This window comes from Streptomyces sp. NPDC104202 (assembly GCF_055584185.1).
On record NZ_JBVJMN010000003.1, the window covers coordinates 1 to 55,538 of the forward strand.

Annotated in this window: 54 protein-coding genes (1 of these 54 running past the window's edge); 36 read left to right on the top strand and 18 right to left on the bottom strand. The window is 73.7% G+C overall.

The genetic code is table 11. The annotated features are described in order from the left end of the window. Nucleotides 1–141: 141 nt before the first annotated feature. Nucleotides 142–951, bottom strand: coding sequence for an IclR family transcriptional regulator (locus ACZ60W_RS02570; RefSeq protein ID WP_469753496.1), 810 nt, complete (start codon nucleotides 949–951; stop codon nucleotides 142–144). Between the two features lie 326 nt (nucleotides 952–1,277). Here ACZ60W_RS02570 and allB point away from each other — a divergent pair, with 326 nt between their 5' ends. Both allB and alc read left to right on the top strand, forming a co-directional pair. Beyond that, nucleotides 1,278–2,612: an allantoinase AllB gene (allB, locus tag ACZ60W_RS02575; RefSeq protein WP_469753497.1), complete on the top strand. Its 1,335-nt coding sequence runs from the start codon at nucleotides 1,278–1,280 to the stop codon at nucleotides 2,610–2,612. Between the two features lie 3 nt (nucleotides 2,613–2,615). Next, nucleotides 2,616–3,734 (top strand): allantoicase, encoded by a 1,119-nt coding sequence (gene alc / locus ACZ60W_RS02580; protein WP_469753498.1) that lies wholly within the window; start codon nucleotides 2,616–2,618, stop codon nucleotides 3,732–3,734. Between the two features lie 158 nt (nucleotides 3,735–3,892). Here alc and ACZ60W_RS02585 read toward each other — a convergent pair whose 3' ends face one another. After that, a complete protein-coding gene (locus tag ACZ60W_RS02585; RefSeq protein WP_469753499.1) occupies nucleotides 3,893–4,633 on the bottom strand; it encodes an SDR family NAD(P)-dependent oxidoreductase in 741 nt (246 codons plus the stop codon). A gap of 171 nt (nucleotides 4,634–4,804) precedes the next feature. Here ACZ60W_RS02585 and ACZ60W_RS02590 point away from each other — a divergent pair, with 171 nt between their 5' ends. Beyond that, on the top strand, nucleotides 4,805–5,413 hold the full coding sequence (locus tag ACZ60W_RS02590) for a dihydrofolate reductase family protein (protein WP_469753500.1): 609 nt from the start codon (nucleotides 4,805–4,807) through the stop codon (nucleotides 5,411–5,413). 116 nt (nucleotides 5,414–5,529) lie between these two features. Further along, nucleotides 5,530–6,456, top strand: a complete 927-nt coding sequence (locus ACZ60W_RS02595) for a DMT family transporter (RefSeq protein WP_469753501.1) — start codon at nucleotides 5,530–5,532, stop codon at nucleotides 6,454–6,456. 1 nt (nucleotide 6,457) lies between these two features. On the opposite strand, the gene ACZ60W_RS02600 is transcribed toward ACZ60W_RS02595, so the two are convergent. Beyond that, on the bottom strand, nucleotides 6,458–6,679 hold the full coding sequence (locus tag ACZ60W_RS02600) for a hypothetical protein (protein WP_469753502.1): 222 nt from the start codon (nucleotides 6,677–6,679) through the stop codon (nucleotides 6,458–6,460). Between the two features lie 145 nt (nucleotides 6,680–6,824). On the opposite strand from ACZ60W_RS02600, the gene ACZ60W_RS02605 reads away from it, so the two are divergent. The 3 genes from ACZ60W_RS02605 to ACZ60W_RS02615 are packed head-to-tail and all read left to right on the top strand — an operon-like array spanning nucleotide 6,825 to nucleotide 9,903. Then, nucleotides 6,825–8,036: a sensor histidine kinase gene (locus tag ACZ60W_RS02605; RefSeq protein WP_469753503.1), complete on the top strand. Its 1,212-nt coding sequence runs from the start codon at nucleotides 6,825–6,827 to the stop codon at nucleotides 8,034–8,036. After that, nucleotides 8,033–8,707, top strand: a complete 675-nt coding sequence (locus tag ACZ60W_RS02610; protein ID WP_469753504.1) for a response regulator — start codon at nucleotides 8,033–8,035, stop codon at nucleotides 8,705–8,707. Before ACZ60W_RS02605 ends, ACZ60W_RS02610 begins: the two co-directional genes overlap by 4 nt. A gap of 17 nt (nucleotides 8,708–8,724) precedes the next feature. Next, complete coding sequence (locus ACZ60W_RS02615) at nucleotides 8,725–9,903, top strand: cytochrome P450 family protein (RefSeq protein WP_469753505.1); 1,179 nt, start codon at nucleotides 8,725–8,727, stop codon at nucleotides 9,901–9,903. Between the two features lie 66 nt (nucleotides 9,904–9,969). On the opposite strand, the gene ACZ60W_RS02620 is transcribed toward ACZ60W_RS02615, so the two are convergent. Then, a complete protein-coding gene (locus tag ACZ60W_RS02620) occupies nucleotides 9,970–10,965 on the bottom strand; it encodes a Gfo/Idh/MocA family protein (RefSeq protein ID WP_469753506.1) in 996 nt (331 codons plus the stop codon). A gap of 115 nt (nucleotides 10,966–11,080) precedes the next feature. Between ACZ60W_RS02620 and ACZ60W_RS02625 the strand changes: the two genes are divergently transcribed. From ACZ60W_RS02625 to ACZ60W_RS02650, 6 genes are all read left to right on the top strand, one after another. Beyond that, nucleotides 11,081–11,839 carry a GntR family transcriptional regulator gene (locus ACZ60W_RS02625; RefSeq protein WP_469753507.1) on the top strand — a complete coding sequence of 253 codons (759 nt, stop codon included), beginning with the start codon at nucleotides 11,081–11,083 and terminating at the stop codon, nucleotides 11,837–11,839. A gap of 87 nt (nucleotides 11,840–11,926) precedes the next feature. Continuing rightward, nucleotides 11,927–12,946 carry a sugar ABC transporter substrate-binding protein gene (locus ACZ60W_RS02630; RefSeq protein WP_469753508.1) on the top strand — a complete coding sequence of 340 codons (1,020 nt, stop codon included), beginning with the start codon at nucleotides 11,927–11,929 and terminating at the stop codon, nucleotides 12,944–12,946. After that, on the top strand, nucleotides 12,943–13,998 hold the full coding sequence (locus ACZ60W_RS02635) for an ABC transporter permease (RefSeq protein WP_469753509.1): 1,056 nt from the start codon (nucleotides 12,943–12,945) through the stop codon (nucleotides 13,996–13,998). The genes ACZ60W_RS02630 and ACZ60W_RS02635 overlap by 4 nt, the downstream gene beginning before the upstream one ends. Beyond that, a complete protein-coding gene (locus ACZ60W_RS02640) occupies nucleotides 13,995–14,813 on the top strand; it encodes an ATP-binding cassette domain-containing protein (RefSeq protein WP_469753510.1) in 819 nt (272 codons plus the stop codon). The genes ACZ60W_RS02635 and ACZ60W_RS02640 overlap by 4 nt, the downstream gene beginning before the upstream one ends. Nucleotides 14,814–14,871: 58 nt before the next feature. Then, nucleotides 14,872–16,047, top strand: a complete 1,176-nt coding sequence (locus ACZ60W_RS02645) for an ROK family glucokinase (RefSeq protein ID WP_469753511.1) — start codon at nucleotides 14,872–14,874, stop codon at nucleotides 16,045–16,047. After that, nucleotides 16,044–16,658 carry a hypothetical protein gene (locus ACZ60W_RS02650; protein ID WP_469753512.1) on the top strand — a complete coding sequence of 205 codons (615 nt, stop codon included), beginning with the start codon at nucleotides 16,044–16,046 and terminating at the stop codon, nucleotides 16,656–16,658. Before ACZ60W_RS02645 ends, ACZ60W_RS02650 begins: the two co-directional genes overlap by 4 nt. A 15-nt stretch (nucleotides 16,659–16,673) precedes the next feature. Here ACZ60W_RS02650 and ACZ60W_RS02655 read toward each other — a convergent pair whose 3' ends face one another. Both ACZ60W_RS02655 and ACZ60W_RS02660 read right to left on the bottom strand, forming a co-directional pair. Continuing rightward, nucleotides 16,674–18,236 (bottom strand): mucoidy inhibitor MuiA family protein, encoded by a 1,563-nt coding sequence (locus ACZ60W_RS02655; RefSeq protein ID WP_469753513.1) that lies wholly within the window; start codon nucleotides 18,234–18,236, stop codon nucleotides 16,674–16,676. Nucleotides 18,237–18,243: 7 nt separating this feature from the next. After that, nucleotides 18,244–20,292 carry a DUF4139 domain-containing protein gene (locus ACZ60W_RS02660; RefSeq protein WP_469753514.1) on the bottom strand — a complete coding sequence of 683 codons (2,049 nt, stop codon included), beginning with the start codon at nucleotides 20,290–20,292 and terminating at the stop codon, nucleotides 18,244–18,246. 114 nt (nucleotides 20,293–20,406) lie between these two features. Here ACZ60W_RS02660 and pcaDC point away from each other — a divergent pair, with 114 nt between their 5' ends. The 8 genes from pcaDC (at nucleotide 20,407) to ACZ60W_RS02700 (ending at nucleotide 27,030) form a co-directional block, all read left to right on the top strand. Beyond that, complete coding sequence (gene pcaDC / locus ACZ60W_RS02665) at nucleotides 20,407–21,666, top strand: bifunctional 3-oxoadipate enol-lactonase/4-carboxymuconolactone decarboxylase PcaDC (RefSeq protein WP_469753515.1); 1,260 nt, start codon at nucleotides 20,407–20,409, stop codon at nucleotides 21,664–21,666. Nucleotides 21,667–21,676: 10 nt separating this feature from the next. After that, nucleotides 21,677–22,309: an MBL fold metallo-hydrolase gene (locus tag ACZ60W_RS02670; RefSeq protein WP_469753516.1), complete on the top strand. Its 633-nt coding sequence runs from the start codon at nucleotides 21,677–21,679 to the stop codon at nucleotides 22,307–22,309. 70 nt (nucleotides 22,310–22,379) lie between these two features. Further along, a complete protein-coding gene (locus ACZ60W_RS02675) occupies nucleotides 22,380–23,159 on the top strand; it encodes an exodeoxyribonuclease III (protein ID WP_469753517.1) in 780 nt (259 codons plus the stop codon). A gap of 79 nt (nucleotides 23,160–23,238) precedes the next feature. Continuing rightward, entirely contained in the window at nucleotides 23,239–23,682 is a 444-nt protein-coding gene (locus tag ACZ60W_RS02680; RefSeq protein ID WP_469753518.1) for a DUF6278 family protein, read from the top strand. A gap of 138 nt (nucleotides 23,683–23,820) precedes the next feature. Then, the gene (locus ACZ60W_RS02685; RefSeq protein WP_469753519.1) at nucleotides 23,821–24,567 is read left to right on the top strand and encodes an amino acid ABC transporter ATP-binding protein; all 747 of its coding nucleotides are present in this window, start codon (nucleotides 23,821–23,823) and stop codon (nucleotides 24,565–24,567) included. A gap of 14 nt (nucleotides 24,568–24,581) precedes the next feature. Then, complete coding sequence (locus tag ACZ60W_RS02690) at nucleotides 24,582–25,496, top strand: glutamate ABC transporter substrate-binding protein (protein WP_469753520.1); 915 nt, start codon at nucleotides 24,582–24,584, stop codon at nucleotides 25,494–25,496. A 32-nt stretch (nucleotides 25,497–25,528) separates the two neighbouring features. After that, on the top strand, nucleotides 25,529–26,173 hold the full coding sequence (locus ACZ60W_RS02695; RefSeq protein WP_469753521.1) for an amino acid ABC transporter permease: 645 nt from the start codon (nucleotides 25,529–25,531) through the stop codon (nucleotides 26,171–26,173). After that, nucleotides 26,170–27,030 carry an amino acid ABC transporter permease gene (locus ACZ60W_RS02700; protein WP_469753522.1) on the top strand — a complete coding sequence of 287 codons (861 nt, stop codon included), beginning with the start codon at nucleotides 26,170–26,172 and terminating at the stop codon, nucleotides 27,028–27,030. The genes ACZ60W_RS02695 and ACZ60W_RS02700 overlap by 4 nt, the downstream gene beginning before the upstream one ends. Nucleotides 27,031–27,063: 33 nt before the next feature. Here the strand turns inward: ACZ60W_RS02700 and ACZ60W_RS02705 are convergent, their stop codons facing one another. Next, nucleotides 27,064–28,620 (bottom strand): CocE/NonD family hydrolase, encoded by a 1,557-nt coding sequence (locus tag ACZ60W_RS02705; RefSeq protein WP_469753523.1) that lies wholly within the window; start codon nucleotides 28,618–28,620, stop codon nucleotides 27,064–27,066. Between the two features lie 90 nt (nucleotides 28,621–28,710). Continuing rightward, the gene (locus tag ACZ60W_RS02710; RefSeq protein WP_469753524.1) at nucleotides 28,711–29,967 is read right to left on the bottom strand and encodes a hypothetical protein; all 1,257 of its coding nucleotides are present in this window, start codon (nucleotides 29,965–29,967) and stop codon (nucleotides 28,711–28,713) included. Between the two features lie 132 nt (nucleotides 29,968–30,099). Between ACZ60W_RS02710 and ACZ60W_RS02715 the strand changes: the two genes are divergently transcribed. Continuing rightward, complete coding sequence (locus ACZ60W_RS02715; protein WP_469753525.1) at nucleotides 30,100–31,341, top strand: cytochrome P450; 1,242 nt, start codon at nucleotides 30,100–30,102, stop codon at nucleotides 31,339–31,341. Here the strand turns inward: ACZ60W_RS02715 and ACZ60W_RS02720 are convergent. Continuing rightward, nucleotides 31,307–32,041 carry a hypothetical protein gene (locus tag ACZ60W_RS02720; protein WP_469753526.1) on the bottom strand — a complete coding sequence of 245 codons (735 nt, stop codon included), beginning with the start codon at nucleotides 32,039–32,041 and terminating at the stop codon, nucleotides 31,307–31,309. The genes ACZ60W_RS02715 and ACZ60W_RS02720 overlap by 35 nt on opposite strands. A 104-nt stretch (nucleotides 32,042–32,145) precedes the next feature. Here ACZ60W_RS02720 and ggt point away from each other — a divergent pair, with 104 nt between their 5' ends. After that, the gene (ggt, locus tag ACZ60W_RS02725) at nucleotides 32,146–33,963 is read left to right on the top strand and encodes a gamma-glutamyltransferase (protein ID WP_469753527.1); all 1,818 of its coding nucleotides are present in this window, start codon (nucleotides 32,146–32,148) and stop codon (nucleotides 33,961–33,963) included. Nucleotides 33,964–34,082: 119 nt separating this feature from the next. Here the strand turns inward: ggt and map are convergent, their stop codons facing one another. Beyond that, nucleotides 34,083–34,850 (bottom strand): type I methionyl aminopeptidase, encoded by a 768-nt coding sequence (gene map, locus ACZ60W_RS02730; protein ID WP_469753528.1) that lies wholly within the window; start codon nucleotides 34,848–34,850, stop codon nucleotides 34,083–34,085. 32 nt (nucleotides 34,851–34,882) lie between these two features. Between map and ACZ60W_RS02735 the strand changes: the two genes are divergently transcribed. From ACZ60W_RS02735 to ACZ60W_RS02765, 7 genes are all read left to right on the top strand, one after another. Beyond that, on the top strand, nucleotides 34,883–35,134 hold the full coding sequence (locus ACZ60W_RS02735; protein WP_469753529.1) for a helix-turn-helix domain-containing protein: 252 nt from the start codon (nucleotides 34,883–34,885) through the stop codon (nucleotides 35,132–35,134). Nucleotides 35,135–35,233: 99 nt separating this feature from the next. Next, nucleotides 35,234–35,614, top strand: a complete 381-nt coding sequence (locus ACZ60W_RS02740) for a PPOX class F420-dependent oxidoreductase (RefSeq protein ID WP_469753530.1) — start codon at nucleotides 35,234–35,236, stop codon at nucleotides 35,612–35,614. 107 nt (nucleotides 35,615–35,721) lie between these two features. Beyond that, nucleotides 35,722–37,332 carry a UL36 very large tegument protein gene (locus ACZ60W_RS02745; RefSeq protein WP_469753531.1) on the top strand — a complete coding sequence of 537 codons (1,611 nt, stop codon included), beginning with the start codon at nucleotides 35,722–35,724 and terminating at the stop codon, nucleotides 37,330–37,332. Between the two features lie 246 nt (nucleotides 37,333–37,578). Further along, nucleotides 37,579–38,421: a nitrilase-related carbon-nitrogen hydrolase gene (locus ACZ60W_RS02750; protein ID WP_469753532.1), complete on the top strand. Its 843-nt coding sequence runs from the start codon at nucleotides 37,579–37,581 to the stop codon at nucleotides 38,419–38,421. Then, nucleotides 38,418–39,698 (top strand): aspartate aminotransferase family protein, encoded by a 1,281-nt coding sequence (locus ACZ60W_RS02755; RefSeq protein WP_469753533.1) that lies wholly within the window; start codon nucleotides 38,418–38,420, stop codon nucleotides 39,696–39,698. The genes ACZ60W_RS02750 and ACZ60W_RS02755 overlap by 4 nt, the downstream gene beginning before the upstream one ends. Before the next feature lie 26 nt (nucleotides 39,699–39,724). Further along, complete coding sequence (gene hydA, locus ACZ60W_RS02760; protein ID WP_469753534.1) at nucleotides 39,725–41,128, top strand: dihydropyrimidinase; 1,404 nt, start codon at nucleotides 39,725–39,727, stop codon at nucleotides 41,126–41,128. A gap of 10 nt (nucleotides 41,129–41,138) precedes the next feature. After that, nucleotides 41,139–42,152, top strand: coding sequence for a TIGR03842 family LLM class F420-dependent oxidoreductase (locus ACZ60W_RS02765; RefSeq protein WP_469753535.1), 1,014 nt, complete (start codon nucleotides 41,139–41,141; stop codon nucleotides 42,150–42,152). Between the two features lie 102 nt (nucleotides 42,153–42,254). Here ACZ60W_RS02765 and ACZ60W_RS02770 read toward each other — a convergent pair whose 3' ends face one another. The 7 genes from ACZ60W_RS02770 to ACZ60W_RS02800 form a co-directional block, all read right to left on the bottom strand. Next, nucleotides 42,255–43,223, bottom strand: a complete 969-nt coding sequence (locus ACZ60W_RS02770; protein ID WP_469753536.1) for a Gfo/Idh/MocA family oxidoreductase — start codon at nucleotides 43,221–43,223, stop codon at nucleotides 42,255–42,257. Nucleotide 43,224: 1 nt separating this feature from the next. Continuing rightward, nucleotides 43,225–44,529 (bottom strand): protocatechuate 4,5-dioxygenase subunit alpha, encoded by a 1,305-nt coding sequence (gene ligA / locus ACZ60W_RS02775; protein ID WP_469753537.1) that lies wholly within the window; start codon nucleotides 44,527–44,529, stop codon nucleotides 43,225–43,227. A gap of 22 nt (nucleotides 44,530–44,551) precedes the next feature. Further along, nucleotides 44,552–45,484 carry an amidohydrolase family protein gene (locus ACZ60W_RS02780; protein ID WP_469753538.1) on the bottom strand — a complete coding sequence of 311 codons (933 nt, stop codon included), beginning with the start codon at nucleotides 45,482–45,484 and terminating at the stop codon, nucleotides 44,552–44,554. A 2-nt stretch (nucleotides 45,485–45,486) separates the two neighbouring features. Further along, nucleotides 45,487–46,176: a 4-carboxy-4-hydroxy-2-oxoadipate aldolase/oxaloacetate decarboxylase gene (ligK, locus tag ACZ60W_RS02785; protein WP_469753539.1), complete on the bottom strand. Its 690-nt coding sequence runs from the start codon at nucleotides 46,174–46,176 to the stop codon at nucleotides 45,487–45,489. Between the two features lie 15 nt (nucleotides 46,177–46,191). Continuing rightward, complete coding sequence (locus tag ACZ60W_RS02790; protein WP_469753540.1) at nucleotides 46,192–47,217, bottom strand: amidohydrolase family protein; 1,026 nt, start codon at nucleotides 47,215–47,217, stop codon at nucleotides 46,192–46,194. 23 nt (nucleotides 47,218–47,240) lie between these two features. Further along, nucleotides 47,241–48,455 (bottom strand): 4-hydroxybenzoate 3-monooxygenase, encoded by a 1,215-nt coding sequence (locus ACZ60W_RS02795; RefSeq protein ID WP_469753541.1) that lies wholly within the window; start codon nucleotides 48,453–48,455, stop codon nucleotides 47,241–47,243. A gap of 104 nt (nucleotides 48,456–48,559) precedes the next feature. Continuing rightward, nucleotides 48,560–49,327, bottom strand: a complete 768-nt coding sequence (locus tag ACZ60W_RS02800; protein WP_469753542.1) for an IclR family transcriptional regulator — start codon at nucleotides 49,325–49,327, stop codon at nucleotides 48,560–48,562. A gap of 75 nt (nucleotides 49,328–49,402) precedes the next feature. Between ACZ60W_RS02800 and ACZ60W_RS02805 the strand changes: the two genes are divergently transcribed. Together ACZ60W_RS02805 and ACZ60W_RS02810 are read left to right on the top strand one after the other, a co-directional pair. After that, nucleotides 49,403–50,107 carry a substrate-binding domain-containing protein gene (locus ACZ60W_RS02805; protein ID WP_469753543.1) on the top strand — a complete coding sequence of 235 codons (705 nt, stop codon included), beginning with the start codon at nucleotides 49,403–49,405 and terminating at the stop codon, nucleotides 50,105–50,107. 156 nt (nucleotides 50,108–50,263) lie between these two features. Further along, complete coding sequence (locus ACZ60W_RS02810) at nucleotides 50,264–51,832, top strand: NCS1 family nucleobase:cation symporter-1 (protein ID WP_469753544.1); 1,569 nt, start codon at nucleotides 50,264–50,266, stop codon at nucleotides 51,830–51,832. On the opposite strand, the gene ACZ60W_RS02815 is transcribed toward ACZ60W_RS02810, so the two are convergent. Next, the gene (locus tag ACZ60W_RS02815) at nucleotides 51,786–52,595 is read right to left on the bottom strand and encodes a serine protease (protein ID WP_469753545.1); all 810 of its coding nucleotides are present in this window, start codon (nucleotides 52,593–52,595) and stop codon (nucleotides 51,786–51,788) included. The genes ACZ60W_RS02810 and ACZ60W_RS02815 overlap by 47 nt on opposite strands. A 110-nt stretch (nucleotides 52,596–52,705) precedes the next feature. Here ACZ60W_RS02815 and ACZ60W_RS02820 point away from each other — a divergent pair, with 110 nt between their 5' ends. The 4 genes from ACZ60W_RS02820 to ACZ60W_RS02835 all read left to right on the top strand — a co-directional run. After that, nucleotides 52,706–53,038 (top strand): VOC family protein, encoded by a 333-nt coding sequence (locus tag ACZ60W_RS02820; RefSeq protein ID WP_469753546.1) that lies wholly within the window; start codon nucleotides 52,706–52,708, stop codon nucleotides 53,036–53,038. Between the two features lie 86 nt (nucleotides 53,039–53,124). Then, nucleotides 53,125–53,961: an inositol monophosphatase family protein gene (locus ACZ60W_RS02825; RefSeq protein ID WP_469753547.1), complete on the top strand. Its 837-nt coding sequence runs from the start codon at nucleotides 53,125–53,127 to the stop codon at nucleotides 53,959–53,961. Between the two features lie 81 nt (nucleotides 53,962–54,042). Next, complete coding sequence (locus tag ACZ60W_RS02830) at nucleotides 54,043–55,446, top strand: phytoene desaturase family protein (RefSeq protein ID WP_469753730.1); 1,404 nt, start codon at nucleotides 54,043–54,045, stop codon at nucleotides 55,444–55,446. Between the two features lie 9 nt (nucleotides 55,447–55,455). Next, nucleotides 55,456–55,538: the beginning of an L-threonylcarbamoyladenylate synthase gene (locus ACZ60W_RS02835; protein ID WP_469753548.1), read on the top strand. Its footprint extends 538 nt past the window's final position; 83 of the gene's 621 nt are visible here — the first part of the coding sequence; the start codon lies at nucleotides 55,456–55,458; its stop codon lies beyond the right edge, outside the window.

The window sequence follows — 55,538 nt, forward strand, 5'->3', positions numbered from 1 at the left end:
CCGGCCGCCCCCCACCCCCCCCCCCACCCCCCTCCCCCCCCCCCCCCCCCCCCCCCCCCCCCCCATCCCCCCCCCCCCCCCCCCCCCCCCCCCCCCCCCCCCCCCCCCCCCCCCCCCCCCCCCCCCCCCCCCCCCGACGGTTCAGGACGGGCCGTTGCCCGAGGTGTTCGCGAGGGCGGCGGACAGTTCGCGCGCGACCTCCTGGAGGATCGGGACGATCTTCTCCGTGGCGGCCTCGGTGACCCGGCCGGCCGGGCCGGAGATGGAGATGGCCGCCGCGGTGGGGGAGTCGGGGACGGAGACCGCGAGGCAGCGGACTCCTATCTCCTGCTCGTTGTCGTCGACCGCGTAGCCGCTCTCGCGGACCGCGACGAGCGCGTCGAGGAAGCCGTCCGGGGTCGTGATCGTCTTCTCGGTGGCGGCCGGCATGCCCGTACGGGCGAGCAGCGCGCGCACCTCCTCCGCCGGGGTGTGCGCGAGGAGCGCCTTGCCGACGCCGGTGGAGTGGGGCAGCACGCGGCGGCCGACCTCGGTGAACATGCGCATGGAGTGCTTGGACGGCACCTGCGCCACGTAGACGATCTCGTCGCCGTCGAGCAGCGCCATGTTGGCCGTCTCGCCGGTCTCCTCGACGAGCCGCGCGAGGTAGGGGCGCGCCCAGGTGCCGAGGAGGCGCGCGGAGGACTCGCCGAGCCGGATGAGGCGGGGGCCGAGCGCGTACCGCCGGTTGGGCTGCTGGCGCACGTAGCCGCAGGCCACCAGGGTGCGCATCAGGCGGTGGATGGTGGGGAGGGGCAGTCCGCTGCTGGCGGAGAGCTCGCTCAGCCCCACCTCGCCCCCTGCGTCGGCCATCCGCTCCAGGAGGTCGAAGGCACGCTCAAGGGACTGGACGCCACCGCTCGCGGCGGAGGGCTTGGCGGCGTCGGTGGTGCTGGCGCTGGACGTCGGCACGTCAACGGTCCTTTCGAGGCAGGCGGGCAAGGCAGCAGCCTACCGGGCCACCGGCCGGGGCACATGGTCCCGGTGCCGGCGTACGCGCCGGTCAGGGGGTGTTTGTCCGGTGTCGCCGAGGGCCCGGAGGGGTCCGGGTCCGCCCCGCCTGTGCGGAGCTACGTTCTACTATACGGAATTTCATTTCCACTTTGTGGAAACCTCCAAGGCGGGTTCACCAAGGGCCGATGCTGGAAGTGTGCCCTTGACGACATGTCGTCCGGAAGTGAAGACTCCTTCAACAGTTCGTTGAATTTCTCGCCGAAGTGCTTGAAGAAGGGGTACGGGTGGACGTCAACCTGGTCCTGCGCTCGACACGCGTCATCACCCCCGAGGGGACGCGCCCGGCGTCGATCGCCGTCTCCGGAGGGACGATCGCGGCCGTGCTGCCGTACGACGCCGAGGTGCCCGCCGGCGCCCGGCTCGAGGACGTCGGAGACGACGTCGTCCTGCCCGGACTCGTCGACACCCACGTGCACGTGAACGACCCCGGCCGCACCGAGTGGGAGGGCTTCTGGACCGCCACCCGCGCGGCCGCCGCCGGCGGCATCACCACCCTGCTCGACATGCCGCTGAACTCGCTGCCCCCCACCACCACCGTCGAGAACCTCCGCGTCAAGCAGGAGGTCGCCCGCCGCAAGGCCCACATCGACGTCGGCTTCTGGGGCGGCGCGCTCCCCGACAACGTCAAGGACCTGCGCCCCCTCCACGACGCCGGGGTCTACGGCTTCAAGTGCTTCCTCTCGCCCTCCGGCGTCGACGAGTTCCCCTCCCTCGACCAGGAGCAGCTCGCGACCTCGCTCGCCGAGATCTCCGGCTTCGACGGCCTGATGATCGTGCACGCCGAGGACCCGCACCACCTCGCCGCCGCCCCCCAGCGCCCCGGCGGCGCGTACGCCGACTTCCTCGCCTCGCGCCCCCGCGACGCCGAGAACACCGCCATCGAGAACCTGGTCGCCCAGGCCCGCCGCCTGAACGCCCGCGTGCACGTCCTGCACCTCTCCTCCTCCGACGCGCTGCCGCTCATCGCCGCCGCCAAGGCCGAGGGCGTCAAGATCACCGTCGAGTCCTGCCCGCACTTCCTCACCCTCACGGCCGAGGAGATCCCGGACGGCGCCACCGAGTTCAAGTGCTGTCCGCCCATCCGCGAGGCGTCGAACCAGGACGCCCTCTGGGCGGGCCTCGCCGACGGCACGATCGACTGCATCGTCTCCGACCACTCCCCGTCCACCGCGGACCTCAAGACCCCCGACTTCGCCTCGGCCTGGGGCGGCATCTCCTCCCTCCAGCTCGGCCTGCCCGCCATCTGGACCGAGGCCCGCCGCCGCGGCCACACCCTGGAGGACGTCGTCCGCTGGATGTCCGCGGGCCCGGCCCGGCTCGCCGGACTCACCCGCAAGGGCGCCATCGAGGCCGGCCGCGACGCCGACTTCGCCGTCCTCGCCCCCGACGCCACCTTCACCGTCGACCCGGCCGAACTCCAGCACCGCAACAGGATCACCGCCTACGCCGGCAAGACCCTCAGCGGCGTCGTCACCTCCACCTGGCTGCGCGGCGAGCGGATCGCCGACCACGGCACCCTGGCCGAGCCCTCCGGCCGCCTCCTCGAAAGGAACAACTGACCCGTGAGCACCGGCATACCCTCCTTCACCGGCGACGCCAGCCCCTTCGGCGGCGGTGACCCGTACGCCGACTACCGCACCGCCGACTTCCCCTTCACCCAGTACGCCGACCTCGCCGACCGGCGCCTCGGCGCCGGTGTCGTCGCCGCCAACGACGAGTTCTTCGCCGAGCGCGAGAACCTGCTCAAGCCCGAACCCGCCGAGTTCGACCCCGAGCACTTCGGCCACAAGGGCAAGATCATGGACGGCTGGGAGACCCGCCGCCGCCGCGGCGTCTCCGCCCAGCAGCCCCACCCCACCGAGGACGACCACGACTGGGCCCTCGTCCGCCTCGGTGCCCCCGGCGTCGTCCGCGGCATCGTCCTCGACACCGCCCACTTCCGCGGCAACTACCCGCAGGCCGTCTCCGTCGAGGCCGCCTCCGTCGCCGGCTCCCCCTCGCCCGAGGAACTCCTCACCGACGACGTCAAGTGGACGACCCTCGTCCCGCGCACCGCCGTCGGCGGCCACGCCGCCAACGGCTTCGCCGTCGACGTCGAGCAGCGCTTCACCCACCTCCGCGTCAACCAGCACCCCGACGGCGGCATCGCCCGCCTCCGGGTGTACGGCGAAGTCGCCCCCGACCCGCAGTGGCTCGGCGTGCTCGGCACCTTCGACCTCGCGGCCCTGGAGAACGGCGGCCAGGTCGAGGACGCCTCCGACCGCTTCTACTCGCCCGCCACCAACACCATCCAGCCGGGCCGCTCCCGCAAGATGGACGACGGCTGGGAGACCCGCCGCCGCCGCGACAAGGGCAACGACTGGATCCGCTACCAGCTCGTCGCCGAATCCGAGATCCGCGCCGTCGAGATCGACACCGCCTACCTCAAGGGCAACAGCGCCGGCTGGGCCGCGCTCTCCGTCGCCGCCGAAGGCTCCGAGGACTGGACCGAGATCCTCCCCCGGACCCGCCTCCAGCCCGACACCAACCACCGCTTCGTCCTGGACGCCCCCGCCGTCGGCTCCCGCGTACGGATCGACATCTACCCGGACGGCGGCATCTCCCGCCTCCGTCTCTTCGGCTCCCTCACCGAGACCGGCGCCGCACGCCTGACGGCCCGCCACCAGGAGCTGGGCGGCTGAGAAGCCCCCACCCCTTTTTCGAGGCTCGGTTCGCCTCCGGGCGCCTGGTGCCGGACTCACGGCCCCGGCCGTGCTCGCCTTCCTCGTTCCTCGGGAGGCTGCGCGCGGTCGGGGCCGTTCCTCCGGCGGCGCCCTTCGGCTCACTCGCCTGGGGGGTGTCAGGCCGCGTGGCCGCCGTCTACGGAGAACTCGGCGCCGGTGACGTAGGTGCCGCCGGGGCCGGCGAGGAAGGCGACCATGGCGGCGACCTCGGACGGGGTGCCGAAGCGGCCGAGGGCGGTGAGGGCGGTCTGGCCGGGGGCGAAGGGGCCGTCGGCGGGGTTCATGTCGGTGTCGACGGGGCCGGGGTGGACGAGGTTGGCGGTGATGCCACGGGCGCCGAGCTCGCGGGCGAGCGCCTTGGTGAGGCCGACGAGGGCGGCCTTGCTGGTCGTGTAGAGGGTTCCGCCGGGGCCGGGCACGCGCTGGGTCATGCAGGTGCCGATCGTGATGATCCGGCCGCCCTCGGGGAGGCGTGCGGCGGCGGCCTGGGAGGCGAGGAAGGCCGCGCGGACGTTGACGGCGAGGACGCGGTCGACGTCGGCGAGGGTGAGGGACTCCAGGGGGCCGAGGACGCCGACGCCGACGTTGTTCACCAGGACGTCGAGCCGGCCGAGGGCGTCCGCCGCCCAGTCGACCGCGCCGGCCGCGTCGCCGGCGTCGGCGGCGTCGGCGCGGAGGGGGAGGGCCTTGCGGCCGGCGGCCTCGATGCGGGCGGCGACGTCCCGGGCGCGGGCCTCGTCCCGGACGTAGGTGAAGGCGACGTCGGCGCCCTCCTCGGCGAGGCGGACGGCCGTGGCGGCGCCGATGCCGCGGCTGCCGCCCGTGACCAGGACCGCGGTGCCGCTCATGGTGGACATCCCGAAACCTCCGTGGGTCGTGACAAGTGGTTGCGGGTTCAATGAAAGTCGGCGGAGTGGACGGGCGCTGGCGGGAATCGGACCCCGACCCGGCCACCGATGAGTTCCGTCGGGCGGTGGAGTCGAAGGAGGTGAGACACGATGGTCCGGAGAACAGAAAGGGCACCCGCCATGGCCACCCTCAGCCTGACCCAGTTCCTCACCCTCGACGGTGTCGTCCAGGCGCCCGGAGGGCCGGAGGAGGACCGCAGCGGCGGCTTCGAGCACGGCGGCTGGTCCGTGCCGTACGGCGACGAGGACTTCGGGCGGCGCGTCACCGAGATCTTCGCCCGGCCGACCGCGTTCCTGCTCGGCCGCCGTACGTACGACATCTTCTCGGGGTACTGGCCCCGGCACGATGACCCCGCGGACCCGGTCGCCTCGAAGCTCAACCGGCTTCCCAAGTACGTCGCCACGACCACGCTCGCCGCCGCGGAGTGGCAGGGCACGACCCTGCTCCGCGGCGACGTGGTGAAGGAGGTGGCCGCCCTCAAGGAGAGCGTCGAGGGCGAGATCCAGATGCACGGCAGCGCCACCCTCGCCAGGACGCTCCTCGACCACGACCTGATCGACACCCTCCACCTGCACGTCTTCCCGGTGGTCCTGGGCACCGGGCGCCGTCTCTTCTCCGACGGGGTCCGGCCCACCGCGTTCCGTCTCGTCGACGCGCGCGCCACGGGCTCGGGCGTCGCCCTCCACACGTACGAGCTGGCGGGCAGGCCCGCGTACGGCAGCTACTGAGCGCGGCGGCCGAGGGAAAGGTGTAGCCGCCAACGGCCCGGCCGGGTACGGTGATCGCTCCACGTGGGAGCCGCCGAAGTCTCCACCCCGTCCGAAGAGTGGGAGAAGCGGCCGCCATGTCGTCCATCGCCGCACCCGTGACCCTCGGCGCCCCGCGCCGGGCCTGGCTCACCGACCTGCCCGTCCTGCTCGTCGCCGTCGTGTGGGGCGCCAGCTATCTGGCCGCCAAGGGCATCACCACCACGCACACCGTCGTCGCGGTCCTCGTCCTGCGCTTCGCCGTGGTCCTGCCGGTCCTGGTGGCCGCCGGATGGAGCAGGCTCCGTGCCCTGACCGCGGCCCAGTGGCGCGGCGCCGGGGCCCTCGGGCTGATCCTGAGCGGGATCTTCCTGCTGGAGACGTACGGCGTCGTGCACACCTCCGCCACCAACGCGGGCCTGATCATCAGCCTCACCATGATCTTCACCCCGCTCGCGGAGGCCGCGGTGAACCGGGTCAGGCCCCCGCGCGCGTTCCTCGCCGCCGCCGGGCTCTCCGTCGCCGGTGTCGTCCTGCTGACCCAGGGCGGCGGTTTCACCGCCCCGTCGACCGGCGACCTGCTGATGCTGCTCGCGGCCGTCGCCCGGACGGCGCACGTGCTGGCCATGTCGCGGATCAAGGCGGTGCGCTCGGCGGACTCGCTCTCGCTCACCACCGTCCAGCTCGGCTCCGCCGTGGCCGTGTTCGCCGTCCTGGCGGCCTTCCCCGGCACCGGCGCCTCGCCGTGGGCCGTCGCCCTGGACTTCGGGCCGCGCGAGTGGGCCGGCCTGCTCTTCCTCTCCGTCTTCTGCACGCTCTTCGCGTTCTTCGTGCAGATGTGGGCGGTCCGCCGCACCTCGCCCTCCCGCGTCAGCCTGCTCCTCGGCACCGAGCCGCTCTGGGCGGCCGCCGCGGGCATCGCCGTCGCCGGCGACCGCCCCGGCGTCCTCGGCCTCTTGGGCGCCGTCCTCGTCCTGGCCGGCACCGGCTGGGGCCGGCGCGCCGCCGACGGGGAGCCGGCCTGACTCACGTCCGGGGGACCCGGTCCGACACGATCATGAGGACCAGGCCGAGGACCGCGATCACGATGTTGGCGAACACCTCCCGGCCCTCCAGGAACCACACGTGGTCGGTCAGGAACCGCGTGAGGCCCATCAGCTTGAACCAGCCGTCCGTGAGTTCCCTGACCACCCCGCAGACGCCGAACACCGTGAGCAGGAATCCGCCGACCTCAAGAAATCTCTTCATGCGGTGATCATGGCCGGGGCGGCCGCCGGGCCGCGTCCGCCCGCGGTCCACGGCACCCGCTACCGAAGTATCGACCCGTGCGACTTCGGTAGCGGCCCGCCCTCTCATGCCCGGCGGGCGTCCCCCGGCTGCGTACATTGCCCCTATGACTCGTACGGACCGGCAGCGCTGGCTGCTCCCCTCCCACCTGGTCGAACCGGGCGGGACCGGGGCGCCGAGGCCCCGCCGAACGGCCCGCGACTGGGTCGTGGACACCGCGCTCTTCCTGCTCGCGGCCTTCGTCGGCCTCCTGGCCGCCGACGCCAGCGCGCAGTACACCAGCGAGGCGGTCACCCTCGCCGACCAGCTCGCCGGCGCCGCCGCCTGCTGCGCCCTCTGGACGCGCCGGCGGTGGCCCGTCGGGCTCGCCGTCGCCCTCGCCCTGGTGAACGTGGCGGCCCCGGTCGCGGCCGGGGCGCTGCTCGCGAGCCTGTTCAGCGTCGCCGTACGCCGTCCCCTCCGCGAGGTCGCGTGGATCGTCGGGTTCGCCGTGGCCACCTCGGCCGTGCAGGTCTTCGTCCGTCCCGACCCCACCACCAACGCCTGGCTGAACGTCGCCATCGGCTCGATCCTCATCCTCCTGGTCACCGCCTGGGGCATGCTCGTCCGCTCCCGGCGCCTGCTCGTCGAGGCCCTGAGGGAACGCGCCCGCCGCGCCGAGGCCGAGGCGGAGCTGCGGGCCGCCCAGGCGCAGCGGCTGGCCCGCGAGGCCATCGCCCGCGAGATGCACGACGTCCTCGCCCACCGGCTGACCCTGCTCAGCGTGCACGCCGGGGCCCTGGAGTTCCGGCCCGACGCCCCGCCCGAGCAGGTCGCCCGCGCCGCCGGCGTCATCCGCGACAGCGCGCACGAGGCGCTGCAGGACCTCCGCGAGATCATCGGCGTCCTGCGCACCCCCGGTGAGAGCGGCGACGGGGACCGGCCCCAGCCCACGCTCGCCACCCTCGACGCGCTCGTCGCCGAATCCCGCGAGGCGGGGGCCGACGTCGTCCTCGACACCACCGTCGACGACCCCTCCACCGTGCCCGCCGCCACCGGCCGGACCGTCTACCGCATCGCGCAGGAGGGCCTCACCAACGCCCGCAAGCACGCGCCGGGAACCGTGGTCACGGTCACCGTCCGCGGCCGGCCGGGCGAGGGCCTCACCGTCGACGTCCACAACCCCGCCCCCGCCGGGCCGGTCCCGCACGTCCCCGGCTCCGGCCAGGGACTGATCGGCCTCACCGAACGCGCCACCCTCGCCGGCGGCCGGATGGACCACGGCCCGGCCCCCGACGGCGGGTTCGCCCTGCACGCCTGGCTACCGTGGCCCCCATGACCATCCGGCTGCTCATCGTCGACGACGACCCCCTGGTCCGCGGGGGCCTCACCCTGATGCTCGGCGGCGCCGACGGAGTGGAGATCGTCGGTGAGGGCTCCGACGGCGCCGACGTCCCCGAGCTCGTCGCCCGACTCGCCCCGCACGTCGTCCTCATGGACATCCGCATGCCCCGGGTCGACGGCCTGACCGCCACCGAACGGCTCCGGGCCCGCCCGGACGCCCCCGAGGTCATCGTCCTCACCACCTTCCACGCCGACGAACAGGTGGTGCGCGCGCTGCGGGCCGGCGCCGCCGGGTTCGTCCTCAAGGACACCCCGCCGGCCGAGATCCTCGCCGCCGTCCGCCGTGTCGCCGCCGGGGAGCCCGTGCTCTCGCCGGCCGTGACCCGCCAGCTGATGACCCGCGTCGCCGCCGACCGGCCGGAGCGGTCCCGGAGCGCCGCCGCCGCAGGCCGCCTCGGCCGGCTCGCCGAGCGCGAACGGGAGGTGGCCGTCGCCGTCGGCCGCGGCCGCTCCAACGCCGAGATCGCCGCCGAGCTCTACATGAGCGTTCCGACGGTCAAGGCGCACGTCTCCCGCGTCCTCGCCAAACTCGACCTCGACAACCGCGTCCAGATCGCGCTCCTGGTCCACGACGCGGGCCTGCTGGACGAGGCCGACGACGCCTAGTCGGATAGTCTGCACCGATGTCCGTCATCGAACTGGGGGAGTACGGTGCGGACTTCACCGCGAACCCGTATCCCTACTACGCGAAGTTCCGCGAGGCCGGTCCCGTGCACGAGGTGCGGATGCCGGACGGCTTCCGGTTCTGGCTCGTCGTCGGCCACGAGGAGGGACGCGCCGCGCTCGCCGACCCGCGCCTGGCCAAGTCCCCGTCCGTCATCGGTGTGAAGCCGCCCGAGGAGGACATCGTCGGCGTCCACCTCCTCGCGGCGGACGCCCCCGACCACACCCGGCTGCGCCGCCTGGTCACGGCCGAGTTCACCGGCCGCCGGGTGGAGGGCCTGCGGCCCCGGATCGAGCGGCTCACCCACGACCTGGCCGACGCGATGGAGCCGGCGGGCCGCGCCGACCTCGTCGACGCCTACGCCTTCCCGCTGCCGATCACCGTCATCTGCGAACTCCTCGGCGTTCCCGCCGCGGACCGCGACACCTTCCGCCGCTGGTCGAACGAGCTGGTCGTGCCCACCGGCGAACAGGGCATCCAGGAGGCCCTGGAGGGCTTCGCCGGCTATCTGGACTCGCTCATCGAGGACAAGCGGGCCGCCGGCCCCGCCGACGACCTGCTCTCCGGCCTGATCACCGCCCGCGCCGAGGACGGCGACCGGCTCTCCGGACCCGAACTGCGCGCGATGGCCTATCTGTTGCTCATCGCGGGCCACGAGACCACCGTCAACCTGATCTCCAACACCGTCCGCAACCTGCTCACCCACCCCGAGCAGCTCGCCGCCCTGCGGGCCGACCCCGGGCTCCTCGACGGGGCGATCGAGGAGTCCCTGCGGTACGACGGCCCGGTGGAGACCGGCACCTTCCGCTTCACCCGGGAGGAGGTCGTCCTCGGCGGCCGGGTCGTCCCCGCCCACGAGAGCGTCCTCGTGGGCATCGGCGCGCTCGACCGCGACCCCGCGCGCTTCGCCGACCCCGACCGCTTCGACATCCGCCGGGACACCCGCGGCCACCTCGCCTTCGGCCACGGCATCCACTACTGCCTCGGCGCCCCGCTGGCCCGCCTGGAGGGCCGGATCGCGCTCCGGACCCTGCTCGACCGCTTCCCCCGGCTGGAGCTCGACCCCGAGGGGGAGCCCTGGGAATGGCTGCCCGGCCTCCTCCTGCGCGGCGTACGGAGCCTGCCCGTCCGGTGGTGAACGGCCGGCCGGCCCCCGCGGCGCGGGCCGGAGGCCCCGCCCGGGGGGCGCCCGGCCCGGCGCGGCTCAGGCGGTGTCCACCCGCACCGGACGCCGCTCCCGGCGGGAGAGCTCGCAGGCCTCGGCGATCCGGAGGGCCGCCAGGGCTTCCCGGCCGTCGCAGGGGTTGGCCGCCTCGCCGCGCACCAGCCGTACGAAGGCGTCGAGTTCGGCCTCGTACGCGGGGCCGAACCGCTCCAGGAAACCCGGCCAGGGCTTGCCCGGCGCGGCCGGCCCGTGCGGCTCCACGGAGGTGAGCGGGGCGCGCTCGTCGAGCCCCACCACGATCTGGTCCCGCTCGCCCGCCAGCTCCATGCGCACGTCGTACCCGGCGCCGTTGCACCGCGTCCCGGTCACCGTCACCGGCGTGCCGTCGTCCAGGGTGAGCAGGGCGGCGGCCGTGTCCACGTCGCCCGCCGCGCGGAACATCGCCGGGCCCGCGTCCGAGCCCGTCGCGTACACCTCGACGACCTCCCGGCCGGTCACCCAGCGGACGATGTCGAAGTCGTGGACCAGGCAGTCCCGGAAGAGCCCGCCGGAGAGCGGCAGGTACGCGGCGGGCGGCGGCGCCGGGTCGGAGGTCACGGCCCGCACGGTGTGCAGCCGGCCCAGCCGCCCCGACCGCACCGCCTCGCGCGCCGCCCCGTACCCCGCGTCGAAGCGGCGCATGAACCCCAGCTGCAGCTGGGTGCCCGCCGCGGCGACCGCCGCGAGCGCCCGCGCCGTCCCCGGCACGTCCAGGGCGATCGGCTTCTCGCAGAAGGCCGGCAGCCCCGCCCGGGCCGCCCGTGTGATGAGATCCGCGTGCGCGGCCGTCGCCGAGGCGATGACCACGGCGTCCAGGGGACGGCCGAGCAGGGCCTCCACGTCCGGGGCCGCCTCGGCGCCCAGGGCCCCCGCGACACCGGCCGCCCGCGAGGCGTCCGCGTCGGCCACGACCAGCGCCCCGACCCCCGGATGGCGGGCCAGCACACCCGCGTGGAAGCTCCCGATCCGTCCCGTACCGATGAGTCCGATGCGCATGGCCCCACCGTGGGGGCGCCCGTCCCCCCTGTCAAGGATTTGTCAGGACATCCGGACGTCACGACCTCCCGTCATGTGCTTCCTGTCACCCGCACCCCGGGGCTACGCTCCCCCCGTGTCCAAGCAGTCCGGATCCCCCCTGCCCCTGCTCTCCGTGGACCGCAGCAGCCCGGTCCCGCTCTACTTCCAGCTCGCCCGGCAGCTGGAGGGCGCCGTGGAGAACGGGACGCTGGCGCCGGGCACCCTCCTCGGCAACGAGATCGACCTCGCAACCCGCCTCGGCCTGTCGCGCCCCACCGTCCGCCAGGCCATCCAGACCCTCGTCGACAAGGGCCTCCTGGTCCGCCGCCGCGGCGTCGGCACCCAGGTCCTGCACAGCAGGGTCCGGCGCCCGCTGGAGCTCAGCAGCCTCTACGACGACCTCGACGCCGCGGGACGGAGCCCCGCCACCCGGGTCCTCGTCGACCGCACCGAACCCGCGCCCGCCCCGGTCGCCGCCGCCCTCGGCCTCCCCCCGGGCAGCGAGGTCCGCTACCTGGAGCGGCTCCGCACCGCCCACGGCGAACCCATGGCGTACCTGCGCAACCACCTCCCCGCCGGGCTCGTCGCCGCCGACACCGCGCTCCTGGAGACCACCGGCCTCTACCGCACGCTCCGCTCCGCCGCCGTGACCCTGCACAGCGCCCGGCAGTCGATCGGCGCCCGCGCCGCGACCGCCGGGGAGGCCGCGCTCCTCGACGAGCCGGAGGGCGCCCCGCTGCTCACGATGGAGCGCACCACCTTCGACGACACCGGCCGCGCCGTCGAGTACGGCTCCCACCTCTACCGGGCCGCCCGGTACGCCTTCGAGTTCCAGCTGATGGTCCGTCCGTAGTCCCGAGGAGGCCCCCTGACGAGCGCCGCGATCCGCATGACCGATACTGCAATGCACGCAGAAGGACACAAAGAAGGGCACGGCCTCGTGACCAGGCTTCGGACCGGAGGGGTACGCGCCGTCGTCGGCGCCGTGCTCGCGCTCACACTCACAGGGGCGCTCGCGGGGTGCAGCAGCACCGGCGGAAAGCGGGCGGAGGACGCCCGCAAGGCGGCCGCGGCCCAGGGCCGGGCGGCCGTCGACACCCCCCGCTGGACCTTCGCCATGGTGACCCACTCCGGCGACGGCGACACCTTCTGGGACATCGTCCAGAACGGCGCCAAGCAGGCCGCCGTCAAGGACAACATCAACTTCCTGTACGCCCACAGCGACGAGGGCAAGGAACAGGCGCAGCTGATCGACTCGTACGTCACCAAGGGCGTCGACGGCCTCATCGTGACCCTCGCCAAGCCCGACGCGGTCAAGGCCGCCGTCGAGAAGGCCGTCAAGGCCGGCATCCCGGTGATCACCGTGAACTCGGGCGCCGACCAGTCGGCGGCCTACGGCGCCCTCACCCACATCGGCCAGGACGAGACCGTCGCCGGCGAGGCCGTCGGCGAGGAGCTCGACCGGCGCGGGAAGAAGAAGGCCCTCTGCGTCCTGCACGAGCAGGGCAACGTCGGCCACGAGCAGCGCTGCGGCGGTGCGAAGAAGACCTTCGGCGGCGAACTCGTGAACCTCTACGTCGACGGCACCAACATGCCCGACGTCAAGGCGTCCATCGAGGCCAAGCTCCAGTCGGACAAGGGCATCGACGCCGTCGTCACCCTCGGCGCCCCCTTCGCCGACGCCGCCGTCCAGGCCGCGAAGAGCGCCGGAAGCACCGCCGAGGTCGACACCTTCGACCTGAACGCCAAGGTGGCGGGCGCCCTGAAGGCCGGCACCCTCGGCTTCGCCGTCGACCAGCAGCCCTACCTCCAGGGGTACGAGGCCGTCGACCTGCTCTGGCTCTACCGCTACAACGCCGACGTCCTCGGCGGCGGCAAGCCCGTCCTCACCGGACCCCAGATCATCACGAAGGACGACGCCGCCGCGCTCGTCGGCTACGCGGAGCGGGGCACCCGATGAGCTCCACCGCCCCGCCGTCGGACGGCGTCGACCACGTCGACGAGCGGCTCCTGCGCACCACCCCGCTGAAGAAGCTGCTCGCCCGCCCCGAGCTCGGCTCGGTCGTCGGCGCGATCGCCGTCTTCCTGTTCTTCTCGGTCGTCGCCGACAGCTTCCTGCGCGCCTCCAGCATGGGCACCGTCCTCTACGCGGCGTCCACCATCGGCATCATGGCGGTCCCCGTCGCGCTGCTGATGATCGGCGGCGAGTTCGACCTCTCCGCCGGCGTGATGGTGACGAGCTCGGCGCTGATCTCGTCGATGTTCAGCTACCAGATGACCGCCAACGTCTGGGTCGGCGTCGGCGTCTCGCTGCTCGCCACGCTGGCGATCGGCCTCTTCAACGGCGTCATGCTGACCCGCACCAAGCTGCCCAGCTTCATCATCACGCTGGGCACCTTCCTCATGCTGACCGGTCTGAACCTCGGCCTCACCAAGCTGATCAGCGGCACCGTCTCCACCAAGACCATCGCCGACATGGAGGGCTTCCCCTCCGCCCGGAAGCTCTTCGCCTCGCAGCTGACCGTCGGCGGCGTCGAGTTCAAGGTCACCATCCTGTGGTGGTTCGGCCTCGTCGCCCTCGCCACCTGGATCCTGCTCCGCACCCGCTTCGGCAACTGGATCTTCGCGGTCGGCGGCGGCGCCGACGCGGCCCGCGCGGTCGGCGTCCCCGTCTACCGGACGAAGATCGGCCTCTACATGGGCGTGGCCTTCTGCGCCTGGATCTCCGGCCAGCACCTGCTGTTCTCCTTCGACGTCGTCCAGTCCGGCGAAGGCGTCGGCAACGAGCTGATCTACATCATCGCGGCCGTCATCGGCGGCTGCCTGATCACCGGCGGCTACGGCTCCGCCATCGGCTCGGCGGTCGGCGCCCTCATCTTCGGCATGACCAGCAAGGGCATCGTGTACGCCGAGTGGAACCCCGACTGGTTCAAGTTCTTCCTGGGAGCGATGCTCCTCCTGGCGACCCTGCTGAACGCCTGGATCCGCAAGCGCGTGGAGGCCACCAAGTGACGACCGACGCCACGGCGCCCGCCGCCCCCGACGCCGCCCCGCTCGTCGAGCTGACCGACGTCAGCAAGTACTACGGGAACATCCGCGCCCTCGAAGGGGTCTCCCTGGAGGTCCGCGCGGGCGAGATCACCTGCGTCCTCGGCGACAACGGCGCCGGCAAGTCCACCCTCATCAAGATCGTCGCGGGTCTCCACCGGCACGACGCCGGGACCTTCCGCGTCGAGGGGGAGGAGGTCGCCCTCGCCAACCCCCGCGACGCCCTCGACCGCGGCATCGCCACCGTCTACCAGGACCTGGCCGTGGTCCCGCTGATGCCCGTCTGGCGGAACTTCTTCCTCGGCTCCGAGCCCACCAGGGGCTCCGGCCCCCTCAGGCGGCTCGACGTCGGCCTGATGCGGAGCACCACCCGCGAGGCGCTGCTCCGGATGGGCATCGACCTGCGCGACGTGGACCAGCCCATCGGCACCCTCTCCGGCGGCGAGCGCCAGTGCGTGGCCATCGCCCGCGCCGTCCACTTCGGCGCCAAGGTCCTCGTCCTCGACGAGCCGACCGCCGCGCTCGGCGTCAAGCAGTCGGGCGTCGTCCTGAAGTACGTCGCCGCCGCACGTGACCAGGGCCTCGGCGTGGTCCTCATCACGCACAACCCGCACCACGCCTACCTCGTCGGCGACCGCTTCGTCCTCCTGAAGCGCGGCGTCATGGCCGGCAGCCACACCAAGGCGTCCGTGACGCTCGACGAGTTGACCCGGCAGATGGCGGGCGGCACCGAGCTGGAGGACCTCCGCCACGAACTGGAGCGGCCGTCCGCGATGTGACCGCCGCCGCGGCCGACCTCACGGCCCGCTCACTCCCCAGCTGGCAGAATCGGAGCCGATGAGTACCTACCGCGACCTCACCCACCGGGGCTCGGCCCGGGGCACCGTCCTGCGGACCGTCGGGACCCGGGAGCGGCGCTCCCACCTGACGGCCCCCCGGGTGCCGACCGTCGGCATCGACATCGGCGGTACGAAGGTGATGGCCGGTGTCGTCGACGCCGACGGCAACATCCTGGAGAAGCTCCGCACGGAGACCCCGGACAAGTCCAAGAGCCCCAAGGTCGTCGAGGACACCATCGTCGAACTGGTCCTGGACCTCTCCGACCGGCACGACGTGCACGCCGTCGGCATCGGCGCGGCCGGCTGGGTCGACGCCGACCGCGCCCGGGTGCTCTTCGCCCCGCACCTCTCCTGGCGCAACGAACCCCTCCGCGACGCGCTCCAGGGCCGCCTCGCGGTCCCCGTCATGGTCGACAACGACGCCAACACCGCCGCCTGGGCCGAGTGGCGCTTCGGCGCCGGACGCGGCGAGGACCACCTCGTCATGATCACCCTCGGCACCGGCATCGGCGGCGCGATCCTGGAGGACGGCCAGGTCAAGCGCGGCAAGTACGGCGTCGCCGGCGAGTTCGGCCACATGCAGGTCGTCCCCGGCGGACACCGCTGCCCCTGCGGCAACCGGGGCTGCTGGGAGCAGTACAGCTCCGGCAACGCGCTGGTCCGCGAGGCCCGCGAGCTCGCCGCCGCCGACTCCCCGGTGGCGTACGGGATCATCGAACGGGTCAAGGGCAACGTCCCCGAGATCAGCGGGCCGCTCATCACCGAGCTCGCCCGCGAGGGCGACGCCATGTGCGTCGAGCTGCTCCAGGACATCGGCCAGTGGCTCGGCGTCGGCATCGCGAACCTGGCCGCCGCCCTCGACCCCTCCTGCTTCGTCATCGGCGGAGGCGTCTCCGCCGCCGACGACCTCCTGATCGGCCCCGCCCGGGACGCCTTCCGCCGCCACCTCACCGGTCGCGGCTACCGCCCCGAGGCCCGTATCACCCGCGCCCAGCTCGGCCCCGAGGCGGGCATGGTCGGTGCCGCCGACCTCGCCCGGCTCGTCGCCCGCCGCTTCCGCCGCGCCAACCGGCGCCGCGTCGAGCGGTACGAACGGTACGAGCGCTACGCCCAGGTCCTGCGCAACGGGACCACGGGCCGGGCCGCCCGTACCCCCGAGGACCCGCCTTCATGACCGTGCCCCACCAGTCCACCCCGCCGCGCGACCCCCGGGCCAAGCTGCCCGAGGACCGGCGGCACATGATCCGCCGCCGCTGGCTGACCGCCGTCACCATCGTGCTGCTCGTCGGCATCCCGGCCGGCTACCTGGTCATCTCCGCCGGCCAGAGCCGCGACAGCGGCCGCGACAAGGAGCGCGAGTCCTCGGCCGCCGGTCTCCAGGCCAACTGGCCCTCGCTCATGAAGCGCCGGGTCTTCGAGGTGCCGATCCCCGCCGGCGCCTGGGACGTCGCCTACTACGAGACCAGCAACTGGAAGACCAGCCGGCTCTACGTCCAGTTCACGACGACCGCCACCGGCCTCGACCTCTTCCTCGCCGAGTCCGGCACCAGCCGCGCGGCCCTCACCTCGGGCCGCATCACCGTCGGCGACCGGGACGCCGACATCGCCGGCTGGACCTTCGGCGACGGCGCGACCGACGGCACCACCGCCGGCACGACCGGCGGGACCACCTGGGCGGGCACCTCCGTCGCCCGCGAGGAGCCCCGCCCCGACACCGACATCACCGTCGACCTCACCGACCCGGCCTTCCCCCGGGTCTACGCGGTCTCCGCCACCAGCCCCTGACCTCCGCCGGCCCGCTCAGAGGCCGGTGACCTTGGCGCTCGCCGACAGCTCGTACACCAGCGTGACCGTACGGCCGCCGCCGGGCGGGAGGTCCACCTCCCAGCGGGCGATGCCGTCGGCGTCGACCGCGTCCGGCGGCGGGGAGCAGGCGTCCTTGTGGAGGCGCACCTCGACCGCCGAGACCTCGGAGACCGGGATCCGCTCGCGGAGCACCACCGTGCGCCCGCCGTCCTCCCCGGGCGCGGAGAAGCGCGACACGTGCAGCCGGACCGTGCGGGTGACCACCGTGCGCTGGGTCAGGCCCACGGAGTCGCGGGACTCCTCGGCGAGCCGGACCACCCGGTAGTCGTCGCGGCTGCCGAAGGCCAGCTCGGCGGCGGCGCCGACGGCCGTGAAGTCCAGCGTGCCGCGCCCGGTGAAGCCGCTGCCCCGGACCAGGTCGACGGGCCCGGCGAGCAGCACGTGGCCGGACAGGTTGTCGAACCGGACCACCTGGGTGACCAGCGGGGACAGCTCCGGCGAGCAGGCGTACTCACCGCGGGCGGGCGCGGTGAACGAGGACAGCGGCACCCGGTGGGCACGCCCGTCCGCGGGCACGGAGACCGGCGCGGGGGCGTGCAGGACGCGGGCCTCGCCGCCGTCGTCGACCCCCGGCAGACCGAGCACGGGGGCGGGCCCGAGGGACTCGACGTCCTCCTCGCGCAGCTCCACGTCGACGGTGCGGCGCTCGGCCGCCGAGCGGTCCTTCAGCGTCAGCCGGTCCTCGGTGAGCCGCGGCGGGTCGGTGGCCCGCGCGGAGCGGGCCGTCGAGAGCGTCAGCCGGACGTCCGACCAGTCCTCTCCGGTGCGCTGCCAGACCATCGCGTCGGTCTCCACGGTGAGGGAGTCGCCGTCGAGCACGGCCCGGTAGGCGGGCCGCCACAGGGCGCAGGGAGTGACGTGGGTCAGGCGCAGGCCCACCGGCCCGGCCGCCGCCGTCTCCACGGTCAGCTCGACCTGGCCCACCAGCTCGGCGGGCTCCTCCTCCGACCGGAACAGGGCCCGCTGGGACTCCAGGAGCTCGGTCTCCAGCGCGGCCTGCCGGGCCTCCACGGCGCGCAGCCGTTCGGCGTACGTGTCGCGCTCGCCGTCCACGCGGTCGAGCTCGCGGGTCCAGCGCGGCCGCTCGCTCTCGCCGTATCCGGTGCCCTCGCCGATCTCCCGCATCAGGTCGCCGGCGAGCCGGCCGAGCAGTCCGAGCCGGGCCCGCAGCCGTTCGGTCTGCCGGCCGAGGTCGGCCTCCTCCTCTTCCAGGGCGTGCACCCGCAGGCGCAGGGCGGAGTCGTCGACGGGGGAGGGGCGCGGGCCGCGCGGGGTCCAGGCGCGGACGATCCGCACGTCGAGGACGGTCGCGGCGTGCTCGGCGGTCAGCTCGGCGTGGAGCGTCCGGTCGACGGCGAGCGCGCCGACCGGGCCGAGACGCAGCCGGGTGACGCCGGCCGGCAGGTCGAGGACGGTGGTCCGCTCGACGAGGGCGCGGTCCTCCAGGCAGGTCACGGCGGTGACGGGGAGGGCGATCGGCTCGGGTGTCGTGGTCATGGCGGTGTCAGCTCCTGCGGTTGCCGCCGACCAGGGCCTTGCCGGTCGGGATGCGGATCTCGTAGCCGCCGTCGAGGGCGGTGGTGGCGCCGGCGGGCAGGTCGAGCCGCCAGACCCGGGTGCCCGGCGCGAGGCGGTCGGGGCCCGAGCCCTCCTCGGGCGTCGTCCAGTCCGCCCGCTCCTCGATGCGGACGTCGGGCTCCGAGCTGACCGGCACCCGCTCGTGGACCTCGACCGTGACGGGGCGCGCGAGCCGGTTGGCCAGCTCCACGTGGACGCGGTGGTCGAGCACGGTGGTGTGGTTGCGCATGCCGGCGGTCGACTCGTTCAGATGCGTGCGGCGGGTGACGCGGATGCCCTCGGCGGGCCCGAGTCCCATCCGGCGGACCCCGCCCGGGGCGAGCGTGGGCAGCGCGGCGGTGAGCAGGAAGTCGTCGTCGACGGTGACCTCCACCGGCCCGGCGAGCAGCGCTTGGTCGGTGGCGTTGGCGAGGACCAGCGTCGCGTACACCGTCGGCTCGACGGACGGCACGCACAGGTACTCGGTGCGCAGCCCCACGGCGATCTCGCCGACCGTCACGGTGTGCCAGGTGCCGTCCGAGGGGACGTCGGCTCGGGCGGCGGCGTCGAAGCGGTGGTCGAAGGAGCCCGCCGACTCGCGGGGGCGGACGGTCCTGCCCGGAAGCGGCTGCTCGGCCACCGCCTCGGCGCGGCGGCGGTACTCGGCCGCCACCACGTCCGAGGGGGCCTCCGGGAACAGCCGGCCGCGGCGGCCGCCCTGCTCGTCGGGGCCGCGCAGCACCAGGGCCGCGTAGTCGAGCTCGGCGCCGCTGGGCTGCGGCGGCCCCGGGGGCGGCGGAGGCGGGGGCGGCGGCGCGGCCGCGGCGGGAGCCGAGGGCACCGGTCCGCCCGGGGGCGCCGCGAACGCCGGGGCGCCGTAGCCGCCGCCGGGTGCCTGCGGCATCGGAGGGGCGGCGCGCCGGGCCCGGGCCGCGGGCGCCGGCGGGGGCACGGGGGGCGGCGCGGCCGCACCCGCCGCGAGGGGCGGCGGCGCGCCCCAGGCGTCGTCGGAGGCGCCGCCCGCGGAGCCGGCGACCGCGCCGCCGGGCCCGTAGGCCGCCGCCGGGCGGGGGCCCGCCGCGTCATATCCGGCGAAGAGGTCCGCGAGCCCGGCCGGGGGCTCGCGCCAGCCGGACGGCGCGGGGGCGGCCTGACGGCGGCCGAGCCGGATCGAACGGAGCCGGGGCAGGTCCGTGCGGCGGCTCAGGTCCGCGGTGGAGAAGGCGATGCGCACCCCCGTCCAGTCCTCGTCGGTCCGCTGGGCGACCGAAGCCCGCATCAACAGCCGTCCACTGCCGTCGCCCTGCTGGTGGGTCAGCCGGTAGGTCGGCACCCAGACGGCGCCGGGCACCCCGTACTCCAGCTCCACGCGCACGTCCGTCGCGGCGTCCCCGACGCCGTCCAGCGTCAGGACCGCGCAGACCTCCGTCCGCACGTGGGCGGCCGGCGCGTCGGTGGAGGCGCGGGCGAGACGCTCGGCGGCGACGGTCACGGCGTGCTCGGCCTCGCGCAGCTCCTCCTCCAGCTCCGCCAGGCGCGCGTGCAGCCCGGTCAGCCGCTCGTCCACGAAGTCGGCGAGTTCCAGCCACGCCTCGACGGGGCTCCGCCGGTGCGGGTCCTCCCGCTTCCGGCCGGGCGCCACCGGGTGCAGCGCCTCGATCTCCTTCACGAGCCCCAGCTGCCGGTCGCGCCGGGCCTCCACCGCCTCGCGCGCGTCCCGCAGCCGTTCCACCTCGCGCCCGAGGCCCTCGGGCGCGCCCGGTGCGACCGGCTCCGCCTCGACCTCCACCCGCGCCTCGGTGACCCGTACGCCCGGCGTGCCGACGACCCGAGCCCGCAGCGACCCGGGGTCCAGCGACCGGGGCAGCCCGGTCACGACCACCCGGCCGCCGGGCGGGACCGTTCCCCCCGCCAGCCGGCGGCAGAGCGCGCCCCGCGCGTACACCACCACCGCGTCCAGAGCCGATTCCCACCGCTCCTCGGACCCACCCGCCATGTGCTCCGCCCCCCTTGGCCTCACGCTGCCCGCAGCCTACGCCGCGGCGCCCCGCGGCGTCGCCCGCTCGACCCCCTGCCCCCGCGGCCGGTACGGATGTGGGAGCGTGGGCGGGTGAGTGAGACACCGACGAACACCCTGCAATACCGCGTCGACGGGCGCGACGACGCCCCGGTCCTGGTCATGGGGCCCTCACTGGGGACGACATGGCACATGTGGGACCGGCAGATACCCGAGCTGACCCGGGAGTGGAGAGTCGTCCGGTTCGACCTGCCCGGGCACGGCGGAGCGCCCGCGCAGCCGTTCACGTCCGTCGCCGAGCTGGGGGACCGGCTGCTCGCCACCCTCGACGAGCTGGGCGTGCAGCGCTTCGGGTACGCGGGGTGTTCGCTGGGCGGGGCCGTCGGACTCGACCTTGCGCTGCGGGCGCCGCACCGGGTGGCGTCGCTGGCGCTGGTCGCCACCTCCCCCCGGTTCGGGACCCCCGACGAGTTCCGGCAGCGCGGGGTGATCGTCCGGGCGAACGGCCTGGAGCCGATGGCCAGGACCGCGCCCGAGCAGTGGTTCACGCCGCTGTTCGCCGGAGCGCAGCCCGCGATCGTCGACTGGGCCGTGCAGATGGTCCGCACGACCGACCCCGCCTGCTACATCTCCGCCTGCGAGGCCCTCGCCGTCTTCGACGTCCGTGAGGCCCTGGGCAGCATCGGCGTCCCGGCGCTCGTCCTCGTCGGCTCGGAGGACCGGGTCACCGGGCCCGCCGAGGCCCGGACCCTGGTCGCCGGCATCGCCGACGCGCGCCTCGCGGTCGTCCCCGGCGCCTCGCACCTGGCCCCCGTCGAGCAGCCCGCCGCCGTCACCGACCTGCTGACCGAGCACTTCGCCGGGGCCGCGCAGGAGTCCAGCGGGACCCTCGCCGTGCCGCCGGTCCCCCCGGTGCCGGTGCCTCCCGCCGATGCCGCGCCGGCGGCGCCGGAGGCCGAGCCCGGCCCGGCCGGACGGCCCGACCCGTACGAGAAGGGGCTCGGGCTGCGCCGCGAGGTCCTCGGCGACGCCCATGTCGACCAGGCGCTCGCGGCGGACCCCGACGGCGCCTTCCAGGAGCTGGTCACCCGGTACGCCTGGGGCGAGGTCTGGGGCCGCGAGGGGCTGGACCGGCGCACCCGCAGCGCCGTCACCCTCACGGCGCTCATCGCCGGGGGGCACCGGGAGGCCCTCGCGGACCACACCCGGGCCGCCCTGCGCAACGGCCTGTCGGCCGAGGAGATCCGCGAGATCGTCCTCCACGCGGGCGTGTACTGCGGCCTGCCGGCGGCCGAGACGGCCCTGCGCGTGGTCACCCGCGTCGTCGAGGAGGAGACCACGCCCCCGGCGTAGCCTGGACGGCGTGAAGCTGACGAAGAAGTCCCACGCGTGCGTACGGCTGGAGAAGGACGGGCGGACGCTCGTCCTCGACCCGGGCATGTTCACCGAGGAGGACGCGGTCCGCGGCGCGGACGCCGTGTTCGTCACCCACGAGCACCCGGACCACTTCGACGAGGGCCGGCTGCGCGCCCTCCTCGAAGCCGACGCGGCCGTCGAGGTCTGGACGCTCCGCAGCGTCGCGGACCGGCTCTCGGCGGCCTTCCCCGGGCGCGTCCACACCGTCGGCCACGGCGACGCCTTCACGGCCGCCGGGTTCGACGTCCAGGTCCACGGAGAGCTGCACGCGGTGATCCACCCGGACATCCCGCGCATCACCAACGTGGGCTTCCTCGTCGACGGCGCCGTCTTCCACCCCGGCGACGCGCTCACCGTCCCCGACCACCCCGTGGACACCCTGCTGCTCCCCGTCATGGCCCCCTGGAACAAGATCTCCGAGGTCATCGACTACGTGCGCGAGGTCAAGCCGCGCCGGGCGTACGACATCCACGACGCGCTGCTCACCGACCTCGCCCGGCCCCTCTACGACCGCCAGATCGGCGCGCTCGGCGGCACCGACCACCTCCGTCTGGTCCCGGGCGGCTCCGCCGACGTCTGATCGTGCGGGCCGGGGGCGTCCCGGGCGGCGCACCGGCCGGCTGTCACACCCCGCCAGTAGGCTTGCGGGCATGCGCATCGCCACCTGGAACGTCAATTCGATCACCGCCCGGCTGCCCCGGCTCCTGGCCTGGCTGGAGAGCACCGGCACGGACGTGCTGTGCATCCAGGAGACCAAGTGCACCGCCGAGCAGTTCCCCACCGAGGAGCTCCGCGCCCTGGGGTACGAGTCGGCGGTCAACGCCACCGGACGGTGGAACGGCGTGGCCCTGGTCTCCCGGGTCGGCCTCGCCGACGTCGTCACCGGCCTGCCCGGCGGCCCGGAGTACGAGGGGGCCGAGGAGCCGCGGGCGATCTCCGCGACCTGCGGCCCGGTCCGCGTCTGGTCGGTCTACGTGCCGAACGGCCGCGAGGTCGCCCACGACCACTACGCGTACAAGCTCCGCTGGCTGGAGGCGCTCAAGGCCGCCGTCGCGGACGACGCGGCGGGCGGGCGCCCCTTCGCCGTCCTCGGGGACTACAACATCGCCCCGACCGACGACGACGTCTGGGACCGGTCGCTCTTCGAGGGCGCCACGCACGTGACGGAGCCGGAGCGGGCCGCGCTGGCCGGTCTGCGCGAGACCGGACTGACCGACGTCGTCCCGCGCCCCCTGAAGTACGACCACCCCTACACGTACTGGGACTACCGCCAGCTCTGCTTCCCGAAGAACAAGGGCATGCGCATCGACCTGGTCTACGGCAACAAGCCCTTCGCCGAGGCGGTCTCGGACAGCTACGTGGACCGCGAGGAGCGCAAGGGCAAGGGCGCGTCCGACCACGCCCCGGTCGTCGTCGACCTCGACGTCTGACGGCCGCCCCGCCCGGCGGCGGAGATCGTTTCCGCGCGCCGGGTGGTCGAGCGGGAGGTGACGGTGCGAGGCTGTTCGGATGAACATTCCGTTTCTGGACAACTGGCGCAAGCGACATGAGGCCGAGCCGGTCGACTCCCCCCTGGCCGCGGCGTTCGACCGCGACCCGGAGGGAGTGGCCGAGCTGCTCTCCGAGTGCGAGCTGCTGCGTACCCGTGTCGGAACGGCCGGGGTGGTGCTCGACGACACCCCACGCTCCCTCCAGGAGCTCGACCAGCTCCCGCCGCGCTGGCGGAACGATCCGGAGGAGCTCCCCTGGATCGGCAACGACGCCGGGCTCTACCTCGGCACCGTCATCGTCCGGAACGTCCCGGGCGCGCGATGGCAGGTGTGGCCGGGCGGGGGACCGGTGGTGCGCCTCGCCTCCGGCCGGGAGATCCAGGTCGTCGAGGCCGGGCTCGACTGGGCGATGACGGGCTCGCCGGAGCTCTCCCAGGTGTACGCCGAGGCCGCCGAGTACTGACGCGGGAGCCGGCTCGCACCACCCCTTTGCAGTAAATACGGCTTATCTCGGTTTCATGCGTGTCGAACCCGAAGCCCCTTCGTCTCGTGGAACGTTTGCGCTGACCGCGACACCGCCGAGAAGGGGGCAGGGCAGCGCATGGCCGTCGCCGATCCGCTGATCGAACTGCGTGGCGTCAACAAGCACTACGGCGCGCTGCACGTCCTCCACTCCATCGACCTCACCGTCGGACGCGGCGAGGTCGTCGTCGTGATCGGCCCCTCGGGATCGGGCAAGTCCACCCTCTGCCGGGCGATGAACCGGCTGGAGAGCGTCGAGTCGGGCGAGATCGTCATCGGCGGCCGGCCGCTGCCCGAGGAGGGCAAGGCCCTCGCGCGGCTGCGCGCCGAGGTGGGCATGGTCTTCCAGTCGTTCAACCTCTTCGCGCACAAGTCGGTCCTGGCCAACGTCTCCCTCGCGCAGATCAAGGTCCGCAGGCGCGGCAGGGAGGAGGCCGACCGCCGTTCGCGCGCGCTCCTCGACCGCGTCGGTCTCGCCGGGCACGCCGACAAGTACCCGGCGCAGCTCTCCGGCGGTCAGCAGCAGCGCGTGGCGATCGCCCGCGCGCTGGCGATGGACCCGAAGGTGATGCTCTTCGACGAGCCGACCTCGGCGCTCGACCCCGAGATGATCAACGAGGTCCTGGAGGTCATGCAGCAGCTGGCCCGGGACGGCATGACGATGGTCGTCGTCACCCACGAGATGGGCTTCGCCCGCTCCGCCGCCGACCGCGTCGTCTTCATGGCCGACGGGAAGATCGTCGAGGACCGCACCCCGGAGGAGTTCTTCACCTCCCCGCGCAGCGACCGCGCCAAGGACTTCCTCGCCAAGATCCTCAAGCACTGACCGGGGAGGCCACCATGCAGCGCACGCGCCGGACCCTGGCCGCCCTCGCCCTGCTGCTCGCCGTGGCGGCGCTCGGCGGCTGCGGCAAGGAGGGCAGCCCGCCCGTCAAGGGTCCCCAGCCCGACCAACTCCCCGTCTACCGGGTCCCGTCGGGCTTCACCCTGCCGGACTCGCCCACCTGGAGGCGGGCGAAGGAGCGTGGCCGCCTCGTCGTCGGAGCCAAGGAGGACCAGCCGTACATGGGCGAGAGGGACCCGGCCACCGGCCGCTACTCGGGCTTCGACATCGAGATCGCCCGGATGACGGCCGCCTCCCTGGGCTTCGACCCGGCCGGCGTCGAGTTCCGCACCGTCGCCTCCGCCAACCGCGAGACCGCCCTGCAGAACGGACAGATCGACTACTACGTCGGCACGTACACCATCAACGACAACCGCAAGAAGCTCGTCGGCTTCGCCGGACCGTACTACCTGGCCGGCCAGTCCCTGCTGGTCCGCACCGACGAGAACGACATCCACGGACCGCAGGACCTCGACGGCCGGCGCGTCTGCTCGGCCGCCGGATCCACCCCGTACCAGCGCATCGAGAAGGACTATCCGAAGGCCGACCTCGTCGCCTACGACAGCTACTCCGTCTGCGTGGACAACCTGCTGACCTACCAGGTCGACGCCGTCAGCACCGACGACACGATCCTCATGGGCTACGCCGCCAAGGTCCCCGACGAACTCAAGCTCGCCGGGAAGCCGTTCTCCGAGGAGCCCTACGGCATCGGCGTCCCCCGCGACGACACCGCGCTCCGCCTCGCGCTCGACGACGCCCTCGCCGTCCACGAGAAGAACGGCGACTGGAAAAAGGCGTACGACGCGACCCTCGGCCTCTCCGGGGTCCCCGCCCCGCGCCCGCCCGCCATCGACCGCTACCCGGCGGGCTGACCCGGAGCCGCCTCCGACAGGGAGTCACCGTCATGGACGTCCTGACCGACAACTTCGCGCTCTACGGAGAGGGCTTCCTCGGCACCGTCGAACTCACCGTCTACGCCTCCGCGCTCGCCCTCGTCCTGGGCTTCGTCATGGCGTCCTTCAGGGTGGCGCCCGTGGGCTCCTTCCGGGTGTTCGGCACGGTCTGGGTCACCGTCCTGCGCAACACCCCGCTGACTCTGCTCTTCTTCGCGGTCATGCTCGGCCTGCCGCGCTTCGGACTCGTCCTGCCCTTCGAGGTGTTCGCGGTCCTCGCGCTCGGCTGCTACACCTCCGCCTTCGTCTGCGAGGCGCTGCGCTCCGGCATCAACACCGTGCCCCGCGGACAGGGCGAGGCGGCCCGCAGCCTCGGCATGAGCTTCACCCAGACCCTCTCCACCGTCGTCCTGCCCCAGGCGTTCCGCACCGTCATCCCGCCCATCGGCTCCACCCTCATCGCCCTCGCCAAGAACTCCGCGATCGCGGGCGCGTTCAGCGTCACCGAACTCCTCGGCACCTACAAGACGCTGAGCGAACTCGGCTACGACATCGTGTGGACGTTCGTCTGGATCGCCGTCGGCTACCTGATCATCACCCTCACCATCAGCGCCCTCTTCCACGTCATGGAGCAGCGCTGGGGAGTCGCCCGATGACCGTCGAGTCCACCGCCCTCTACGACGTCCCCGGGCCGCACGCCCGGCGGCGCCACCTCGTCTACGGCCTCGTGTCCACCGTGGTCATCCTCGCGCTGGCCGCCTGGATCCTCCATCTCCTCTTCGACACCGACCAGTTCACCGCCACCAAGTGGGGACCCTTCGCCTACGAGGGCATCCAGGAGCTGCTGCTCCGCGGGCTCGGCAACACCCTCAAGGCGTTCGCCTACGCCTCGGTGCTCTCCCTGGCGCTCGGCGGGCTCCTCGCCGCCGGCCGCCTCTCCGAACACCGGGTCCTGCGGTGGATCTCGACCGTCGTCGTCGAGTTCTTCCGCGCCATGCCCGTGCTGGTCATGATCTTCTTCATCTTCGTGGCGCTCAAGGTGCAGCCGCTGCCCGCGCTCGTCGCCGGACTGACCCTCTACAACGGCTCCGTGCTCGCCGAGGTGTTCCGGACCGGCGTCCACGCCGTCGCGCGCGGCCAGGGCGAGGCGGCGTACGCGCTCGGCATGCGCAAGACCCAGGTCATGACCTACGTCCTGGTGCCCCAGGCCGTCCGCGCCATGCTGCCCGCCATCATCAGCCAGCTGGTGGTCGCCCTGAAGGACACCTCGCTCGGATTCCTCATCACCTACGAGGAGTTCCTGCACGCCGGCAAGCTGATCGCGTCGAACCTCGACTACGACCTGCCGTTCATCCCCGTCGTGCTGGTCATCTCGCCGATCTACATCGGGATGTGCATGCTGCTCTCCTGGTTCGCCGGCTGGGTGGCGCGCAGGGAGCGCCGCAGCCCGAGGACGAAGGCCGTGGACGTCGCTCCGGCCGCACCGGGAACGCTGCTGCCGGGAGAGCGGTAGCCGGTGTGGCGCCCGCCCGGCAGCAGCCGGTGATCACTCCCGCCGCAGAGGCACCGACACGTACGACGGGTCGGCCGACGGGGAGGAGAAGGTCAGCTGCGCGCCGGTCGGGTTGTGCTCGATGTACAGCGGGTCGACGGTGTCGACGACCAGGGCGAGGCGGTGCCCGGCGGGCACGTCGTACGCCGTGGAGAACAGCTCCAGGTCGACGGCGAACGGCTGCCCCGGGGTGCGGTCGTGGAAGGTGTACGGGGCGTTGCTGACGAGCTTGCCGAGTCCGAGCGGACCGACGTCGTAGAGGTAGGCGACGAGGGTGCCGCTCTCCCTGGTCGAGGTCACCGTGGTGTGCACCCGGGCCGTGCCGCGCACCCGCTGCGCGGTGTCGTACCGCTCGGACTGCCAGACGCCGGCGAAGGCGCGGGGGACCAGCGGGACGGACACGACGGGCGGGGTGCGCAGGAACTGGTCCAGGGCGTTGGTGAGCAGGGTGATGCCGCCGTTGGCGCCGGAGTCGACGTTCGCCAGGATCCGCTGCGTGCCGCCGAGGGCGAACTTCCGCTGGTCCGCGTTGACCGACTTCCAGTCGGCGTAGCCCTCGTAGCCGCCGGTGGAACGGGACTTGAGCTGGACGGGCTGCTCACGGTCGATGCCGTTGTCGTCGCCCTTGAGGTACCGGTCGAACCAGCGGTGGGCGCTGGTCCAGGTGTCGTTGGGGAGTCCGAACAGGCCGGTGGCCTCGGCGGTGGCGTGGTCGCCGGGGCGGAACTCCAGCCGCTTGGGGCCGGTGAGCTTCTCGTAGAAGCTCGCGTACTGGTTGGGCGGGAAGATCGTGTCGCCCCACGCGTTGCCGAGCATGATCGCGGCGCCGTTGGCGTTGATCCGGTCCAGGTACGCGGCGGGTGACCGGGTCCTTCCCCAGGCGATCATCTCGTCCTCCTTGTCGAGGTTCGACGAGAGGAAGTCGCCCAGGATCTGCTGGAGTTCGGACCCGGGGCGGCCCGTGAGGTAGCCGGCGCCGCCGAGCAGCGCGGCGGCCTGGAGGTGCTGGGTGCGCCCGCTGTAGATGGAATCGATCAGGTCCGCCCAGCCGCTCAGGGCGGCGACGGCCTTCACCCGTGGGTCGTGGGCGGCGGCGAGCAGGCTGATGCCGGCGCCGTAGCTCACCCCCGCCATGCCGATGTGGTCCGGGTCCGAGGGGGTGTTCGCCAGGGCCCAGTCGATGACCTTCGACGCGTCGGCGACGTCCTTGGGCCCCGCCGTCTCGATCTCGCCGCCGGACTGCCAGAAGCCGCGCGAGTTGTAGCTCACCACCACGTAGCCGGACTCGGCGAGCCGCTCGGCCTGCGCCAGGTACTCGATCTGCGGCATCGCCCAGCTGGTGGGGAGCACGATCAGGGGGTGGGCGCCGCCGCCGGCGGGGGTGACGACGTTCGCCTTGAGGACGGTGCCGCCGTCGCCGGCGATGTCGACGAACCGGACGCCGCTCCGTCCGGTGGCGGCGGCCTCCGCGGCCTGCGCGCCGGGCGCGAGTCCGAGCGCCGTCCCGGCCACGAGGGCGGCCGAGACGGCGAGGACCAGGGATGTACGCACGGGTCACTCCTCACTGGGGCACTGATGGGGGGCAGTGAAAGTGACCCGACGGTAACCGGCCAGACTTACCCGTGGTAACCGGTCGGTATGTTACGCACGGGTAACGATTGGATCCGAGGCGCGGAGGGTGCCGGCCTCCGTCAGATCCGTCAGGGCGTCCCCGAACCGCCCCGCGGCGACCAGGAACATCGCCCGGTCCGTCAGCGCCCGGGCGAGGGCGCCCCGGCCGGGCGGGACGGAGCGCGCCAGGGCCACCCCCTCGTCGAAGAGGGGGCGGAGCGACTCCTCCAGCCCCGGGTGGCGGGGCCCGTCGTCCCAGCGCGCGGCGGACCGCGCCGTCAGGCGGCGATGGGCCGACAGGGCCTCCCGTGAGGGGCCGGCCCCGGCCGGCCGCGTCGCCTCCGCGCGCAGGGCGGGGATCGCGGCGAGGTAGGCGTCCCGGGTGTCCGGCGACCACTCGTGCAGGTCGGCGCCGAACGGCGGCAGCGGTGCGTCCCGGGACGCCGCGGGCTCCTCCGTCCGGCAGGCCAGGGCGAGCAGGGTCACCCAGGAGGAGCCGGAGCCGCGCGTCGTGATCTCACCGGACTCCGCGAGCCGCCCGAGCACCCCGAGGGCCTCCCGCCGGTCCGCCCCCGCCTCCTCGGGGCGTCCGGCGGCGTCCAGCGCCCCGGCGCGGTGCGTCAGCTCCCACACCAGCCGGGCCGCGGTGAGCGATCCGTCCTCGACCCCCCTCCGCGTGGCGTCGAGGGGGCCCGCCAGCGCGTCCGCCGCCTCTCCGTGCCGCCCGGCCGCCGCCAGCTCCGCCGCCCACTGGACGGCGCCGTCGAAGGTGGCCGGCGGCCGCCCCGCGGCGGCGGCGCGCCCGAGGACCTCCGCCGCTTCCCCGTGGCGTCCCTCCTCCGCCAGCACGTTCGCCAGCCGCCCCTGCCCGGCGAGGGGGTGCCCTGCGATCCCGCCTTCGAAGGCGGCCCGTCCGGCCTCGGCCATCTCCTGGCACGCCGCCCACCCGTCGGCCCGCCGCCCGGCGGCGAAGAGCGCGCGCTGGTGGAACCAGAGGGCCTCCTGGAGCGCCCCCGCCCGGTTCGGTTCGCCGGCGCCGATGCGCCGTGCGGCCTCCACCGCCTCGGCCGTCAGCGCCGGCTCCAGCTCGGGGCGCCCCCTGCGTGCCACCTCGCAGCCGTACGAGGTCAACGCGGAGGCCAGCTTCGGGAGATAGGCCGCCGGGCTCACCCGCGACAGCACCCGGTACGCCTCGACCTCGTCCGCCCGGCTCAGCCGGTCGGATCCGAGCAGCATCGTCCGCGCCCTCAGCACCGCATCGTGATCGACGTTCTCGGAGTGATTCATGACGGAGATTCTGAGGGCCGGTCACGGCCGCGGACCAGGCTTCCGAAGTGTGCGATCGGTCCTACGAAAACCGCCTCTGACCTGTCATGATGGTGACGTCATCACCCCTGGGGACTGCGGGCGGGAGGCACGGTGGGGGACACCAGCGGCGCACCGGACGTCTTCGACCCCCGGCTCTACGCGACCGGCATCCCGCACGACCGCTTCCGCGCCCTGCGCGACCACGCCCCCGTCGCCCGTCAGACGGAGCCCGAGATCCTGGGCTGGCCCGCCGGTCCCGGCTTCTGGGCCGTCACCCGGCACGCCGACGTGGTGCGGGTGCTGAAGGACTCCGGGACGTACTCCTCGCACCTCGGCGCGACCCAGATCCGCGACCCTGACCCCGCCGACCTGCCCTTCATCCGGCGCATGATGCTCAATCAGGACCCGCCGGAGCACGGGCGGCTGAGGCGGCTGGTGAGCCGCGCGTTCACGCCGGGAAGGATCGCGCGGTTCACGGCGACCGCGCGCGAGAGGGCCGCCGGACTCCTTGCCGAGGCGGTCGCGGACGGCGGCGCGGTGGACCTCGTCAGGACGGTCACCGACGACTACGCGCTCCTCAACCTCACCGATCTGCTCGGCGTGCCCGCGAGCGACCGCGGGCTGCTCCACACCTGGACCGAGCGGGTCATCGCCTACCAGGACCCCGACGAGCCGCCCGTCCTGGACGCCGCGGGCCGGCCGGTCAACCCGCGGTCGCCGGCCATGCTCGCCGAGATGTTCGCCTACGCCCAGGACCTCGCCGCGTACAAGCGCTCGCATCCCGCCGACGACGTCATGACCTCCCTGGCCACCTCCGAACTCGCCGACGCGGAACTGGAGATGTTCTTCTTCCTGCTGACCGTCGCGGGAAACGACACGGTCCGCAGCGCCGCCCCCGGCGGCCTCCTCGCGCTGGCCGGGCACCCGGGCGAACAGCGGCGGCTCTGGAACGGCGAGGTGTCCCTGGAGACGGCGGTGGACGAACTCCTGCGCGTGCACCCGCCGGTGCTGTCGTTCCGCCGCACGGCGAACCGCGACACCGAACTGGCCGGGCAGCCCGTCCGCGCCGGCGACAAGGTCGTCGTCTTCCACGCCTCCGCCAACCACGACGAGCGCGTCTTCGCCGAGCCACACCGCCTCGACCTGGCCCGGACGCCGAACCCGCACGTCTCCTTCGGCGACGGCCCGCACGTCTGCCTCGGCGCCCACTTCGCCCGGCTCCAGCTCACGGTGCTCTATGAGGAGGTGCGGCGGACCTGCGGGGGAGTGACCCTCGCCGGACCGCCCCGCAGGCTCGTGTCCAACTTCGTCAACGGGATCAAGTCGCTGCCGGTGCGGCTGCGGGAGCCGTGAGCGCGGTCCGCGTGACGTCGGCGACGAGCTCCACGACGTCGGGGCCGTACGCCTGGGTGTTGACCACCTTCAGAAGCAGGACGAAGGAGCCGTCCGTCCCGTACGTGCCGGCCAGCTCCTTGTAGTGGCGGGCCAGATGTCTCGCAGCGGCCTGATTGGTTATCGCGGCCTGGCCGCAGAGCAGGAACACGGGCCGAACGCCCTCGCCGCGGGTGACGCGGGCGAGGACGACGTATTCGCTCACTCCCCACTCCGCGCGGTAGTTCTCGCCCGCCACGGTGAGCATCCCCCGGTCCTCGATCGGTTCCTGCTCGACGTTCATCGTGACTCCCGGCAGAAGGTTCGGCAGATGGGCTGCCATGCGCCGATTGGAGTAGGGGCCGCCGATGCAGAACTCCGCCACATCCCCCAGTCCCTGACGGGCTGTGTCGTGCTGCACGATGCGGGGTCTTGCCCCGCAGTCCTTGATCAGCGCCGACAGTTCGATGAGCGCCGAGACGTCGGTGGCGTGCACGCTGCGCTCGCTGCCTGCCAGACGGTTCACCACGAGCAGGCACTCCGAGCCGCCCGGCAGGCCGAAGAACGCCTGCTTGCGGCGGAGCCTGCGCCGCCAGAGGTAGGTGCGGGACAGCCAGCCGAGGGAGGCGCTGACCCCGGTCGCCAGGACTCCGAGCACGATGTTCCGCACGTCTTCGTTCATGGGCGGGCATGGTAGCGGCCGACCGGTCCCTTGTTCGAGGCGGTCCTGACGGATCGGGCGGACGGAAGTTACGCTGCGCGGACGGTTGTTGACTGGAGGTAGGAATGCGTCGCTCCGCCGCTGGGAAGGTCTCCGTACTCGCCGTCGCGGCGACGGTGCTCTCGATGGGCGCCGCCGCGCCGGCGCCGGCCCCGCCGAGCGCGCCGCCACCACCCGTCAAGGAACCCGTCGCCGTCGGGTACGGCGGGGCCGTCGCCAGCGTCGACGCCGACGCCTCGGCCGCCGGGGTCGAGGTGCTCCGCAAGGGCGGGAACGCGGTGGACGCCGCCGTCGCCGTCGCGGCCGCCCTCGGCGTCACCGAGCCGTACTCGGCGGGCATCGGGGGAGGCGGCTACCTCGTCTACTACGACGCGAAGAGCCGCACCGTCCACACGATCGACGGGCGCGAGACGGCGCCCCGCTCCGCCGGCGCGGACCTCTTCGTGGAGGACGGGAAGCCGATCCCCTTCGAGGAGGGCCAGACGAGCGGTCTGGGCGTCGGCACCCCCGGCACCCCGGCGACCTGGCAGACCGCCCTTGACGCCTGGGGCAGCCGGCGGCTCTCCACCCTCCTGGAGCCCGCCGAGCGCCTGGCCCGCCAGGGCTTCACCGTCGACGCCACCTTCCGCGCCCAGACGGCCGCCAACGAGGCCCGCTTCCGCGACTTCCCGGCGTCGTCCGCGCTCTTCCTGCCGGGCGGGCAGCTGCCGGTGGTCGGCACCGCGTTCAAGAACCCCGACCTGGCCCGTACGTACGAGAAGCTCGGCCGCGAGGGCGTCGGCGCCCTCTACCGGGGGCCGCTCGCCCGGGACATCGTGAACACCGTCCGCACGCCCCCGGTCCGCGACGGCGCCACCCGGACCGTCCGGCCCGGTGGCCTGACGGAACGTGACCTCGCCGCGTACCGGACGGAGTTCCGCAAGCCCACCAAGGTGTCCTACCGCGGTCTCGACGTGTACGGGATGGCGCCGTCGTCCTCCGGTGGCACGAGCGTCGGCGAGGCGCTCAACATCCTGGAGGGCACCGACCTCTCCGCCGCCTCGCAGGCCGGGTACCTGCACCGGTACATCGAGGCCAGCCGGATCGCCTTCGCCGACCGGGGCCGCTGGGTCGGCGACCCGGGGTTCGAGTCCGTTCCCACGCGGGGCCTGCTGTCCCAGCGGTTCGCCGACTCCCGGGCCTGCCTGATCCGCGACGACGCCGTCCTGGCCAGCCCCCTCCCGCCGGGCGACCCCGCGAGCCCGGTGCCCTGCGCGAGCGGCGGGACCGCCGCCCCGACCCCGTACGAGGGCGAGAACACGACCCATCTGACCGTGGCCGACAAGTGGGGCAACACCGTCGCCTACACCCTGACCATCGAGTCCACGGGCGGCAGCGGCATCACCGTGCCCGGCCGCGGCTTCCTGCTCAACAACGAGCTGACCGACTTCTCCTTCGCCCCGGCGAACCCGGCCGTGCACGACCCGAACCTGCCCGGCCCGGGCAAGCGGCCGCGCTCCTCGATCTCCCCGACGATCGTCCTCGACCGTCACGACCGGCCCGTCCTCGCCCTCGGCTCCCCGGGCGGCGCGACCATCATCACCACCGTCCTCCAGACGCTGACCGGCGTCGTCGACCGCGGCCTGCCGCTCGTCGACGCCATCGCCGCGCCCCGCGCCAGCCAGCGCAACCAGGCGACGACCGAACTCGAACCGGCGCTGTGGAACAGCCCGCTGCGGACCGAACTGGAGGCCATCGGCCACGGTTTCCGGCAGAACCCGGAGATCGGCGCCGCGACCGGCGTCCAGCGTCTCCCCGACGGCCGCTGGCTGGCCGCGGCGGAGACGGTCCGCCGCGGCGGCGGCTCGGCCATGGTGGTCCGGCCGGCCGACGGCAGGGACTGAGGCCCGCCCCGCCGGCCGGCGCGACCACGGGTCGTCCCCCGGCGGGGGGGGGCCGGGCCGTCCTCGGCCCGGAGGTGCCGAGGGCCTTCCGCCGGCCCTCCCCTGCGGGCGCCGGGCGGCTACAGGGCGGTCAGCACCCGCGGTCCGGCGTCCGTGATCGCGACCGTGTGCTCGGCGTGGGAGGCGCGCGAGCCGTCGAGGGTGCGGATGGTCCAGCCGTCGCGGGCCGTGTAGTGGCCGTCCGTCCCGCCGCCGATGAGCATCGGCTCGATCGCCAGCGCCATGCCGTGCCGGAGCCGCATGCCGCGGCCCGGGCGCCCCTCGTTGGGGACGCCCGGGTCCTCGTGCATGGTGCGGCCGATGCCGTGACCGCCGAAGCCGTCGGGGATGCCGTACCCCGCCTCCCGGCAGACCCGGCCGACGGCGTGGGCGATGTCGCCGATCCGGTTGCCGACGACGGCGGCGGCGATGCCGGCCTCCAGGGCGCGCTCCGCCGTGGCGATCAGACGGGTGTCCTCCGGCCGGGCGCGGCCCACCGTGAAGCTGACGGCCGCGTCGCCGACCCAGCCGTCCAGCGCCGCCCCGCAGTCGACGGACACCAGGTCGCCGTCGGCCAGCCGCTCGGAGCCGGGGATGCCGTGCACGATCGCGTCGTTGACCGAGAGGCACACGACCGCCGGGAACGGCACCGGAGCCCACTCCGGGTGGTAGCCCAGGAAGGGCGAGCCGGCGCCCGCCTCCGCCAGGACCTCGCGTGCGGCCCGGTCGAGTTCGGCCAGGGCGACGCCGGGCGCCGCGACCTCCCGGGCGGCGGCGAGGGCCCGTGCGACCACCCGTCCCGCCTCGCGCATCGCGTCCAGGGATTCGTTCGTCTTGATCTCCACCATGCCAATTACTATACCGGTATTAGAATGGCGTCATGGTGCGCACACCCCTGACCCCCGAAGAGCGCGAGCGCGGCGAGCGGCTCGGCGTCCTCCTGCGCGCGGCGCGCGGCGAGCGGTCCATGGCCGAGATCGCCGCGGCCGCCGGACTCTCCGCCGAGACCCTCCGCAAGATCGAGACCGGCCGGGCCCCGACACCCGCCTTCTTCACCGTCGCCGCCCTCGCCGGCGTCCTCGGCCTGTCCATGGACGAGCTCGTCGCGCTCTGCACCCCGGTGCCCGTCTGACGCCCCCGCGCGGGCGGGACCCGGTGGAGCCGCCCCGGGTGCGGCGCGGTCGACGCGCCCGGCCCGGGTCCGGCCGGCGCCACCGCTTAGGCTCCCGGCATGATCTCCGAGGAACTGCGGCGCGGCCGCTACGTCAGCCTGACCACCTACCGGAAGGACGGCACCCCCGTCGCCACCCCCGTCTGGTACGCCGTCGAGGGCTCCGAGCTGTACGCCTGGACCCGCACCGACTCCTGGAAGGTCAAGCGGCTGCGGAACGACGCCCGGGTCCTCGTCGCCGTCTGCGACGTGCGCGGCAACGTCCCGGAGGGCGCCGAGCGCGTCCAGGGCGAGGGGAGGCTCGTCACGGGGGAGGAGCTGACCCGGATCCGCGGCCTGCTCCGGCGCAAGTACACCTGGCAGTTCTGGCTGACCGACGTGCCCGCCATGATCGCCCGGCGGGGGAAGCGCCCGCACACCGGGATCGTCGTGACCTTCTGAGCCGCGCACCCCACCGAAAACGGTCCGTAGTCGTCCCGTAACACGACTGCGGTCCAATGTCCGCGGACCGGAAGGTTCCAGTCGACCGCGGGGCAGGTGCGTGACGCATGACGGTGTATCAACTCCCCACGGGAGTCAGTTCCTTCACGGCGTGGCTGACGGAGCTGGCCCCGCGCCTGCGTCCGGGCGCCGGCTGGTACGGAGTCTTCGCCGAACGCGACCCGGCGGGGATGCGCGCCTGCTTCGCCGGTACGGAGATCCTCCCCTGGGACGTCGTCGAAGCCCTCCTCCAGGACGCCGGCGAACCCGCCGGCGGAGCGTTCGCCGCCCGGGGCCGCACCCTCCACGCGGCGGCGGCAGCCGCCCACGACCGCCGGCCCGGCGGCGCCGCCGCCCTCGCGGAACGCCGGGCCCTCATGGAACGCGAACGCCGCCGCGCCGCCTCCCGCGCGCGCGACCTCGACGACCGCCTCCGCGCCGTCCCGCCTCCCGGGCCCGACGAGGCCGCCCGTCTGCGCCACGACCTCGCCTGGGTCCGCGACGACCACACCCGTGCGCTCGCCCGGGTCCGGGAACTGACGCACCGGCTCGCCGGCCTGGGCGAGGGGGCGCCGGCGCCGGAGGCGGCGAGGGGGCCCGTGCTCGGCCCCGAGCGCTTCGGCGACGAGACGGGCCGCGAGTCGGGTCGCGAGACCGGCCACGCGACAGGCCGCGAGACCGGACGGGCGGCGGTGTCCGCGGCGGCGCAGGCGCCCGCTCCGGTACCGGCATTCGCTCCGGTGCACGCGTACGCTCCGGCTCCGGTGTCGGCCCAGGCGTCGGGTCCGGCCTCCTCTCCGGCATCGGCGCATGCGTCGGATTCGGCATCGGCCCAGGCTTCGGCTCCGGCATCGGCGCATGCGTCGGATTCGGCATCGGCCCAGGCTTCGGCTCCGGCATCGGCCCAGGCGTCGGGTCCGGCATCCGCCCCGTCTCCTGCTCCCGAGGCCGCGGTGAAGGCCAAGCGGCGGCCCCGCGGCGCCCGGTACGCCTGGCTGGAGGAGGGCGACGAGGCGACCGAGGCGCAGGCGGCGGTCGTCCTCCCCGCCGGGGGCGCGGTGCCGCGCGGCGCCCGGTTCGGCGGAGCGGCGCCGGACGAGGGGACGGGGGCGGACGGCCGGACCGCGGTGCCCGGGGCGGACGATCCGGAGGCGGTGCGGGCGGCGGCCAACGCGGTCTACGCGCTGCGGCGGCTGCGCGCCCAGGGGCGCAGCGGCGAGGCGCACGCCCTGCTGTGCGAGGCGCTCGGAGGGCCGCCGGCCCGGCTGCCGGCCCTCGCCGCGGAGCTGCACCGGGCCGGGCTCGGCGCCGACTGGACCACCCTGCTCTGGGAGGCGGCCTCCCTGCCGCCAGGCCGGCTCGCGGCCGTGGCCGGCGCGCTCGCCGACGCCGGCCGGGCCGCCGACTGCGAGCACCTCCTGCGCCAGGGCGTGGCCCGGCCGGTGGAGGAGCTCGCCGGCGCCTGTTCCGCCCTCCGTGCCGAGCACCACGACCGGGAGGCCCGCGCGCTGCTCACCGCCTTCGTCCGCGCCCGCACCCCCGAGGACGCCGCCCACCTCGCCGCCGCGGACCCCCGCACCCTCGTCCCCCGGCTCCTCGACGCCGCCCGCGCCGTCTCCGCCGCCCGCGAGCGCGACGTCCACCACGCCCTGCGGGTGGCGGGCCTGGCGGGGGCCTGACGGAGTCGGGGGTCCCGCGCTCCGCCGAGGCGGGCGGGCCGTCGCCCCGAGCATTCGGGCGGCGCGGGATGGGTCCGTACGTGTCGGTACGTGTCCGACGTGGACCACTCGGGTATGAAACATGATCGACCCGGCCGCTTCGCTGCGGTGGTCTTGCTCCGGGGTGTGACGGGGCTTACGTTCTCCTCCTACGCATCGCGTCTACGTGCGTAGAGGCTCTCTGACGCCGTGCCGAAGGAGCAGCTCATGACCGACGTCGTACGCGCCGCACTCGTCCAGGCGACCTGGACCGGCGACACCGAATCCATGATCGCCAAACACGAGGAACACGCCCGGGAGGCCGCCCGGCAGGGCGCCAAGGTGATCGGCTTCCAGGAGGTGTTCAACGCCCCCTACTTCTGCCAGGTCCAGGAGCCCGAGCACTACCGGTGGGCCGAGCCCGTCCCCGACGGCCCCACCGTCTCCCGGATGCGCGACCTCGCCCGCGAGACCGGGATGGTGATCGTGGTCCCCGTCTTCGAGGTCGAGAGCGAGGGCTTCTACTACAACACCGCCGCCGTCATCGACGCCGACGGCTCCTACCTCGGCAAGTACCGCAAGCACCACATCCCGCAGGTCAAGGGCTTCTGGGAGAAGTACTACTTCCGCCCGGGCAACGCCGGCTGGCCGGTCTTCGACACCGCCGTCGGCAAGATCGGGGTGTACATCTGCTACGACCGGCACTTCCCCGAGGGGTGGCGGCAACTCGGTCTCAACGGTGCGCAGTTGGTCTACAACCCGTCGGCCACCCATCGCGGCCTGTCGTCCTACCTCTGGCAGCTGGAGCAGCCCGCCGCGGCCGTCGCCAACGAGTACTTCGTCGCCGCGATCAACCGCGTCGGCGTCGAGGAGTACGGCGACAACGACTTCTACGGCACCAGCTACTTCGTCGACCCGCGCGGCCGCTTCGTCGGCGAGCCCGCCTCCGACAAGAGCGAGGAACTCGTCGTCCGCGACCTCGACTTCGGGCTCATCGAGCAGGTGCGCCAGCAGTGGGCCTTCTACCGGGACCGCCGCCCCGACGCGTACGACGGGCTGGTGCAGCCGTGAGCGGTCTCTTCGAGCGGCACAAGGCCGTCATCCCCGACTGGGTCGCCCTCTACTACCGCGACCCCATCGAGATCACCCACGGCGAGGGCCGGCACGTCTGGGACGCCGAGGGGCGCAGGTACCTCGACTTCTTCGGCGGCATCCTCACCACCATGACCGCCCACGCCCTGCCCGAGGTCACCAAGGCCGTCGCCGAGCAGGCCGGACGCATCATCCACTCCTCGACGCTCTACCTCAACCGGCCGATGGTGGAGCTCGCCGAGCGGATCGCCGGCCTGTCCGGCATCCCCGACGCCCGCGTCTTCTTCACCACCTCCGGCACCGAGGCCAACGACACGGCGCTGCTGCTCGCCACCGCGTACCGCCGCTCGAACCAGATCCTGGCGATGCGCAACAGCTACCACGGCCGGTCCTTCTCGACCGTCGGCATCACCGGCAACCGCTCCTGGTCGCCCACCGGGCTCTCGCCGCTGCAGACCCTCTACGTGCACGGCGGTGTCCGCACCCGCGGCCCGTACGCCGGATTCACCGACGACCGGTTCATCGAGGCGTGCGTCGCCGACCTCGAGGACCTCCTCGGCCACACCCGCGAGGTCGCCGCGCTGATCGCCGAACCGATCCAGGGCGTCGGCGGCTTCACCTCCCCGCCCGACGGGCTGTACGCCGCCTTCCGCCGCGTCCTCGGCCGGCACGGCATCCTCTGGATCGCCGACGAGGTGCAGACCGGCTGGGGCCGCACCGGCGAGCACTTCTGGGGCTGGCAGGCGCACGGCCAGGCCGGGCCGCCCGACATCCTCACCTTCGCCAAGGGCATCGGCAACGGCATGTCCGTCGGCGGTGTCGTCGCCCGCGCCGAGGTCATGAACTGTCTCGACGCCAACTCCATCTCCACCTTCGGCGGATCGCCGGTCACCATGGCCGCCGGCCTCGCCAACCTCTCGTACCTGCTCGAACACGACCTCCAGGGCAACGCGCGCCGCGTCGGCGGCCTCCTGATCGAACGCGTCCGCGCCGCCTGCGCCCGGGTCCCCGAGGTGCGCGAGGTCCGCGGCCGCGGCCTGATGATCGGCATCGAGCTGACGGAGCCGGGCACCGACCGGGCGAACCCGGACGCGGCCGCCGCCGTCCTGGAGGCCGCGCGCGAGAACGGCCTGCTCATCGGCAAGGGGGGCGGCCACGACACGAGCACCCTGCGCATCGCCCCGCCGCTCTCGCTCACCGTCGCCGAGGCCGAGGAGGGCGCCGCGCTCCTCGAACAGGCACTCGCGACCCTGTAACCGTCCCCTCAAGCAGGGAGAGTCCCGTGAGCACCCGAACCCTGATCAGGGGCGGTCTCGTCGTCACCGCCGCGGACGAGGTCCACGCCGACGTGCTGATCGAGGACGGCCGCGTCGTCGCCCTCGCAACCCACGGCTCGGACGTGGCGGCCGGCTGGACCGCCGACCGGATCCTCGACGCCACCGACCGCTACGTGCTGCCCGGCGGCGTCGACGCCCACACGCACATGGAGCTGCCCTTCGGCGGCACCTCCGCCTCCGACACCTTCGAGACCGGCACCCGCGCCGCCGCGTGGGGCGGCACCACCACCATCGTCGACTTCGCCGTGCAGAGCGTCGGCCGGAGCCTGCGGGAGGGACTCGACACCTGGTACGCGAAGGCCGACGGCAACTGCGCGATCGACTACGCGTTCCACATGATCCTCTCCGACGTCAACGAGCACACGCTCAAGGAGATGGACCGGCTCGTCCAGGAGGGCATCTCCTCGTTCAAGCTGTTCATGGCCTACCCCGGCGTCTTCTACAGCGACGACGGGCAGATCCTGCGCGCCATGCAGCGCTCCGCCGACAACGGCGGGCTGATCATGATGCACGCCGAGAACGGCATCGCCATCGACGTCCTCGTCGAACAGGCCCTCGCCCGCGGCGAGACCGACCCCCGCTACCACGGCGAGGTCCGCAAGGCGCTCCTGGAGGCCGAGGCCACCCACCGCGCCATCCAGCTCTCCCGCGTGGCCGGTTCGCCCCTCTACGTCGTCCACGTCTCCGCCGAGGAGGCCGTCGCCGAGATCGCCGCCGCCCGCGACAAGGGCCTCCCGGTCTTCGGCGAGACCTGCCCGCAGTACCTCTTCCTGTCCACCGACAACCTCGCCGAACCGGGCTTCGAGGGCGCCAAGTACGTCTGCTCCACCCCGCTCAGGCCGAAGGAGCACCAGGCCGCACTCTGGCGCGGTCTGCGCACCGACGACCTCCAGGTGGTCTCCACCGACCACTGCCCCTTCTGCTTCACCGGCCAGAAGGACCTCGGCCGCGGCGACTTCTCCAAGATCCCCAACGGCCTGCCCGGGGTGGAGAACCGCATGGACCTCCTCCACCAGGCCGTCGTGGAGGGGCGCATCTCCCGGCGCCGCTGGATCGAGATCGCCTGCGCCACCCCGGCCCGGATGTTCGGTCTCCACCCGCAGAAGGGGACGATCGCGCCGGGCGCCGACGCGGACGTCGTCATCTACGACCCGCACGCCCGCCAGACGATCTCCGCGTCCACCCACCACATGAACGTCGACTACTCCGCGTACGAGGGGAAGACGATCACGGGCCAGGTCGAGACGGTCCTCTCGCGCGGCGAACTCGTCATCGACCACCGGAAGTTCACCGGTCGCGCCGGACACGGCGTCTTCACCCCCCGCTCCACCTGTCAGTACCTGAACTAGGAGATCGACGTTGGACTTCGGACTCGTCCTGCAGACCGACCCGCCCGCCTCGGAGGTCGTCGGACTGATGCGCCGGGCGGAGCGCAACGGCTTCCGCTACGGCTGGACCTTCGACTCGGCCGTGCTCTGGCAGGAGCCCTTCGTCATCTACAGCCGGATCCTGGAGCACACCACCAAGCTCCACGTCGGACCGATGGTGACCAACCCGGGGACCCGGACGTGGGAGGTGACGGCCTCCACCTTCGCGACCCTGAACGACATGTTCGGCAACCGCACCGTCTGCGGCATCGGCCGCGGCGACTCCGCCATGCGCGTCGCCGGCCGCAGGCCCAACACACTCGCCCGGCTCGGCGAGGCCATCGACGTCATCCGCGACCTCGCCGAGGGCCGCGAGGCGTCCGTGGACGGCAGCCCGATCCACCTGCCCTGGGTGCGGAACGGAAAGCTGCCGGTGTGGATGGCCGCGTACGGCCCCAAGGCGCTCGCCCTCGCCGGACAGAAGGCCGACGGGTTCATCCTCCAGCTCGCCGACCCGTTCCTCACCGAGTGGATGGTCAAGGCGGTCCGCCAGGCCGCCGCCGACGCCGGACGCGACCCCGACGCCCTCACCATCTGCGTCGCCGCCCCCGCCTACGTCACGGCCGACGACTCCCCGGAGGCCCTGGCCCACGCCCGCGACCAGTGCCGCTGGTTCGGCGGTATGGTCGGCAACCACGTCGCCGACCTCGTGACCAAGTACGGCGAGCACTCCGGCATGGTGCCCGAGGAGCTCACCGCCTACATCAAGAACCGTCAGGGCTACGACTACAGCCACCACGGCCGGGCCGACAACCCCGACACCACCTTCGTCCCCGACGACATCGTCGACCGCTTCTGCCTCCTCGGCCCCGCCGACGCCCACGTCGCCAGACTCCGCCATCTCCAGGACCTCGGCGTCGACCAGTTCGCCGTCTACGACATGCACGACAACCGCGAAGGCACCATCGACGCCTACGGCACGTCCGTCATCCCGCTCTTCTCCTGACCCCACGCCCGCCGCAGGCCCGACCCACGAGGAGCGTGACAGCCATCTCCACGGCGGCCAGGAGCAGCCGTTCGGCGGCCCGCGGCGTCTGCGGCACGGCGCTCACGCGCCGGCGTTCAGCTGCTCCTCGAGGGAGGCCAGCGTCCGGTAGCAGTCCAGCACCTGGGCGAGGGAGGAGTTCGGCTCGCGGCCCTCGCGGATCGCGGCGACGAACTCGCGGTCCTGGAGCTCGATGCCGTCCATCGACACGTCGACGCCGCTGACGTCGACCGGCTCGTCCTTGCCGGTGAACAGGTCGTCGTAGCGGGCGAGGTAGGTGCCGGTGTCGCCGATGTACCGGAAGAACGTGCCCAGCGGGCCGTCGTTGTTGAACGACAGCGACAGCGTGCAGAGCGCGCCGTTCGCCGCCCGCAGCTGGATCGACATGTCCATCGCGATGCCCAGCTCGGGGTGGATCGGACCCTGCAGGGCGTTGGCCTGCACGATCGGCGAGCCGGTCTGGTAGGCGAACAGGTCGACGGTGTGGGCGGCGTGGTGCCACAGCAGGTGGTCGGTCCAGGAGCGCGGCTCGCCCAGCGCGTTGAGGTTCTTCCGGCGGAAGAAGTACGTCTGCACGTCCATCTGCTGGATGCCGAACGTGCCGGCCTCGATCCGCCGCCGCACCCACTGGTGGCTGGGGTTGAAGCGCCGGGTGTGGCCCGCCATGGCGACGAGCCCGGTCCGCTCCTGCGCCGCCAGGCACGCCTCGGCGTCCGCGAGGGAGGCGGCGACCGGGATCTCGACCTGGACGTGCTTGCCCGCGGCGAGGCAGGCCAGCGTCTGCTCGGCGTGCATCGGCGTGGGCGTGGCCAGGACGACGGCGTCGACGTCGTCCATGGCCAGCACCTCGTCCAGGGAGGCCGCGGCGCGGCCCACGCCCTGCTCGGCGGCGAACTTCCGCGCGCGCTCCAGGGTGCTGCTCACCACGGCGGTCACCTCGACGCCGTCGATCCGGCGCAGGGCGGCCGCGTGCTTGGCACCGAAGGCGCCGCCGCCGGCCAGGGCGATCCTCAGGGTCCGGTTGTCGGTCATGTCACTCCTTCACGGCGGGCTCGTCGGCCCGCGGGCGGTTTTCCAGGATCAGGTGCCCGACGGCGGTGTTGGACGCGGGCACATGGTAGAAGCGGTGCTTGAGCCCGACCTCGCCGGAACCGTCGACGTCGCTCATCGCCCCGCGGGCTATCAGCCACATGACCAGCTCGATGCCCTCCGAGCCGGCCTCCTCGACGTACTCCAGGTGCGGCACCTCGGCGAGGCCCGCCGGGTCCTCGACGAGCCGGTCGAGGAAGGCGTTGTCCCACTCCCGGTTGATCAGGCCGGCCCGCGGCCCCTGGAGCTGGTGGCTCATGCCGCCGGTGCCCCACACCTGGACCTTCAGCGGCCGGTCGTAGGACTCGATCGCCCTGCGCAGGGCCCGTCCGAGCGCGAAGCACCGGGCGCCCGAGGGAACCGGGTACTGCACCACGTTGACGTGGAACGGGATGACCTTGCACGGCCACCTGTCGACGTCGCCGAACATCAGCGACAGCGGCACGGTCAGGCCGTGGTCGACGGCCATCTCGTTGACGAGGGTGAGGTCGAAGTCGTCCCGGATGAGCGCGTGCGCGATGTGCGCCGCCAGGTCGGGGTCGCCCTCGATGCCGGGGACGGGGCGGGGCCCGTACCCCTCGTCGGCGGTGGGGTAGGCGGCACCGGTGCCCAGCACGAAGGTCGGGATCATCGACTGGTCGAAGGCGCTGGCGTGGTCGTTGTAGACCAGGAAGACGACGTCGGGGACGTTCTCCCGCTCCCACTCCCGGGAGTACGCGTACCCGTCGAAGACCGGCCGCCAGTAAGGCTCCCCGGTCTTGCCGTGGTCCAGCGCGGCGCCGATCGCCGGCACGTGCGAGGTGAAGACGGCAGCGGTGATCTCGGCGTGCTCCGCCGGGGCCGCCGGGGCGTGCGCCGCTTCGAGGACGGCGTGGTCGATCCGGTTGCCCTCGACCGGGCGGCCCCCGCGGGCCATCATGTCGCGGTACTCCTGCTCGGTCATCCCCGTCATCGAGCCGGCCATCTGCTGGAACGAGAAGCCCAGCGTGGCGCCCCACTTGGCGAGGAAGTAGATGTTGCCTCCCTCGCGCATCGCCGCGTTCAGGTCACGGTCGAGCAGCGCCTGCTTCTGCTCCTCCCGCAGCGGCCACGCGTCCAGGTAGGCACGCTCGTCGGCGAGGTAGCTCGCGCGGTTCTCCGCGGTCATCAGGGACATGCAGAACTGGTTGAGGTGGTATCCCTTGGCCGACTGCTCGGAGTCGAAGATCGTCGTCCCCGGAACCAGCTTGTAGGTCTTGTCCAGCGCCATGCCGGTGCTCCGATCGAGGTGGTCAGGAGACGTCGGGGGCGACGTCGGGCCAGTACAGGCGCATCGGGTTGTCGACGAGCAGCCGCCGCCGCAGCTCCGGTGTCGGGGCGATGTGCGGGACGAAGTCGACGAGCAGCCCGTCGTCGGGCATGTGGTCGGTGAGGTTGGGGTGGGGCCAGTCGGTGCCCCACAGGACCCGGTCGGGGAACTCCTCGACCACGCGCCGGGCGAAGGGGACGACGTCGCGGTAGGCGGCCCGCTCCCCGTCGAGGGCCGGCGGTCCGGCGGCCGACAGCCGTTCCGGACACGTCACCTTGCACCAGATGTCGGGCCGGGCCCGCAGGAAGTCCAGGAACGCCTCGAAGTCCTCGCCCCGGGGGTCCTTCGCGGTGTCCGGCCGCCCCATGTGGTCGACGACCAGCGGCACCGGGATCGACAGCAGGAAGTCCCGCAGACCGGGGAGGTCCGCCGCCTCGAAGTAGACGACGACGTGCCAGCCGTAGGGCGCGATCCGTGCGACGACGTCCCGCAGGTCCTGCTCCGGCGCCGCGTCCACCAGCCGCCGGACGAAGGCGAACCGCACCCCGCGGACGCCCGCCTCGTGCAGCTCGCGCACCTGCGCGTCCGTGACGTCCGGGCGCAGCGTCGCGACGCCCCGGGCCCGTCCGCCGGAGGCGCGCAGCGCGTCGACCATGGCGGAGTTGTCGGAGCCGTGACAGGTGGCCTGCACCACGACGTTCCGGGCGAAGCCGAGGTGGTCGCGGAGCGCGAACAGCTGCTCCCGGGAGGCGTCGCAGGGCGTGTACTTGCGCTCCGGCGCGTACGGGAACACGGCGCCGGGGCCGAAGACGTGGCAGTGCGCGTCGACGGCGCCCTGCGGGAGCCGGAGCTCCGGCCGGCTCGGACCGGTGTACCAGTCGAGCCAGCCGGGGGTCTTCTCGAAGTCCGTCGTCATCGTCAGTCCTCGTACCGCAGTCCGAGCTCGGCCAGCGGGCCGCGCATGCCGTACAGGTCCAGGCCGAGCGCGCCCGCCCGGAAGCGGGCCCGTTTGCCCTCCTCGGCGGCCTCGCGCGCGGCGGACGCGGCGGCCACCTCGGCGGCCCGCTCCCGCGGGACCACCACGACGCCGTCGGCGTCGGCGACGATCACGTCACCGGGCCGCACCAGGGCGTTCGCGCAGACCACGGGGGTGTTGACGGAGCCGAGGGTGGCCTTGACCGTGCCCTTGGCGTGGACCGCGCGGGAGAAGACGGGGAAGTCCATCCCCTCCAGGTCGGCGACGTCGCGGACCCCGCCGTCGATGACCAGGCCCCGGCAGCCCCGGGCGCGGAAGGAGGTGGCGAGCAGCTCGCCGAAGAAGCCGTCCTCGCTCTCGGTCGTGCAGGCCGCGACGACGACGTCGCCCTCCTGGATCTGCTCGGCGGCGACGTGCAGCATCCAGTTGTCGCCGGGCTGGAGGAGCACGGTCACCGCCGTGCCGCACATCCGGGCCTTCGGGTACACCGGGCGCAGGTAGGGGCGCATCAGCCCCACGCGGCCCATGGCCTCGTGGACGGTGGCGACGCCGAACGCCGACAGCGCGGCGACGGCCTCCGGTTCGGCCCGGTCGATCTTCGTGTGGACGACGCCGATCTCGGTGTGTTCCATCGTGGCCTCCTGGGGTCAGCGGCCGGCCGCGGCGAGGCGGGCGGCGAGTCGGGGGTAGACGCGCAGGGCGTTGCCGGAGTAGACGGCGGCACGCTCCTCGGCCGACAGGTGCGGGGTGGCGTCCACGTACCGCCGGGTGTCGTCGAAGGAGTGACCGGAGTGCGGGTCGACGTCCCGGACCGCTCCGATCATCTCGCTGGCGAACAGCACGGACCGGCTGGGGACGACCCGGGTCAGCAGGTCGACGCCGGGCTGGTGGTAGACGCAGGTGTCGAAGAAGACGTTGTCCAGCAGCGTCTCCGGGTCCGGCCGGCCCAGCGCCATCGCCAGGCCGCGGAACCGGCCCCAGTGGTACGGCACGGCCCCGCCGCCGTGCGGGATCACGAACCGCAGTGTCGGGAAGTCGGCGAACAGGTCGCCCTGGACGAGCTGCATGAACGCCGTGGTGTCGGCGTTCAGGTAGTGCGCGCCGGTGGTGTGGAACGCCGGGTTGCACGAGGTGCTGACGTGGATCATCGCGGGGACGTCGTACGCGACCATCGCCTCGTAGAGCGGGTACCAGCTGCGGTCCGTCAGCGGCGGCGCGGTCCAGTGGCCGCCCGACGGGTCGGGGTTGAGGTTCACCGTGACCGCGCCCAGCTCCTCGACGGCGCGGCGCAGTTCGGGCAGGCAGGTCGCCGGGTCGACGCCCGGGGACTGCGGCAGCATCGCGCCCACCGCGAACCGGTCGGGGTAGAGGCCGGCGACCCGGTGGACCAGGTCGTTGCAGATCCGCGCCCACACCGAGGAGACGGCGAAGTCCCCGATGTGGTGGGCCATGAAGCTGGCGCGCGGCGAGAAGACCGTGAGGTCGCTGCCGCGCTCGTCCATCAGGCGCAGCTGGTTGGGCTCGATCGCCGCGCGCAGGTCGTCGTCGCCGATGACCAGTTCGGCGGGGTCGGGGACGGGGCCGCGGCCGGCGGCCGCCGCGATCTGCCGGTCGCGCCAGGCGGCCAGCTGCGGCGGGGCGGTGGTGAAGTGACCGTGACAATCGATGATCATGGGAGGGCTCGCAATCGTCCGGGTCAGGGGCGGGGGCCGCGGGTCGGCCAGCCGGTGTACTGCTCGGCCAGGTAGGCGCGTCCGGCGCGCGTGCCCACCACGTTGTCGAGTTCGCCGAGCTGCCGACGCAGGTCGAACGCCGAGCCGCCGGGCTCGGTGTGGAGCAGCCGGGTCATCCAGGACGAGAAGTGCTGCGCCCGCCAGATGCGCCGGAGGGCCCGCGGCTGGTAGGCGTCGAGCGCGGGGTCGCCTGCGGCGCCGAGCGCCCGCGGCAGCACGTCGGAGAGGACCTTCACGTCGTGCAGCGCCAGGTTTAGCCCGCGGGCCCCGGTCGGCGGCACCGTGTGCGCGGCGTCGCCGACCAGGATCAGCGAGCCCCAGCGCATCGGCTCCTGCACGAAGGAGCGGAACCGCAGCACCGTCTTCTCGGTGATCGGCCCCTCCTTCAGCCGGAAGCCGTCCTCGCCGGCCACCCGCGCCTGGAGGGTCTCCCAGACGCGGTCGTCGGACCAGTCGTCGGGGGACTCGTCGGGGGAGCACTGGAAGTACATGCGCTGCACGGTCTCGGTGCGCTGGCTGATCAGCGCGAAGCCGTGCTCGGAGTGGGCGTAGACCAGCTCGGGCGCGCTCGTCGGCGCCTCGGCGAGGATGCCGAACCAGGCGAAGGGGTACTCCTTGCCGTACCGGGTCCGCCGGTCCTCCGGCACGAGGTCCCGGCACGTGCCGCGGGACCCGTCGGCGCCGACGACGTACCGCGCCCGGATCTCGTGGCGGGCGCCGTCGGGCGCGGTGTAGCGGACCCGCGGGGCGGTGGTCGCGACGTCGAGGACCTCGGTGTCGCGCACCCCGAAGTGCACGGTGCCGCCGTCGCGTTCACGGGCGTCGGCGAGGTCGGCGAAGACGTCGGTCTGCGGGTAGAGCCAGACGGAGGCGCCGACGAGCTCCTTGAAGTCGACGCGGTGCGAACGCCCGGCCGACCGCAGCTCGACGCCCTCGTGCTCGTACCCCTCGCGCAGGATGCGGTCCGACACCCCGGTCTCGACCAGGTCCCGGGCGGCGTCGGCCTCCAGGATGCCGGCCCGCTGGGTCGTCTCGATCTCGTGGCGGGTGCGGGTGTCGACGACGATCGTGTCGACTCCGGCGCGGCCGAGCAGGTGCGCCAGCATGAGTCCCGCCGGCCCGGCACCCACGACCGCGACCGGAACCGTGGCGATGGAGTCGACGGGGGTGTCGGCCATGGCATCTCCCAAGCAGCTGTCTCCGTTGCGAACTGCTCGAACGGTGACAGCCTGCCCGGCGGCCGGTCTGCGGCGTTTCCGTCAGGCGGAAACGGAGCTCGCGCTCATCCCGTCGTGCGGGTGCGCCTGCCGAGCTCGTCGGAGATCCCGTACGCCGCCCGCAGCAGCGGCTCGCGCAGCCCGCGGGCCCGGCCCGAGTCCTGCGCGGTGAGCACGATCCCCAGCGCGGCGCTCACCGGTCCGGTCCGGCCGATCCGCACCGGCGCGGCCACCGCCACCGTGCTCTCCGACAACTGCCGGTCGCTGACGAAGACCTGCTCGCGCCGGATGCGGTCCAGCTGCGTCCGCAGCGTCCTCGGATCCGTGACGGTGTGCGGGGTCCACGCCCGCTGCGGCGAGTCGAGGACCTCCTCCTGGATGTCCCGCGGCGCGTGCGCCAGCAGCACCCGCCCCATGCCGGTGGACCCGACGGGGAAACGGGTCCCGACCCCCGTCAGCAGCTCCACCGAGCGGTGCCCCGCGATCCGCTCCACGAACACCAGTTCCGTGCCCTCGCGCACCGCGAGCTGGACGTTCTCGTGGGTCGCCTCGTACAGGTCCTGCATGAACGGCAGCGCCACGTCGCGCAGGATCTGCGTCCTAGGGCACCCCGAGGCGATCTCCCACAGCCGCAGTCCCACGTGCCAGGAGCCGTCCTCGTCCCGCTCCAGCGCCCCCCAGGCCGCCAGCTCCGCGAGCACCCGGTGCGTGGTGCTCACGGCCAGACCCGTACGCTGCGCGATCTCCGACAGGGTCTGCGAGGGGTGGTCGCGGTCGAAGGCCGAGAGGACCTCCAGGACCTTTCCGGCCGCCGTGCTCCGGGTAGTGCTCACCCCGCCAGTCTCGCAGACCCCCGTCGGGGCGCCCGTCCGCCGGCCGTACCATCTGCCGCACACCAAGGAGGCGATGTGGAAGAAGAGATCTCCGGGCTGTCCTCGATGGCCACCCGGCCGGTGCTCGCCGAGCTGTCCGCGCACATCCGGCTCGCGCACGGGATCCCCGTGCGCTTCGACGCCGGCGGCGGGGTCGAGATCGCGCGGCGCGTCCGCGAGGGCGCCGGGGCCGACCTGGTCGTCCTCGCGGAAGGCGCGCTGACCGCCCTGGAGCGCGAGGGCCACGTCCTCGCGGGCAGCACGCGGCCGCTGTGGGTCTCCCAGGTCGTCGCCGCCGTGCCGGCGGGCGCGCCGGTCCCGGCCCTCGGCTCGGAGTCCGACCTGCGGGCCGCCCTGCTCGCCGCCGACGCGATCGCCTACTCGACGGGCCCCAGCGGCACCGCGCTCACCGAACTGATCGGCCGCCTGGAGCTCGCCGGCACGCTGCGCGACCGGCTCCTCCAGGCGCCGCCCGGCGTGCCGGCCGGCAGCCTGCTCTCGTCCGGCCGCGCCGGCCTGGCGTTCCAGCAGCACAGCGAGCTGATGGACCTGCCGGGTGTCGTCGTGGTCGGCCCCCTCCCGGGCGACGCCGCGATCAGCTCGGTCTTCGCCGGCGGCGTCCTCGCCTCCTCCGCGCGGCCCGACCGCGCCCGCGCGGTCCTCGCCCTCCTCGGCTCCGACGAGGCGTCACGGACCGCCCGCGCCCGGGGCATGCGACCGGCCGGAGACGCCTCCGCGTGACGCCGGAGGCCCCGCCCGGCGGCGGGCGCACCGATGAACCGTCCGCAAGGCGTCACCTCCCTTGACGCCTCTGTCCCCCAGGACGAGACTCCCCACGGTCAAGAACCCCACGCCCGCACGGCCTCGTTCCCGTTCCCCGAACGAAGGGTTCCGTCCATGACCGCGACCACACCCGCAGGAAGACCCGGGGGCTCCGGAAGTCCGGCAGCCCAGGGCGCGCCCGGGGGCCACGACGGCCGGGCCGAGCTCGCGCCCGGCGCCGCCCCCGCCGACCCCCGTTTCGTCAACGACGACCTGCTCCCCGTCCCGCTGGCCGAACGCCGCTGGACCACGTACAACTTCGCCGCCCTCTGGGTCGGCATGGCGCACAACATCCCCTCCTGGATGCTCGCCTCCGGACTCGTCGCCCTCGGCATGGACTGGAAGCAGGCCGTCCTCACCATCGCCCTCGCCAACGTCGTCGTCCTGCTGCCGATGCTGCTCACCGGACACGCGGGACCCAAGTACGGCATCCCGTTCCCGGTGCTGGCCCGGGCCTCCTTCGGGATGCGGGGCGCCAACCTGCCCGCCCTGATCCGCGCCGGGGTCGCCTGCGCCTGGTTCGGCATCCAGACCTGGATCGGCGGCCAGGGCGTCTTCGTCCTGCTGGACAAGGTCTTCGGCGGCGCGTGGGCCGACGCGTCGCCGATCGGGGGCCGGCCGTGGACGCTGTGGCTGTGCTTCGTCCTCTTCTGGGCCCTCGAACTCGCCGTCATCCACCGGGGCATGGACGCCCTGCGCCGCTTCGAGAACTGGGCGGCGCCGTTCGTCATCGTCGGCGCGCTCGCCCTGCTCGTCTGGATCACCGCCAAGGCCGGCGGCCTCGGCCCGCTCCTCGACCAGCCGTCCCGGCTCGGCTGGGGCGCCGACTTCTGGCCCGTCTTCTTCCCGGCCCTGATGGGCATGATCGCCTTCTGGGCCACGCTCAGCCTCAACATCCCGGACTTCACCCGCTTCGGCGCCGGGCAGCGCGCCCAGGTGTGGGGCCAGACCCTCGGCCTGCCCACCACCATGACCCTGTTCGCGCTGCTCTCGGTGCTCGTGACCTCCGGCTCGCAGGCCGTGTACGGGGCGCCGGTCTGGGACCCGGTGGCGCTGGCCGCCAAGACGGACAACGTCTTCGGGCTGCTCTTCGCCCTCGTCACGGTCCTCGTCGCGACCCTGTCGGTGAACATCGCCGCCAACGTCGTCTCCCCGGCGTACGACCTCGCCCACCTCGCCCCGAAGCTGGTGGACTTCCGGACCGGAGCCCTCGTCACGGGGGTCGTCGGTGTCCTCATCATGCCGTGGAAGCTGACCGCCACCCCCGAGCTGTACATCTTCACGTGGCTCGGCCTGGTCGGCGGCCTCCTCGGCACGGTCGCGGGCATCCTCATCGCCGACTACTGGATCGTCCGCCGCACCGTCCTCGACCTGGCCGGTCTCTACCGCGCCGACGGCCCCTACCGGTACCGGGGCGGGTGGAACCCGGCCGCCGTCCTCGCCTTCGCGGTCGGCGGGGTCCTCGCCGTCGGCGGTTCCCACTCGGCGCCCGGCACGGGCCCGTTCCCCGAGGACGGCCTGATCCCCTTCCTCAAGCCCCTCGCCGACTACGGCTGGGCCGTCGGTCTCGCGGCCTCCCTGCTCCTGTACACCGCCCTCATGAGGCGCGGGGGAGCCGCCCGATCGTCCGCTCGATCCAGCTGAGGTACGCGCCCACGCGGGTGTTCACGGCGGGGGTGTCGGTGGCGCACCCCCGCCCGTACGAGACGAGGCCCACCAGGTAGGGCCGCCCGCCCTCCCGGTGGACGAGGGGCCCGCCGGAGTCGAAGAGGCAGGTGTCCCGGCCGGGCGCCCAGGTGCAGAGCTGGGCCGAGGTCGCCCGGCTCATCCCGCGTTCCACGCAGGTCGCGGTGCTCATCGTGGTGAGGTCCACGGTCCGCAGGACGTCGGACCGGGGGCCGTCGAAGGAGGTGGCGCCCCAGCCCGTCGCCTCCACGCGCGTGTGGTCGAAGGCGGTGGGGGAGAAGGAGACCGGCAGTCCGACCGGTCTCACGCCGTCGCGGTACGCGACCGGCTCCGCGAGCCGGATCAGCGCGATGTCGTTCACCTGGGTCCCGGGGTCGTAGTCCGGGTGGACGGCGAAGCGGGCCGGGGCGGCGAGCACGGCGCCCGGACTGTCCGACGCCGACGACAGGTCGTGGTCGCCGAGGAGCACCCCCACGCGCGCGGTGTCGGCGTACGAGCCCGTCAGGCAGTGGGCCGCGGTGAGGACGTACCGCTCGGTGATCAGAGCCCCGCCGCACATCACCCGGCCTTCCTCCCGGTCCAGGAGCCCCGCCATGTACGGGTACTGGTGCGGCCGCGCCTCCTGCCCGCCCACGATCGCGTGCGCCGGCACGGGCCCGAGGGGCCAGAGGGCCGCCACCGCGCCCGCCACCGTCGCCGCGAGCTTCCTCGCCCATCCCATGAACCCTCCGAACCCTCGGCCGCGTCGTCCCGGGCCCGGGGGGTGCGGAGACGTTTCCTCTGCCCGTCCGCGCAGCCCGACCCGGCCCGCCGGGTCGTCAACGACCGGGGGTGCGCGCGGTCACGGGCCCCGGCGCGTACGGTGACCCGGTCCGGGCGGCGGCCCGGCACCCGCAGGAGGGGGACGGCCACACGGAACGGCGTCAGGACGCACTGCCCCTGCGCCTCGACGCCCTGGAGATCCACCTCGGCGTGGAGGAGGACTTACGGCCGGCCCGCAAGGGACACCCCGGCATCCTGGTCGCCGACCTCGACGGCCTCGCGGGGCGGCTCACCGCACGCGGCGTGGAGATCACCTGGGACGCGGACTTCCCCGGCCACCGGCGCTTCCACATGAACGACTGCCTCGGGAACCGCCTGGAGTCCCTCACCCCCGAACGGTGAACCCGGCGCCCCGGCGACCACCGGGCGAACGGCGGGTGACGGGAGCGACATCCCGGTCGTCAGTCCCGCGTGCTTAGCTGGGGGACATGATCGGAGACTTCCTTGAGCACGTCCTCGACGGCGGTACGGACGAGGTGGAGGAGGCGGTCCGCAAGGCGGCCGCCGCCGAGATCACGCCACGCTTCCGGCAGCTCGCCGCCGAGGACATCGTCGAGAAGAACGGACCGCACGACCTGGTCACCGTCGCCGACCGGGCCGCCGAGGCCCACCTCACCGCCTCCCTGACCGCCCTCCTCCCCGGCTCCGTCGTCGTCGGCGAGGAGGCCGTCCACGCCGACCCGACCGTCTACGACGCGCTGCGCGGCGACGCCCCGGTGTGGATCGTCGACCCCGTCGACGGCACCCGCCAGTTCGTCCACGGCGACCCGGCCTTCTGCACGCTCGTCGCCCTCGCCCACCACGGCGAGGTCCTGGCCTCCTGGACCTTCGCCCCCGCCCTCGACGAGATGGCCGTCGCCGTGCGCGGCCGCGGCGCCACCCTCGACGGACGGCCCCTGCGCTCCGGCTCGCCCGCCCCCGGCGCGGTCGTCGAGGTCGCCACCTCCCACCCCGACTACACCACCCCCGACCAGCAGAAGGCGCTGCTCGGCCTCGACACCGAGGGGGTGCGGCGCCGCCCCTGCGGCTCCGCCGGACTCGAATACCTCGCCGTGGCCCGCGGCGCCCTCGACGCCACCGCGTTCACCTGGGAGTACGCCTGGGACCACGCGGCCGGGCTGCTCCTGGTCGCCGAGGCGGGCGGCGCCGACACGACGATCGCGGGGGAGCCGTTCCGGATCACCGGGGGCAACGCCCTGCCGTTCACCGCGGCCCGGGACGCGGCCACCGCCGAGCGGATCAGGGGACTCCTCGGGGGTCGGTGAGCCAGGCCGGACCACCGGCCTATCCTGGGAGCCTTGGCCATCGGCTGACGAAGGAGTCCGAAGGTGACGAACGAGACGTCGATGCTCGATGCCGTCGTCGTGGGGGCGGGGCCCAACGGACTCACCGCCGCCGTCGAGTTGGCCCGGCGCGGCTTCTCCGTGGCCGTGTTCGAGGCCGAGCCTACCGTCGGCGGCGGAGCCAGGACCGAGGAGCTCACCCTCCCCGGGTTCCTGCACGACCCCTGCTCCGCCGTCCACCCCCTCGGGGCCGGTTCGCCGGTCTTCCGGACCATGCCGCTCGACCGGTACGGCCTGGAGTGGCTCCACCCCGAACTGCCCATGGCCCACCCCTGGGACGACGGCACCGCCGCCGTCCTCGCCCGCTCCGTCGCCGAGACCGCCGCCTCGTTCGGGCCGCGCGACGCCGGGGCGTACCGCCGGCTCGTCGCCCCCTTCACCGGCAAGTGGGACACGTTGGCGCGGGACTTCATGCAGCTCCCGCTCACCGCGCTGCCCCGCGACCCGGTGACCCTCGCCCGCTTCGGCCTCGCCGGCCTGCCCCCGTCCACCTGGCTGATGCGCCGGTTCCGCGACGAGAAGGCCCGCGCCCTCTTCGCCGGCCTCGTCGGCCACGTCATCGCCCCGCTCGGCGGCTTCGCGACCGGCGCCGTCGGCCTGGTCTTCGCGCTCGCCGCGCACGCCGGGGGCTGGCCCATGCCCCGGGGCGGCTCGCAGTCCCTCTCCGACGCCCTCACCGCGTACCTCAAGGACCTCGGCGGCGCCGTCCACACCGACTTCGAGGTCAAGCGCCTCGACGACCTGCCGCCGGCCCGGGCCTACGTCTTCGACACCTCGCCCACCGCCCTCGCCCGGATCGCCGGCTTCGGCGGGCACTACGACCACTACCGCTACGGCGCGAGCGTCTTCAAGATCGACTACGCCCTCGACGGCCCCGTCCCGTGGACCGCCGAGGAGGCCCGCCGGGCCGGCACCGTCCAGATCGGCCCCACCGCCGGCGAGATCGGCACCGCGCTGCGCGAGGCGTCCTCCGGCACCGCCCCCGCCGCCCCCTTCCTCATCACCGCCCAGCCCAGCCTCGTCGACCCCTCCCGCGCGCCCGAGGGCAAGCACGTCTTCTGGGCGTACGGCCACGTGCCCCACGGCTGGACCGGCGACCTCACCGAGGCGATCGAGCGTCAGATCGAGCGCTTCGCCCCCGGCTTCCGCGACCGCGTCCTGGCCCGCGCCACCGCGGGACCGCCCGAACTCGCCGCCCGCAACGCCAACTACGTCGGCGGCGACATCGCCTGCGGCGCCGCCCGCGGCCTCCAGCTCCTGCTGCGCCCCACCCTCTCGCTGCGCCCCTACGCCACCCCGCACCCGGCGGTCTTCCTCTGCTCCTCCGCCACCCCGCCCGGCCCCGGGGTCCACGGCATGTCCGGGCACAACGCGGCGAAGGCCGTGTGGCGGCGGCTGCGAAAATAGACTCCCCCCATGGCCAAGTACTTCGACGTCCACCCCGACAACCCCCAGCCCCGCACGATCGCCGCGGTGGCCGACAGCATCCGCGACGGCGC

Bases quoted from the DNA above. Each gene is read 5' to 3' on its own strand.
- ACZ60W_RS02780 (WP_469753538.1), bottom strand. From the start codon at position 45,484: ATGACGACGGACTTCGAGAAGACCCCCGGCTGGCTCGACTGGTACACC.
- ACZ60W_RS02615 (WP_469753505.1), top strand. From the start codon at position 8,725: ATGTCCGTCATCGAACTGGGGGAGTACGGTGCGGACTTCACCGCGAAC.
- ggt (WP_469753527.1), top strand. From the start codon at position 32,146: ATGCGTCGCTCCGCCGCTGGGAAGGTCTCCGTACTCGCCGTCGCGGCG.
- ACZ60W_RS02585 (WP_469753499.1), bottom strand. From the start codon at position 4,633: ATGTCCACCATGAGCGGCACCGCGGTCCTGGTCACGGGCGGCAGCCGC.
- ACZ60W_RS02790 (WP_469753540.1), bottom strand. From the start codon at position 47,217: ATGATCATCGATTGTCACGGTCACTTCACCACCGCCCCGCCGCAGCTG.
- ligK (WP_469753539.1), bottom strand. From the start codon at position 46,176: ATGGAACACACCGAGATCGGCGTCGTCCACACGAAGATCGACCGGGCC.
- ACZ60W_RS02590 (WP_469753500.1), top strand. From the start codon at position 4,805: ATGGCCACCCTCAGCCTGACCCAGTTCCTCACCCTCGACGGTGTCGTC.
- ligA (WP_469753537.1), bottom strand. From the start codon at position 44,529: ATGGCGCTGGACAAGACCTACAAGCTGGTTCCGGGGACGACGATCTTC.
- ACZ60W_RS02650 (WP_469753512.1), top strand. From the start codon at position 16,044: ATGACCGTGCCCCACCAGTCCACCCCGCCGCGCGACCCCCGGGCCAAG.
- ACZ60W_RS02815 (WP_469753545.1), bottom strand. From the start codon at position 52,595: ATGGGATGGGCGAGGAAGCTCGCGGCGACGGTGGCGGGCGCGGTGGCG.
- ACZ60W_RS02740 (WP_469753530.1), top strand. From the start codon at position 35,234: ATGATCTCCGAGGAACTGCGGCGCGGCCGCTACGTCAGCCTGACCACC.
- ACZ60W_RS02680 (WP_469753518.1), top strand. From the start codon at position 23,239: ATGAACATTCCGTTTCTGGACAACTGGCGCAAGCGACATGAGGCCGAG.
- ACZ60W_RS02635 (WP_469753509.1), top strand. From the start codon at position 12,943: ATGAGCTCCACCGCCCCGCCGTCGGACGGCGTCGACCACGTCGACGAG.
- ACZ60W_RS02700 (WP_469753522.1), top strand. From the start codon at position 26,170: ATGACCGTCGAGTCCACCGCCCTCTACGACGTCCCCGGGCCGCACGCC.
- ACZ60W_RS02720 (WP_469753526.1), bottom strand. From the start codon at position 32,041: ATGAACGAAGACGTGCGGAACATCGTGCTCGGAGTCCTGGCGACCGGG.
- ACZ60W_RS02795 (WP_469753541.1), bottom strand. From the start codon at position 48,455: ATGGCCGACACCCCCGTCGACTCCATCGCCACGGTTCCGGTCGCGGTC.
- ACZ60W_RS02830 (WP_469753730.1), top strand. From the start codon at position 54,043: ATGCTCGATGCCGTCGTCGTGGGGGCGGGGCCCAACGGACTCACCGCC.
- ACZ60W_RS02655 (WP_469753513.1), bottom strand. From the start codon at position 18,236: ATGACCACGACACCCGAGCCGATCGCCCTCCCCGTCACCGCCGTGACC.
- ACZ60W_RS02825 (WP_469753547.1), top strand. From the start codon at position 53,125: ATGATCGGAGACTTCCTTGAGCACGTCCTCGACGGCGGTACGGACGAG.
- ACZ60W_RS02735 (WP_469753529.1), top strand. From the start codon at position 34,883: ATGGTGCGCACACCCCTGACCCCCGAAGAGCGCGAGCGCGGCGAGCGG.
- ACZ60W_RS02710 (WP_469753524.1), bottom strand. From the start codon at position 29,967: ATGAATCACTCCGAGAACGTCGATCACGATGCGGTGCTGAGGGCGCGG.
- ACZ60W_RS02605 (WP_469753503.1), top strand. From the start codon at position 6,825: ATGACTCGTACGGACCGGCAGCGCTGGCTGCTCCCCTCCCACCTGGTC.
- ACZ60W_RS02595 (WP_469753501.1), top strand. From the start codon at position 5,530: ATGTCGTCCATCGCCGCACCCGTGACCCTCGGCGCCCCGCGCCGGGCC.
- ACZ60W_RS02610 (WP_469753504.1), top strand. From the start codon at position 8,033: ATGACCATCCGGCTGCTCATCGTCGACGACGACCCCCTGGTCCGCGGG.
- ACZ60W_RS02685 (WP_469753519.1), top strand. From the start codon at position 23,821: ATGGCCGTCGCCGATCCGCTGATCGAACTGCGTGGCGTCAACAAGCAC.
- ACZ60W_RS02745 (WP_469753531.1), top strand. From the start codon at position 35,722: ATGACGGTGTATCAACTCCCCACGGGAGTCAGTTCCTTCACGGCGTGG.
- ACZ60W_RS02660 (WP_469753514.1), bottom strand. From the start codon at position 20,292: ATGGCGGGTGGGTCCGAGGAGCGGTGGGAATCGGCTCTGGACGCGGTG.
- ACZ60W_RS02690 (WP_469753520.1), top strand. From the start codon at position 24,582: ATGCAGCGCACGCGCCGGACCCTGGCCGCCCTCGCCCTGCTGCTCGCC.
- ACZ60W_RS02600 (WP_469753502.1), bottom strand. From the start codon at position 6,679: ATGAAGAGATTTCTTGAGGTCGGCGGATTCCTGCTCACGGTGTTCGGC.
- ACZ60W_RS02750 (WP_469753532.1), top strand. From the start codon at position 37,579: ATGACCGACGTCGTACGCGCCGCACTCGTCCAGGCGACCTGGACCGGC.
- map (WP_469753528.1), bottom strand. From the start codon at position 34,850: ATGGTGGAGATCAAGACGAACGAATCCCTGGACGCGATGCGCGAGGCG.
- ACZ60W_RS02810 (WP_469753544.1), top strand. From the start codon at position 50,264: ATGACCGCGACCACACCCGCAGGAAGACCCGGGGGCTCCGGAAGTCCG.
- ACZ60W_RS02620 (WP_469753506.1), bottom strand. From the start codon at position 10,965: ATGCGCATCGGACTCATCGGTACGGGACGGATCGGGAGCTTCCACGCG.
- ACZ60W_RS02770 (WP_469753536.1), bottom strand. From the start codon at position 43,223: ATGACCGACAACCGGACCCTGAGGATCGCCCTGGCCGGCGGCGGCGCC.
- ACZ60W_RS02695 (WP_469753521.1), top strand. From the start codon at position 25,529: ATGGACGTCCTGACCGACAACTTCGCGCTCTACGGAGAGGGCTTCCTC.
- ACZ60W_RS02645 (WP_469753511.1), top strand. From the start codon at position 14,872: ATGAGTACCTACCGCGACCTCACCCACCGGGGCTCGGCCCGGGGCACC.
- ACZ60W_RS02675 (WP_469753517.1), top strand. From the start codon at position 22,380: ATGCGCATCGCCACCTGGAACGTCAATTCGATCACCGCCCGGCTGCCC.